46 protein-coding genes and 1 pseudogene (1 of these 47 running past the window's edge) are annotated in these 57,671 nt (G+C 70.3%); 22 read left to right on the top strand and 25 right to left on the bottom strand.

The features are described 5' to 3' along the window. Positions 1–98: the start of a protein kinase domain-containing protein gene (locus AC067Z_RS27125; protein ID WP_478792233.1), read on the bottom strand. 1,432 nt of this gene lie to the left of the window's left edge; the window shows 98 of its 1,530 coding nt (coding positions 1–98); the start codon lies at positions 96–98; its stop codon lies beyond the left edge, outside the window. A 304-nt stretch (positions 99–402) separates the two neighbouring features. Here AC067Z_RS27125 and AC067Z_RS27120 point away from each other — a divergent pair, with 304 nt between their 5' ends. The 6 genes from AC067Z_RS27120 (at position 403) to AC067Z_RS27095 (ending at position 7,974) form a co-directional block, all read left to right on the top strand. Beyond that, positions 403–2,019, top strand: a complete 1,617-nt coding sequence (locus AC067Z_RS27120) for a protein kinase domain-containing protein (protein ID WP_478792232.1) — start codon at positions 403–405, stop codon at positions 2,017–2,019. Positions 2,020–2,171: 152 nt separating this feature from the next. Beyond that, positions 2,172–2,777, top strand: a complete 606-nt coding sequence (locus AC067Z_RS27115) for a hypothetical protein (RefSeq protein ID WP_478792231.1) — start codon at positions 2,172–2,174, stop codon at positions 2,775–2,777. An 84-nt stretch (positions 2,778–2,861) separates the two neighbouring features. After that, the gene (locus tag AC067Z_RS27110; protein WP_478792230.1) at positions 2,862–3,509 is read left to right on the top strand and encodes a PadR family transcriptional regulator; all 648 of its coding nucleotides are present in this window, start codon (positions 2,862–2,864) and stop codon (positions 3,507–3,509) included. A 199-nt stretch (positions 3,510–3,708) separates the two neighbouring features. Then, positions 3,709–4,461, top strand: a complete 753-nt coding sequence (locus AC067Z_RS27105; RefSeq protein ID WP_478792229.1) for an ABC transporter ATP-binding protein — start codon at positions 3,709–3,711, stop codon at positions 4,459–4,461. Then, the gene (locus AC067Z_RS27100; protein ID WP_478792228.1) at positions 4,458–7,322 is read left to right on the top strand and encodes an FtsX-like permease family protein; all 2,865 of its coding nucleotides are present in this window, start codon (positions 4,458–4,460) and stop codon (positions 7,320–7,322) included. The genes AC067Z_RS27105 and AC067Z_RS27100 overlap by 4 nt, the downstream gene beginning before the upstream one ends. Before the next feature lie 109 nt (positions 7,323–7,431). After that, positions 7,432–7,974, top strand: coding sequence for a bacterial proteasome activator family protein (locus tag AC067Z_RS27095; RefSeq protein WP_478792227.1), 543 nt, complete (start codon positions 7,432–7,434; stop codon positions 7,972–7,974). Between the two features lie 165 nt (positions 7,975–8,139). Here AC067Z_RS27095 and AC067Z_RS27090 read toward each other — a convergent pair whose 3' ends face one another. The 7 genes from AC067Z_RS27090 to pdhA all read right to left on the bottom strand — a co-directional run bounded on the left by AC067Z_RS27090 (position 8,140) and on the right by pdhA (position 16,183). Continuing rightward, a complete protein-coding gene (locus AC067Z_RS27090) occupies positions 8,140–9,129 on the bottom strand; it encodes an NAD(P)H-quinone oxidoreductase (RefSeq protein WP_478792226.1) in 990 nt (329 codons plus the stop codon). 10 nt (positions 9,130–9,139) lie between these two features. Next, a complete protein-coding gene (locus tag AC067Z_RS27085; protein WP_478792225.1) occupies positions 9,140–10,228 on the bottom strand; it encodes a potassium channel family protein in 1,089 nt (362 codons plus the stop codon). Then, positions 10,216–11,592 carry a molybdopterin molybdotransferase MoeA gene (locus AC067Z_RS27080; RefSeq protein ID WP_478792224.1) on the bottom strand — a complete coding sequence of 459 codons (1,377 nt, stop codon included), beginning with the start codon at positions 11,590–11,592 and terminating at the stop codon, positions 10,216–10,218. The genes AC067Z_RS27085 and AC067Z_RS27080 overlap by 13 nt, the downstream gene beginning before the upstream one ends. Beyond that, positions 11,589–12,479, bottom strand: a complete 891-nt coding sequence (locus AC067Z_RS27075) for an NTP transferase domain-containing protein (protein ID WP_478792223.1) — start codon at positions 12,477–12,479, stop codon at positions 11,589–11,591. The genes AC067Z_RS27080 and AC067Z_RS27075 overlap by 4 nt, the downstream gene beginning before the upstream one ends. Before the next feature lie 127 nt (positions 12,480–12,606). Continuing rightward, positions 12,607–14,031 carry a dihydrolipoamide acetyltransferase family protein gene (locus AC067Z_RS27070; protein WP_478792222.1) on the bottom strand — a complete coding sequence of 475 codons (1,425 nt, stop codon included), beginning with the start codon at positions 14,029–14,031 and terminating at the stop codon, positions 12,607–12,609. Beyond that, on the bottom strand, positions 14,031–15,035 hold the full coding sequence (locus tag AC067Z_RS27065; RefSeq protein WP_478792221.1) for an alpha-ketoacid dehydrogenase subunit beta: 1,005 nt from the start codon (positions 15,033–15,035) through the stop codon (positions 14,031–14,033). Before AC067Z_RS27065 ends, AC067Z_RS27070 begins: the two co-directional genes overlap by 1 nt. Next, complete coding sequence (gene pdhA, locus AC067Z_RS27060; RefSeq protein ID WP_478792330.1) at positions 15,032–16,183, bottom strand: pyruvate dehydrogenase (acetyl-transferring) E1 component subunit alpha; 1,152 nt, start codon at positions 16,181–16,183, stop codon at positions 15,032–15,034. Before pdhA ends, AC067Z_RS27065 begins: the two co-directional genes overlap by 4 nt. A 239-nt stretch (positions 16,184–16,422) precedes the next feature. On the opposite strand from pdhA, the gene AC067Z_RS27055 reads away from it, so the two are divergent. Continuing rightward, positions 16,423–16,959, top strand: a complete 537-nt coding sequence (locus AC067Z_RS27055) for an Lrp/AsnC family transcriptional regulator (protein WP_478792329.1) — start codon at positions 16,423–16,425, stop codon at positions 16,957–16,959. Positions 16,960–17,028: 69 nt separating this feature from the next. Here AC067Z_RS27055 and AC067Z_RS27050 read toward each other — a convergent pair whose 3' ends face one another. Both AC067Z_RS27050 and AC067Z_RS27045 read right to left on the bottom strand, forming a co-directional pair. Beyond that, the gene (locus AC067Z_RS27050; RefSeq protein ID WP_478792220.1) at positions 17,029–17,622 is read right to left on the bottom strand and encodes a TetR/AcrR family transcriptional regulator; all 594 of its coding nucleotides are present in this window, start codon (positions 17,620–17,622) and stop codon (positions 17,029–17,031) included. Then, complete coding sequence (locus tag AC067Z_RS27045; RefSeq protein WP_478792219.1) at positions 17,619–19,142, bottom strand: 3-hydroxyacyl-CoA dehydrogenase; 1,524 nt, start codon at positions 19,140–19,142, stop codon at positions 17,619–17,621. The genes AC067Z_RS27050 and AC067Z_RS27045 overlap by 4 nt, the downstream gene beginning before the upstream one ends. A 122-nt stretch (positions 19,143–19,264) precedes the next feature. Between AC067Z_RS27045 and paaN the strand changes: the two genes are divergently transcribed. Continuing rightward, positions 19,265–20,941, top strand: a complete 1,677-nt coding sequence (gene paaN / locus AC067Z_RS27040) for a phenylacetic acid degradation protein PaaN (protein ID WP_478792218.1) — start codon at positions 19,265–19,267, stop codon at positions 20,939–20,941. A gap of 53 nt (positions 20,942–20,994) precedes the next feature. On the opposite strand, the gene AC067Z_RS27035 is transcribed toward paaN, so the two are convergent. Genes AC067Z_RS27035 through AC067Z_RS27025 form a run of 3 tightly spaced genes read right to left on the bottom strand, consistent with a single transcriptional unit; the run spans position 20,995 to position 23,779 of the window. Beyond that, positions 20,995–21,648, bottom strand: a complete 654-nt coding sequence (locus tag AC067Z_RS27035) for a TrmH family RNA methyltransferase (RefSeq protein WP_478792217.1) — start codon at positions 21,646–21,648, stop codon at positions 20,995–20,997. After that, positions 21,645–22,946, bottom strand: coding sequence for an HTTM domain-containing protein (locus tag AC067Z_RS27030; RefSeq protein ID WP_478792216.1), 1,302 nt, complete (start codon positions 22,944–22,946; stop codon positions 21,645–21,647). Before AC067Z_RS27030 ends, AC067Z_RS27035 begins: the two co-directional genes overlap by 4 nt. Next, on the bottom strand, positions 22,829–23,779 hold the full coding sequence (locus AC067Z_RS27025; protein ID WP_478792215.1) for a DUF5819 family protein: 951 nt from the start codon (positions 23,777–23,779) through the stop codon (positions 22,829–22,831). Before AC067Z_RS27025 ends, AC067Z_RS27030 begins: the two co-directional genes overlap by 118 nt. A 114-nt stretch (positions 23,780–23,893) precedes the next feature. Here AC067Z_RS27025 and paaA point away from each other — a divergent pair, with 114 nt between their 5' ends. The 6 genes from paaA (at position 23,894) to AC067Z_RS26995 (ending at position 28,806) form a co-directional block, all read left to right on the top strand. Next, a complete protein-coding gene (gene paaA / locus AC067Z_RS27020) occupies positions 23,894–24,862 on the top strand; it encodes a 1,2-phenylacetyl-CoA epoxidase subunit PaaA (RefSeq protein WP_478792214.1) in 969 nt (322 codons plus the stop codon). Further along, on the top strand, positions 24,859–25,149 hold the full coding sequence (paaB, locus tag AC067Z_RS27015) for a 1,2-phenylacetyl-CoA epoxidase subunit PaaB (protein ID WP_478792213.1): 291 nt from the start codon (positions 24,859–24,861) through the stop codon (positions 25,147–25,149). The genes paaA and paaB overlap by 4 nt, the downstream gene beginning before the upstream one ends. Then, positions 25,146–25,868, top strand: a complete 723-nt coding sequence (paaC, locus tag AC067Z_RS27010; RefSeq protein ID WP_478792212.1) for a 1,2-phenylacetyl-CoA epoxidase subunit PaaC — start codon at positions 25,146–25,148, stop codon at positions 25,866–25,868. Before paaB ends, paaC begins: the two co-directional genes overlap by 4 nt. Further along, complete coding sequence (gene paaD / locus AC067Z_RS27005; protein WP_478792211.1) at positions 25,862–26,434, top strand: 1,2-phenylacetyl-CoA epoxidase subunit PaaD; 573 nt, start codon at positions 25,862–25,864, stop codon at positions 26,432–26,434. The genes paaC and paaD overlap by 7 nt, the downstream gene beginning before the upstream one ends. After that, positions 26,435–27,490: a 2Fe-2S iron-sulfur cluster-binding protein gene (locus AC067Z_RS27000; protein WP_478792210.1), complete on the top strand. Its 1,056-nt coding sequence runs from the start codon at positions 26,435–26,437 to the stop codon at positions 27,488–27,490. 152 nt (positions 27,491–27,642) lie between these two features. After that, positions 27,643–28,806 (top strand): acyl-CoA dehydrogenase family protein, encoded by a 1,164-nt coding sequence (locus AC067Z_RS26995; RefSeq protein WP_478792209.1) that lies wholly within the window; start codon positions 27,643–27,645, stop codon positions 28,804–28,806. 211 nt (positions 28,807–29,017) lie between these two features. Here AC067Z_RS26995 and AC067Z_RS26990 read toward each other — a convergent pair whose 3' ends face one another. From AC067Z_RS26990 to AC067Z_RS26975, 4 genes are all read right to left on the bottom strand, one after another. Next, the gene (locus tag AC067Z_RS26990; RefSeq protein WP_478792208.1) at positions 29,018–29,362 is read right to left on the bottom strand and encodes a rhodanese-like domain-containing protein; all 345 of its coding nucleotides are present in this window, start codon (positions 29,360–29,362) and stop codon (positions 29,018–29,020) included. 67 nt (positions 29,363–29,429) lie between these two features. Further along, positions 29,430–30,287 carry a J domain-containing protein gene (locus AC067Z_RS26985; RefSeq protein ID WP_478792207.1) on the bottom strand — a complete coding sequence of 286 codons (858 nt, stop codon included), beginning with the start codon at positions 30,285–30,287 and terminating at the stop codon, positions 29,430–29,432. 33 nt (positions 30,288–30,320) lie between these two features. Beyond that, positions 30,321–31,865 (bottom strand): DUF2252 domain-containing protein, encoded by a 1,545-nt coding sequence (locus AC067Z_RS26980; RefSeq protein ID WP_478792206.1) that lies wholly within the window; start codon positions 31,863–31,865, stop codon positions 30,321–30,323. A gap of 129 nt (positions 31,866–31,994) precedes the next feature. Beyond that, positions 31,995–32,354, bottom strand: coding sequence for a winged helix-turn-helix transcriptional regulator (locus AC067Z_RS26975; protein WP_478792205.1), 360 nt, complete (start codon positions 32,352–32,354; stop codon positions 31,995–31,997). A gap of 120 nt (positions 32,355–32,474) precedes the next feature. On the opposite strand from AC067Z_RS26975, the gene AC067Z_RS26970 reads away from it, so the two are divergent. Further along, the gene (locus AC067Z_RS26970) at positions 32,475–33,086 is read left to right on the top strand and encodes an FMN-dependent NADH-azoreductase (RefSeq protein WP_478792204.1); all 612 of its coding nucleotides are present in this window, start codon (positions 32,475–32,477) and stop codon (positions 33,084–33,086) included. Positions 33,087–33,215: 129 nt separating this feature from the next. On the opposite strand, the gene AC067Z_RS26965 is transcribed toward AC067Z_RS26970, so the two are convergent. After that, positions 33,216–34,553: an MFS transporter gene (locus tag AC067Z_RS26965; RefSeq protein WP_478792203.1), complete on the bottom strand. Its 1,338-nt coding sequence runs from the start codon at positions 34,551–34,553 to the stop codon at positions 33,216–33,218. Positions 34,554–34,658: 105 nt separating this feature from the next. Here AC067Z_RS26965 and AC067Z_RS26960 point away from each other — a divergent pair, with 105 nt between their 5' ends. Further along, positions 34,659–35,018 carry an ArsR/SmtB family transcription factor gene (locus AC067Z_RS26960; protein ID WP_478792202.1) on the top strand — a complete coding sequence of 120 codons (360 nt, stop codon included), beginning with the start codon at positions 34,659–34,661 and terminating at the stop codon, positions 35,016–35,018. A gap of 344 nt (positions 35,019–35,362) precedes the next feature. Then, positions 35,363–36,429: pseudogene (locus tag AC067Z_RS26955) on the top strand (zinc-dependent alcohol dehydrogenase family protein). A 303-nt stretch (positions 36,430–36,732) separates the two neighbouring features. Here the strand turns inward: AC067Z_RS26955 and AC067Z_RS26950 are convergent. Further along, the gene (locus tag AC067Z_RS26950) at positions 36,733–37,425 is read right to left on the bottom strand and encodes a response regulator (protein ID WP_478792201.1); all 693 of its coding nucleotides are present in this window, start codon (positions 37,423–37,425) and stop codon (positions 36,733–36,735) included. Positions 37,426–37,667: 242 nt separating this feature from the next. On the opposite strand from AC067Z_RS26950, the gene AC067Z_RS26945 reads away from it, so the two are divergent. After that, positions 37,668–38,618, top strand: coding sequence for a universal stress protein (locus AC067Z_RS26945; RefSeq protein WP_478792200.1), 951 nt, complete (start codon positions 37,668–37,670; stop codon positions 38,616–38,618). A gap of 129 nt (positions 38,619–38,747) precedes the next feature. Next, positions 38,748–40,490, top strand: a complete 1,743-nt coding sequence (locus AC067Z_RS26940) for a GAF domain-containing sensor histidine kinase (RefSeq protein ID WP_478792199.1) — start codon at positions 38,748–38,750, stop codon at positions 40,488–40,490. A 21-nt stretch (positions 40,491–40,511) separates the two neighbouring features. Here AC067Z_RS26940 and AC067Z_RS26935 read toward each other — a convergent pair whose 3' ends face one another. Continuing rightward, positions 40,512–40,970, bottom strand: a complete 459-nt coding sequence (locus AC067Z_RS26935; RefSeq protein WP_478792198.1) for a Crp/Fnr family transcriptional regulator — start codon at positions 40,968–40,970, stop codon at positions 40,512–40,514. Between the two features lie 55 nt (positions 40,971–41,025). Beyond that, positions 41,026–43,710: a bifunctional acetate--CoA ligase family protein/GNAT family N-acetyltransferase gene (locus AC067Z_RS26930; RefSeq protein WP_478792197.1), complete on the bottom strand. Its 2,685-nt coding sequence runs from the start codon at positions 43,708–43,710 to the stop codon at positions 41,026–41,028. A gap of 175 nt (positions 43,711–43,885) precedes the next feature. On the opposite strand from AC067Z_RS26930, the gene AC067Z_RS26925 reads away from it, so the two are divergent. From AC067Z_RS26925 to ppdK, 3 genes are read left to right on the top strand one after another with little or no spacing between them, the layout of a single operon-like run. Next, positions 43,886–44,764: a universal stress protein gene (locus AC067Z_RS26925; RefSeq protein ID WP_478792196.1), complete on the top strand. Its 879-nt coding sequence runs from the start codon at positions 43,886–43,888 to the stop codon at positions 44,762–44,764. Between the two features lie 43 nt (positions 44,765–44,807). Continuing rightward, on the top strand, positions 44,808–45,512 hold the full coding sequence (locus AC067Z_RS26920) for a CBS domain-containing protein (protein ID WP_478792195.1): 705 nt from the start codon (positions 44,808–44,810) through the stop codon (positions 45,510–45,512). After that, the gene (gene ppdK / locus AC067Z_RS26915; RefSeq protein ID WP_478792194.1) at positions 45,509–48,205 is read left to right on the top strand and encodes a pyruvate, phosphate dikinase; all 2,697 of its coding nucleotides are present in this window, start codon (positions 45,509–45,511) and stop codon (positions 48,203–48,205) included. The genes AC067Z_RS26920 and ppdK overlap by 4 nt, the downstream gene beginning before the upstream one ends. A 49-nt stretch (positions 48,206–48,254) precedes the next feature. Here the strand turns inward: ppdK and AC067Z_RS26910 are convergent, their stop codons facing one another. From AC067Z_RS26910 to AC067Z_RS26895, 4 genes are all read right to left on the bottom strand, one after another. Continuing rightward, positions 48,255–49,073 carry an Acg family FMN-binding oxidoreductase gene (locus AC067Z_RS26910; RefSeq protein WP_478792328.1) on the bottom strand — a complete coding sequence of 273 codons (819 nt, stop codon included), beginning with the start codon at positions 49,071–49,073 and terminating at the stop codon, positions 48,255–48,257. Between the two features lie 256 nt (positions 49,074–49,329). Further along, positions 49,330–54,177, bottom strand: a complete 4,848-nt coding sequence (locus AC067Z_RS26905) for a DNA repair ATPase (protein WP_478792193.1) — start codon at positions 54,175–54,177, stop codon at positions 49,330–49,332. A 91-nt stretch (positions 54,178–54,268) separates the two neighbouring features. After that, complete coding sequence (locus AC067Z_RS26900) at positions 54,269–56,332, bottom strand: flotillin family protein (RefSeq protein WP_478792192.1); 2,064 nt, start codon at positions 56,330–56,332, stop codon at positions 54,269–54,271. Between the two features lie 46 nt (positions 56,333–56,378). Continuing rightward, positions 56,379–56,984, bottom strand: a complete 606-nt coding sequence (locus tag AC067Z_RS26895; protein ID WP_478792191.1) for a hypothetical protein — start codon at positions 56,982–56,984, stop codon at positions 56,379–56,381. Between the last annotated feature and the right edge of the window lie 687 nt (positions 56,985–57,671).

Here is a 57,671-nt window from a genome sequence, read left to right as displayed (position 1 = left end):
GTCAGCCGGTAGCGGCCGTCACCGACCAGTCCGCCGATGCCGAAGGCGTCCGCCGACTCCGGCACTCCGCCGCCGCCTGCTTCGGATTCGGGTGCCATCAGTCCTCGCCGTCGTATCTGTCCGCGTGCGTGCTGTGCGTGCGGTTCGCCATGTCTCCGGGTCCTGTGCCACGTCACGCTACAGCCTTCACGCGGATGGCCGGTTTCGAAGGAGACCGGCCATCAAACCCGCAGCCCACGCGCCCAGGCAAATTTCATGCTGTTCCTGTAACGCTTCCGAGACGCTTCTTGTGCGTACGGTCACGGAACGGGCACCTGGCTTGACGTGTCGTTGCCCTGGGGCAGACTTGGCCCGTAAATCCGGATCAGCCGCGGCCACCGCGCGCGTAGGGGGAAGCACAGAATGAGCCAGGACGGCGCACAGGGCCGCTATGCGGGCGGTTCCGTAGCGGGCGGCCGGTACCAGCTTCGCGACCTGCTCGGCGAAGGTGGCATGGCGTCGGTGTATCTGGCGTACGACAGTGCGCTGGACCGGCAGGTGGCCATCAAGACGCTCCACACCGAGCTGGGCCGCGAGCAGTCGTTCCGTGAGCGCTTCCGCCGCGAGGCGCAGGCTGTCGCCAAGCTGTCGCACACCAACATCGTGTCGGTCTTCGACACCGGTGAGGACGAGCTGGACGGCTCGCTGATGCCGTACATCGTCATGGAGTACGTGGAGGGCCAGCCGCTCGGTTCGGCCCTGGCCACGGACATCCAGCAGTACGGCGCGATGCCCGCCGACAAGGCGCTGAAGGTCACGGCCGATGTGCTGGCCGCGCTGGAGACCAGCCATGAGATGGGCCTGGTCCACCGCGACATCAAGCCGGGCAACGTGATGATGACCAAGCGTGGCGTGGTCAAGGTCATGGACTTCGGTATCGCGCGCGCCATGCAGTCGGGCGTCACCTCGATGACGCAGACGGGCATGGTCGTCGGCACCCCTCAGTACCTCTCGCCCGAGCAGGCCCTGGGCCGCGGCGTGGACGCCCGCTCCGACCTGTACTCGGTCGGCATCATGCTCTTCCAGCTGCTGACCGGCCGGCTGCCCTTCGACGCGGACTCGCCTCTTGCCATCGCGTACGCGCATGTCCAGGAGGAGCCGGTCGCGCCGTCGACGATCAACCGCTCCGTCACTCCCGCGATGGACGCGCTGGTCGCCAGGGCGTTGAAGAAGAACCCGAACGAGCGGTTCCCGAGCGCGGCCGCGATGCGCGACGAGTGCGCCCGGGTCGCGGGCGCGGGCCAGACCGGCGCGCCCGTGATCATCAGCGGTGCACCGGCGAACAGCGGTTCGGGCGTCGGCTCGGCCGTCTTCCCACCGCTGGACCAGTCGACCCCCGCTCCGCAGAGCGTGCAGACGCCGTACCAGCCGGGTCCCTACGGCCCGCCCACCCCCTCGCCGACGCCCGCGCCCGCCCCGCACTACGGCTATCCGACCCCGGCCCCGGCGTACCAGACGCAGGGCCCTGCGGTCTCCACCCCGCCGCCGTACACGATGTCGCCTCACCAGGCGACCGCGCCCGCGACGGGCGGCAACGGCGGGGGCAAGCGGAACATGCCCGTGATCGTGGGCGCGATCGCGGTGGCGGTGCTCGCCATCGGCGGTCTGATCGCGGCGATCAACCTGAAGGGCGACGGGGACGACGAGGCCGGCGGCGACGACCCGACGACGAGCGAGTCGCAGCAGGAGGGCTACAAGGGCCCGGAGCGCAACAGGACGATCGAGAAGACGGAGTGCTCGGACGCGACCGAGAGCTCCAACGACCCGTCCAAGGTCGAGGCACCCGACTTCGTCTACAAGGACATCCTGTCGGTGAAGGAGTGCGCCCAGACGATGGGCTGGAAGATCGAGGTCAAGGAGAAGGCCAACGCCCAGTGGGGCGAGGACGTCGTGGTCTCGCAGTTCCCGCTGGCCGACTCGGAGATCTCCGAGGACAGCGCGGCGTTCACCCTCGAGGTGTCCACCGGCTATCCCGAGTAGGCCGTCCGAGGACGGCCCGACCGCCGACCGGCCCCGCACCATGTGCGGGGCCGTCCGTATGCCAGGGTCCCCACCTTCCCCCGAGATGCCGGAATTGCCCCGCCATGTGACGCTGAGTCCGTTACTCGCGTCTCGGTACGGGAGGGCCCCCGGTGATCCGACAGCTCCGCGCTCGGTGCGCGCTCGCCGTCGCCGTGTTCGCACTGGCGGCCGCGACCCTCGGCCCGGCCGCCTCCTTGGCGTACGCGGAGGGGTCCGGGTCCCCCACCCCCGCGGTCACCGCGAAGCCCAAGCCCTCACCCTCGACCTCCCTCGCGGGGCGCCAGGCCGGTGAGGGCCGCCCCCGGCCCGGCCGGCAGGTGCCCACGACGAGCCCGAGCCCCGCCCTCTCGGTCAATCCGACCCGCACCCCCAACTCCTCGGAACCTTCCGCGCCTTCCGCACGGCCGTCGCACCCCACCGGGCAGCCCCCGTCCCGTACGGCGTCCGACCCGGCACCACATCCTCGGACGGGCGAGGCGCATGACGAAGACCCCCTTACGGATGACGAGGCACTCCGGGAGGACGGCAACGCCGCGTCCGACGGAGCGCTGCCTCCCTGGGAGCGCTCGTCCGCACCCGCAGCGGCCCGTGACCAGACACCTCACTCCGTGCCCGCGCCGGTGGCCGAGCAGATCTCCCCGCTGTCGCTGGGGGTCGGCCTCGCCCTCATGGGGCTCGGCATCGGCTTCCTGGGCGTGCGGCTGCGCGGCCGCTGACGCTCGCCTCCTCCTCAAGACGGACGCGCCAGGTCCCCCCGCCGACGGTTGTACCGAGGGGCATACCCGGTATACATACTGAGTATGTCCATCCGCCACGGGCTTCTCGCCCTCCTTGAGCACGGCCCGCGCTACGGCTCCCAGCTGCGCTCGGAGTTCGAATCGCGTACCGGTGCCACCTGGCCGCTCAACGTCGGCCAGGTGTACACCACCCTCAACCGCCTGGAACGCGACGGCATGGTCGCCCAGGACGGCGAGGACGAAGCGGGCCACGCGCTCTACGTCATCACCGAGCGCGGGCACACCGAGCTCAAAAGCTGGTTCGAGACGCCGGTGGACCGCAGCAGCCCGCCCCGCGACGAGCTGGCCATCAAGCTCGCGATGGCGGTCGGGGCGCCCGGGGTGGACATCCGCGCCGTCATCCAGTCCCAGCGCCACCACACGGTGAAGGCGATGCAGGACTACACCCGGCTCAAGGCGCAGGCACTGGCCGCGATCGAGAGCGGGGGCTCGCAGGAGCGGGACGACATCGCCTGGCTGCTCGTCCTGGAGCAACTGATCTTCCAGACCGAGTCCGAGGCGCGCTGGCTCGACCACTGCGAGATGCGGCTCATCAGGCTCTCCGCGGCGTCCGGGCAGGGGGCCGGTACGGCTCCGGCCGCTCCGCCTGCGGGGCCCGCGCCGCGGAGCAAGGAGACGGCCACGTCCGCCCGTCCGGCGAAGCCCACGTAAGACCCACCAGACCCGACGCGCGTCGGCCGGTGCCGATGCCCGTTCGACGCAACCCGGCGTCCCCGAGCGGCTGTTACCGCCGCTCCCGCCTCGGCACACCGGCCCGTCCGGGAGCTGCACCATCTCCCGTCCCGGGCCTTTGGCCACAGACCTCACGTACACCCCGCGTGTACCCACCCGCTCAAGGGGGAGACCATCCATGACCGAACACCAGTCACCACAGTCACAGCAGCCCGTGCTGCAACTCCAGCAGCTGACCCGGGTCCACGGCAGCGGAGCCACCGAGGTGCACGCGCTGCGCGGCATCAACCTCGATGTCTTCCCCGGCGAACTCGTCGCCGTCATGGGTCCGTCCGGCTCGGGCAAGTCCACGCTGCTCACCATCGCCGGTGGTCTCGATGCCCCCACCTCGGGGCGGGTGATCGTCGAGAACACCGACATCACCACGGCCGACCGCAAGACGCTCGCCGCCATGCGCCGCCGCAGCATCGGCTACGTCTTCCAGGACTACAACCTCATCCCGGCGCTCACCGCGGCCGAGAACGTCGCTCTGCCGCGTGAGCTCGACGGCACCTCGGCCCGCAAGGCACGCGCCGAAGCCGTCGCCGCGCTGGAGGAGATGGAGCTCGGGCAACTCGCCGACCGTTTCCCGGACGAGATGTCCGGCGGACAGCAGCAGCGTGTGGCCATAGCCCGCGCCCTCGTGGGCGACCGGCGTCTCGTTCTCGCCGACGAGCCGACCGGCGCCCTGGACTCCGAGACCGGTGAGTCCGTGCTCGCCCTGCTCCGCTCGCGCTGCGACGCCGGAGCGGCCGGCATCCTCGTCACCCACGAGCCGCGATTCGCGGCCTGGGCGGACCGCGTCGTGTTCCTGCGGGACGGCGCCGTCGTCGACCAGACACTGCGCAGTGAGGCCGACTCCCTGCTCACGGGCCAGGCGGCAGAGCTGTGACGACCTGGTACCACTCCTGGCGCGCCGCGATCCGGATCGCGCGCCGCGACGCATGGCGCTTCAAGGGGCGCAGCTTCCTGGTCCTGGCGATGATCGCCCTGCCCATCCTCGGTGTGAGCGCCGCCGATCTGACGATCCGCAGCGCCGAGCTGTCGACCGAGCAGAGCCTCGAACGGGGGCTGGGCGCCGCTGACGCACGACTGACGGACTCGGGCATGGGCGGCGTCCCGGTCCTGCAGTCGCCCGACGGCAACAACGTCGCGCCGGCCGGCGACTTCGACGACAAGCCCGTCCCCGAGGGAAAGGTGGACGTCGCGAAGGCGCTGCCCGCGGGCGCCAAGACGCTGCACGATGTGACGGGTTACGCCAAGCTGGGCACGACGCACGGCCTCCTCGCGGCCGAGATCCGTGAGCTGAAGGCGGCGGACCCGATGGCCAAGGGCCTGATCTCCGTCATCAGCGGCCGTCTGCCGCAGAAGTCCGACGAGGCCGCCGTCACCACGTACTTCCTGGAGAAGAGCGGCCTGAAGGTCGGCTCGGCGCTCAAGGCCCGCGGATTCGACCGCGAGTACCGGATCGTCGGCTCGTACGAGCTTCCGGACTCGCTGGAAACACACCAGGTTCTCGCGCTGCCCGGCGCCATGATCGCCCCGCTCGACAAGGCTCTGACGGGAGCCGGGCTGCCGGGCACCTCCCCGCAGGAGTCACTGCTCGCGACCGTTCCCGGTGGTTTCACGTGGAACACCGTCAAGGACATCAACTCCAAGGGCGTCGTCGTCACCTCGCGTGCGGTGGCGCTGAACCCGCCTGCCGACTCCGAGGTCCCGCTCTTCCAGAAGGACGGCTGGGGCAACTTCGAGGCGAGCACCGCGGCCAAGGCCGCCGCGCTCGCCGCCGTCGGCACCGTCGTCGGACTGGCGATGCTGGAGATCTGCCTGCTGGCCGGGCCCGCGTTCGCCGTGGGTGCCCGCCGTTCCCGCCGTCAGCTCGGACTGGTCGGGGCCAACGGCGGCGACCGCCGTCACATCCGCGCCATCGTCCTCGCCGGCGGTCTGGTGATCGGCGCCGCGGCCGCCGTCGTCGGCACGCTGCTCGGTCTGGTCCTCACCTTCTTCCTCCAGCCCGTGCTGGAGGAGTCCATGGGCAAGCGCTTCGGGAGCTTCGACGTGCGGCCCCTGGAACTGCTCGGCATCGCGTTCCTCGCGGTGCTGACGGGTCTGCTGGCCGCGATCGTGCCGGCGATCACCTCGTCCCGGCAGTCGGTCCTCGCCTCGCTCACCGGCCGCCGCGGCGTACGCAGGTCGAGCCGCGTCCTGCCCGTCATAGGCCTGATCGCCGTCGCCCTGGGCGCCTCGATCGCGCTCTACGGATCGATGATGACCGACCAGTTCGCCGTCGTCGCAGGCGGCAGCGCCCTCGCCGAACTGGGCGTGGTCGCGCTGACCCCCGCCCTGGTGGGACTGTTCGGCCGCACGGGCCGGATCCTGCCGCTCTCCCCCCGCCTCGCCCTGCGCGACGCGGTGCGCAACCGGGGACGTACGGCCCCCGCCGTCGCCGCGGTGTTGGCCGCGGTCGCGGGCACCGTCGCGGTGGCGACGTACGCGGCGAGCAACGATGCCCAGGGCAGGGCCCAGTACGAAGCCCAGCTGCCGCACGGCGCGGTCTCCGTGATGATCGACGAGGCCGGCGGGCGGGAGGTGCCGGCGGTGAGCGACACCGTGCAGAAGCTGCTGCCCGTCGATGTGCGCGCCGACGTGAGCCGTATCGGCGTCGGCAACACGAACTGCTCGATGTACGACACACGCGACGGCTGCGGCCGCTACGAAGTGGTGGTGCCCAAGGCCAACGAGTGTCCGCTGTGGGCCGTCGACCCCGCCCACCCGGACGAGGACCCGTCGTCGAAGTTCAGCAAGGCCGAACGCCGCAAGCTCTCGGACGACTGGCGGTGCAAGGAGAACGGCGGCTTCGGAGTCATGACCGACAGCGGTGTGGTGGTCGCCGACGGAAAGCTGCTCAAGGTGCTCGGAATCGACGATCCGGCGACCGAGAAGGCACTGGCCGACGGCCGGGTGATCGCCTTCGACAAGCGGAACGTCAACAGCAAGGGCAAGGTCGACATCCGGCTGGTGACCGACATCGAGGCCGCCGACAGGGCCGTCGAGCAGGGCAAGGAGTCCCCGGGCCCGATCAGGAGCCTCGCTGCCCACCGGCCCACCGGGTCGCCGAACACCTATGGCGTCGCGATGATCGTGCCGCCGGCCACCGCGAAGGCCGCGGGCCTGACGGCCGTGCCGCTCGGTGCCTACTTCTCGACCGACGCCATGCCGAGCAGCGAGCAGCGCCAGAAGCTCGACGGTGAGCTCGACAAGACCGGCGCCGACGTCAGCCTCCATGTGGAGGAGGGCTACACCAGCGAGAACAGCATCGTGCTGCTGGCACTGACCGTGTTCGCCGGACTGATCACGATCGGCGCCGCCGGTATTGCCACGGGCCTGGCCCAGGCCGATGCCGAGGCCGATCTGAAGACGCTGGCCGCGGTCGGCGCCCCGCCGAGGGTCCGCAGGACGCTCAGCGGCTTCCAGTGCGGGGTGGTCGCCGCCATGGGCGTGGTGCTGGGGTCGGCGGCAGGTGTGCTTCCGGCGATCGGCCTGCGGCTCACCGAGCGGCGCCAGGAGCTGGCCTGGTACCAGGAGGCGCTGGACGGTGGCTGGGGCGGCGGCCAGAGCGTGCCCTTCGTCCCGATCGTCGTTCCCTGGGAGACGCTGGCCGCGCTGCTCGTCGCAGTGCCGGTGGGCGCGGCCGTGCTGGCCGCTCTCGTGACCCGCTCACGTGGCGCACTGGCCCGCCGCGAGGCGACCTGACCGGCACCGCACAGGGGTGTCCTGCGGTTTTGTGCCCCCGTAGGAGGGTGGATCACCCTCCTACGGGGGCACACCGTGTGATGACGCCCGTGTACGAGAGAATGGCGGCATGGAGATGCCGAGGAATGAACGGTCGCAGGAGAGCCCCCATGTCCTGGTCGTGGGCCAGGACGGTATGGCGCTCGGCGGCGGTCACAGTGACGACGAGTCGCGCGAGGTCCCGGTGACGGAGATGGTGGAGCAGCCTGCGAAGGTCATGCGCATCGGCAGCATGATCAAGCAGCTGCTGGAGGAAGTCAGGGCAGCACCTCTGGACGAGGCGAGCCGTGTCCGGCTCAAGGAGATCCACGCCGGCTCGGTCAAGGAGCTGGAGGACGGCCTGGCCCCCGAGCTCGTGGAGGAGCTGGAGCGCCTCTCGCTCCCGTTCACCGACGACGCGATCCCCTCCGAGGCGGAACTGCGCATTGCGCAGGCTCAGTTGGTCGGCTGGCTGGAAGGTCTCTTCCACGGAATCCAGACGGCACTGTTCGCCCAGCAGATGGCCGCCCGGGCACAGCTGGAGCAGATGCGCCGGGCCCTGCCGCCCGGCGCTCCGCACGACGACGAGGAAGGCGGCCAGCACGGCGCCATCCGCTCGGGCCCGTACCTGTAGGGCCACCGCCGGCTTCTGCCGGACGCCGACGGACAACGCCCCGGACCGGCGACATCCCGTCCGGGGACGTTCCTGACGACGCACGGAAGGCCCGGCCCACCATCCGGTGGGCCGGGCCTTCCGCGTCGCCTCGCTTCACCGGCCGGCGTCGGCCGCTGGTCCGCGTCAGTTCTTGTCGGGCGCGATGAGCAGCACCTTGCCGACATGGCTGCCGGACTCCAGCGCCCGGTGGGCCTCCGCCGCGTACTGCATCGGCACCGTACGGTCGACGACGGCACGCACCCGCCCCGCGGCGACCAGCGGCCAGACATGCTCCTGCACCGCGGCCACGATCGCCGCCTTCTCGCCGAGCGGCCGGGCGCGCAGGGACGTGGCCGTCACGGCCGCCCGCTTGGCGAGCAGAGCGCCGAGGTTCAGCTCGCCCTTCACGCCTCCCTGGAGACCGATCACGGCGAGCCGGCCGTTGACCGCCAGGGCGCGCACATTGCGGTCCAGGTATTTGGCGCCGACGATGTCGAGAATGACATCCGCTCCGGCCCCGTCGGTGGCCTTGCGGATCTCCTCGACGAAGTCCTGCTCGCGGTAGTCGATCAGGATGTCCGCGCCCAACTCGGCGCAGCGGGCCAGCTTCTCGGGGCCGCCTGCCGTCACTGCCACCCGTGCGCCGACCGCCTTGGCCAGCTGGATCGCCATCGTGCCGATGCCGCTCGCCCCACCGTGGACGAGTAGGGTCTCGCCCGGCCTCAGGTGCGCGATCATGAACACGTTCGACCACACCGTCGCGGTGACCTCGGGCAGGGCAGCCGCGGTCGCGAGGTCGAGACCGTCCGGTACCGGCAGCAACTGCCCCACGGGCACGGCGACTTTCTCCGCGTAGCCGCCGCCCGCGAGGAGGGCGCACACCTCGTCTCCGACCACCCACCCCGAGACTCCGGGCCCCAGCGCCGTGATGCGGCCGGCGCACTCGAGACCGGGATACGGGGAGGCGCCGGGCGGAGGGTCGTAGAAGCCCTGTCGCTGCAACAGGTCGGCGCGGTTGACGGCGCTCGCGACGACCTCGACGAGGACTTCGCCCTCGCCGGGTACGGGGTCGGGCACCTCGGCCCAGACGAGCGACTCGGGACCACCGGGTTCGGGAATCGTGATCGCATGCATGGCGGCGAGGCTACTCCCGGCCGCCGCGCACCGGATCGTTGTCCGCGCGCACGATGGTGATCAGACGGTCGGTGAGCTGCAGGGGACTCGCCGCGGGGTCGTCGTAGCCCAGCAGCCGGTGCCCGCGCAGCACGCTCACGACCAGGTCCTCCGTCTCCCGCACGCTGCGTCCCACCTCGGCCTTTATGACCGGCCTTTCGATGAGATCGAGACCGCTGCCCTGCTGGATCAGATCCTCCATGACCGTGCCCGCGCTGGGGCTGAGCACCGACAGACCAAGCAGTCGCCCGGCCGCGCCGGAACTGGTGATGACGGCATCGGCACCGGACTGCTTCAGCAGCGGGGCGTTCTCCTCCTCCCGCACCGCGGCGACGATCTTCGCGCCACGGTTGAGCTGGCGGGCCGTCAACGCGACCAGCACGGCGGTGTCGTCGCGCTGTGTGGCGATGATGATCTGACGCGCCTTCTGCAGCTCTGCCCTGAGCAGCACATCGCTGCGGGTGGCGTCACCGACCACGCCGACGAAGCCCTCGGCATTGGCGGCTTCGATCACCTTGCCGCTCGGGTCCACGACGACGATCTGCTCCTTACGCAGCCCCGTCGCGCAGAGTGTCTGCATCGCCGACCGTCCCTTCGTACCGAAGCCGACGATGACGGTGTGGTCGCGCAAGGTGGACCTCCAGCGGTTCAGCCGCCACTCCTCCCGGGTGCGCTCGGTGAGGACCTCGAGAGTGGTGCCGACCAGGATGATCAGGAAGAGGACGCGCAGCGGGGTGATCAGCAGCACGTTGGTGAGCCGGGCAGCCTCGCTGTACGGAACGATGTCGCCGTAACCCGTCGTGGACAGGGTGACGGTCGCGTAGTAGACGCAGTCCAGGAAGTCGACGGAATCGTCGGCGTTGTCGTGGTAGCCCTCCCGGTCCATCCAGACGAGGAGCACGGTGACCGCCAGCACTATGAATGCCATCAGCAGCCGTTTGCTGACCTGCCGCATCGGCCGCTCGACGACCCGCCGCGGAAGTTTCACCCGTGCGGTGACGAGCTGTTCGTCGGCATTGCGGGCCATGGCGTCCTGACCGGGAAGTTTCACGTGAAACATCCTTCCCCGACGGCCGCGGGCGTCCAACCCGCCCAGGGCAGGTCGAGCACCTCGAGCTCATCGCCCGCCCGTGCACCTCCGGGAGGTACCACGGCGAGCCCGTCGGCCACCGCGATCCCCCGCAGCATGGCGGGCCCGTTGTAGTGCAGGGGGACGAGCAGCCCGTCGCGGTGCACGAACGGTACGAGCCGGGTGTCGTGCGGATGGCCGTGCACGGCCTCGCGCACCCGCTCTCTGTACGGCACGGCGGCCGGTCGCCCCGACAGCCCGCGCAGCAGAGGCTCGGCAAGCGTGAGCAGCCCGGACACCGCGGCCAGGGGGTTGCCCGGCAGACCGACCAGATGGCGGCCGGGGGCGAGGCGGGCCAGCAGCATCGGGTGCCCGGGCCGTACGGCCACTCCGTCGACCAGCAGCTCGGCGCCCGCCTTGTGCAGCACCGGGTGGACATGGTCGACCGGTCCGGCAGCGGTGCCGCCGGTGGTGATCAGCAGATCGGCGTCGGACGTCGTGACAGCGCGGTGCAGGGCCTCGGCATCGTCGCCGATCCGGCGAGTGGCCGTCACCTCCGCTCCGAGCGAGCGAAGCCACGGGCCGATCATCGGGCCGAGCGCGTCACGGATCAGGCCGTCGTGGGGGAGACCGGAGGTGAGCAGTTCGTCGCCGAGCACCAGGACCTCGACACGAGGCCGGGCCACGGTGACCAGTTCGTCGTAACCGGCGGCGGCGGCGAGACCGAGGACGGCCGGGGTCACCAGCACGCCGGCGGGCAGGAGTTGCTCGCCCGAACGGCATTCCTGGCCACGCGGCCGGATGTCCTGGCCCTGAACGACGGGACGCTCTGCATGGAGCTGCCGGTTGTCCGTATCTGCCCGGGCGTGTTCGCTGCGGATCACGGCGGTGGTGCCCGGCGGCACGCGCGCGCCGGTGGCGATGCGCACGGTCACGCCGTCCACCAGTGGACTGGTGCCGCTGTCCCCCGCGAGGATCGATCCGTCCGCATCGATGCGCCACGGCCCCGGCCCGGCAACTGCCCAGCCGTCCATGGCGGAGGTGTCGAACGACGGCAGGTCGCACAGCGCCGCGAGCGGCTCGGCGACGACGTGGCCGAGCGCGTCGCCCAGGGGGACGTGCCGTGAGGACGGGGCCGCGCCGCGGCCGGTCCGGACGGCGAGCGCCCGGGCGTCGGGCCAGGCCGCGGCAGCGTGGCGGGCCGTCGGGGCGCGGCCACCGGCGGACGCGGCAGCGGAGCGGTCCTGCCCCTTGCGGGGCCCGACAAGCGCCAGCGCATCGTCGACGCCCTCGAGTTCGTCTCCCGTGCCGTTGCTGCCGTCGCCCGAACGGGGTGCGCGGTCGTGCCCGCTCATCCGGCTTCGGCCTCGCCGCTCTTGCCGGCATCGGGCCCGGTACGCCCCTCCTCCTCTTCCGCCCAGCGGGCGGCGAGCGCGACGGCCTTGCGGGCGGCGTCGGCGACCGCCTCGGGACCGCCACCGGCCTGGGCCGCCGCGTAGCCGACCAGGAAGGTGGTCAGCGGAGCGGCGGGGCGGGCGACGCCGTGCGCGGCGTCGCGGGCGAGGTCGAGGAGAACGCGGGTGTCGACGTCCAGCTCGACGCCGAGTTCGTCCTTGACTGCGGTGATCCATTCATCCAGCACGTGCCCATGCTCCCTGATACGAGCCCGGGCCGCGGAGATGTCCTCCCAGGTGTCGCAGTCGAAGGAGGCGAGGGAGTCGGCCCCGGTCCGGGCGAGATCCAGTTCCTGAGTGAGCAGACGCAACGGCAGACCGGAAAGGCTGCCGTGCTCGGCCGCGAGGAGAGCAAGCTCACGACGGAGCGGCTCGGTGCGGTAGGCGGCGACGAGAGGCTGGTCCCGCCCGTCGCCGTCGGTCAGCAGAGCCGCCTCGCGGCCGCTTTCACCGAGCACGGAGAGCAGCCGCCCCACGGTCGCCTCGCCCAGAAACGGCAGATCGGCCGAGAGCACCAGCACGGCGGACGCCTCGCACCGGCGCACACCGGCGTCGAGCGCGGCGAGGGGACCGCCGCCCGGCGGCTCCTCGCGTGCCCACACCACAGGCCGTGCGGTCGCGCGGCGCCCGCCCACGACAACGGTGCGCCCGGCTTCGCGGCAGGCGCCCAGCACTCGGTCGAGCAGGGGCCGCCCGCCCACCTGCACCGCCGGCTTGTCGGCTCCGCCGAGCCGCTTCGCGGCACCTCCGGCGAGCACGATGGCGTCGTACGCGGTATTCGCGGTCACCCCAGCAGTATGGGCCGCGATCGAGCGGGCGGGGAGCCCCGTCCCGATCTCTGTTCGGTTGTCGCTCCGGCGGTGTTGGCCGGTGAGAGGGCCGGGGAGTGTCCGGCCCGTAGGGGCCGGACACTCCTCAGAGGGTGCGCAGCAGCACCGAGGGGTGCTCCACGCAGTCGGCGACGTACCGCAGGAATCCGCCGGCGGTGCCGCCGTCGCAGACGCGGTGGTCGAAGGTGAGCGACAGCTGGACGACCTGGCGCACCGCCAGCTCGCCCTGATGCACCCACGGTTTCGGCACGATCCGTCCGACGCCGAGCATCGCGGCCTCGGGGTGGTTGATGATCGGTGTGGAGCCGTCGACGCCGAACACTCCGTAGTTGTTCAGCGTGAACGTGCCGCCGGTGAGGTCCTTCGGGGTCAGCGTCCCCTGCCTCGCCGCCTCCGTCAGTCGCGCGAACTCCGCCGTGAGCGACTCCGCCGACCTGCTGTGCGCGTCCTTCACGACCGGGACGACGAGACCGCGCTCGGTCTGTGCCGCGAATCCGAGATGGACCTCGGGCAGCCGCACGATCTCGCGGGCATCCATGTCGACAGTGGAGTTGAGCTCGGGGTGGCGGGCGAGCGCTGCCGTGCAGATCCGGGCGAGCAGTGCGAGGAGCGAGATCTTCGGCCCACCCGCCGCGTTCATCGCCGCACGGGCGGCCATCAGTTCGGTGGCGTCCGCGTCGACCCAGCAGGTGGCGTCAGGAATCTCGCGCCGGCTGCGCGACAGCTTGTCGGCCACGGCCCCGCGCACGCCGCGCAGCGGAACACGTTCGCCGTGAGCCGCGGACACCGCCGCCAGGGGCTCGTTCGTCATCGCCGGCTGCGGTTCCTCGGACCGCAGGGCGCGCTCGACATCGGCCCGCAGGATCAGGCCCTCGGGTCCCGAGCCGGTCAAGTGCCGGAGGTCCAGGCCGTTTTCCCGGGCCAGCTTGCGGACGATCGGGGAGATGACGGCCACCGGTCCGTCCTGCGGCGCCCCTTCGGCGAGCGCGACGCGAGCCGCGGCACCGTGCGGCGCGGCGGCGGGCGCCACGGAAGCCGTCGGCGTCCCGCCCGGGGAAGGCGCGGGCGAACCGCCCTGCATCGACGTTCCGTTACCGGACGCCATGCCCGACGCCGGACGGATGCGCCGCCTACGAGCCGCCGGGGCCCCGGTGCCGTAGCCGACCAGCACATTGCCGGACGTCTCCGAGCCGGACTCGGCGGAGCCCGTGGCCTTGCCGGACAGGTCACCGGAGGGCTCCGCCGCGACGGCAGCCGCGTCCATCGCGCCCACCGCCACCGTGAGCAGCGGGGCGCCGACGGGCAGCTCCGTACCCTCCTCACCGAAGCGGGCGGTGACCACGCCGCCGTACGGGCACGGCACCTCGACCATCGCCTTGGCCGTCTCGACCTCGACAACGGGCTGGTCGATCGCCACGACATCGCCGACAGCAACGAGCCAGCGCACGATCTCGGCCTCGGTCAGTCCTTCACCGAGGTCCGGGAGCTTGAATTCGAGCACCTGGGCCATCAGCTCCCCGCCTCCCACTGCAGCCGCGCCACTGCATCGAGGATCCGGTCCACGCCCGGCAGATGGTGCCGCTCCAGCATCGGCGGCGGATACGGGATGTCGAACCCGGCGACGCGCAGCACCGGCGCCTCCAGGTGGTGGAAGCAGCGCTCGGTCACCCGGGCGGCGATCTCACCGCCGGGGCCGCCGAATCCGGTGGACTCGTGGACGACGACCGCGCGCCCCGTGCGCCGTACGGAGGCGCAGACGGTCTCGTCGTCGAACGGGACGAGCGAGCGCAGATCGACGACCTCCAGGTCCCAGCCCTCGGCCGCGGCGGCCTCGGCGGCCTCCATGCAGACCGGCACGGACGGGCCGTAGGTGATGAGCGTGGCGCTGCGTCCGGCGCGGCGGACGACCGCCCGGCCGATCGGCTCGACAGCGGTGGGCGCGTCCGGCGACCACGGCGCCTTCGACCAGTACAGCCGCTTGGGCTCCAGGAAGACCACGGGATCGTCGGAGGCGATCGCCTCCCGCAGCATGCCGTAGGCGTCATCGACCGTGGCGGGCGTGACGACATGGAGGCCGGGCGTGGCCATGTAGTACGCCTCGGAGGAGTCGCTGTGGTGCTCGACGCCGCCGATCCCGCCGCCGTAGGGCACACGGACGGTGATCGGCAGGGGCATGCCGCCGCGGGTGCGGTTGCGCATCCGGGCGACATGGCTGATCAGCTGCTCGAAGGCGGGATAGGCGAAGGCGTCGAACTGCATCTCGACCACAGGCCGCAGCCCGTACATCGCCATGCCGACGGCCGTGCCGAGAATGCCCGCCTCCGCCAGCGGAGTGTCCGTGCAGCGGTCCTCGCCGAACTCCTTGGTGAGCCCGTCGGTCACCCGGAAGACGCCGCCGAGCGTGCCGACGTCCTCCCCCATGACATGGACGGTGGGGTCCTCGGCCATGGCGTCGCGCATCGCGCGCTGCAGGGCCTGGGCCATGGTCGCCGGCTTCACGGCAGCCGTGGTCATCGCGCTTCTCCCTCGGCGTCGAGCTCTGCGTCCAGCTCGGCGCGCAGCTGCGCGGCCTGCTCGCGCAGCTGTCCGGTCTGCTCGGCGTAGACGTGCGTGAACAGGTCCATCGGGTCGAGGACCGGGTCGGCGTTCATCCGCTCGCGCAGGTCGGCGGCCATGGTCTCGGCGGCGTCCGCGGCCGCCTTCCTGGCGTCGTCGTCGAGCAGCCCTCGTTCCGTCAACTCGCGCTCCAGCAGCCGGATCGGATCGTGCGCACGCCACGTCTCGACCTCGCTCTCGACGCGGTAACGCGTGGCGTCGTCGGCATTGGTGTGCGCGTCCATGCGGTAGGTCACGGCCTCGATCAGGGTGGGGCCGCCACCGCGCCGGGCGCGGGCCACTGCCTCTGAGAGCACCTGGTGCACGGCTGCCGCATCGTTGCCGTCGACGAGCCGGCCCGGCATGCCGTACCCGACGGCCTTGTGGGCCAGCGAGGGTGCGGCGGTCTGCTTGGCCAGCGGGACGGAGATCGCGAAGCCGTTGTTCTGGACGAGGAAGACGACGGGGGCCTGCCACACGGCCGCGAAGTTCAGTGCCTCGTGGAAGTCGCCCTCGCTGGTGCCGCCGTCGCCGACCATGGCGAGCGCCACGACGTCGTCACCTTTGAGACGGGCCGCGTGGGCCAGCCCCACGGCGTGGGGCAGCTGGGTGGCCAGCGGGGTGCACAGGGGGGCGATGCGGTGCTCGTGCGGGTCGTAGCCGGTGTGCCAGTCGCCGCGCAGCAGGGTGAGGGCCTGCACGGGGTCGAGGCCGCGAGCGACGGCCGCGAGGGTGTCGCGGTAGCTCGGGAAGAGCCAGTCGCGCTCCTCCAGCGCCAGCGCGGCAGCTACCTCGCACGCCTCCTGGCCCGTGCTGGACGGGTAGACGGCGAGCCTGCCCTGCTTGGTGAGGGCGGTCGCCTGCGCGTTGTACCGGCGACCGCGCACCAGCTCCGCGTACAGCCGGCGCAGCAGCTCGGGGTCGGCCGCGGCGGCTGCCTCCGTGCCCAGCACGCGGTACGGCTCCGGGTCCGGGAGCAGGGGTGCGGGGTCGGTGCGGGGCTGCCAGGCCGGTGGCGGGGTGGGCCGGTAGGCGGCAGCGTCACCGGGCAGCTCCTGGACCGTCATGCTGCTCTTTCTCAACGCGAGCACCTCCTCGTGGGAGCGCCGACGAAACAAGGCCGAAGGCGACGACGAATGCTGATGGGAGGCAGCACGGGTGTGTCCCGCCTCACCTACCGATTGTTCGGTCGTGGGCGCATTTTGGCTACAGGCGCGGGCAGCCTGTGGACAAACGGTTCTCCACAGCTTGAGATGGAGACAGGTCGTCCATGCGGGAAAGGCGGGGGGACATGTCGACTGAACAAATGGCCGAGGACGGGGACCGGGCGGACCGGACGCCGCCGCCCCGCCCGCTGGACGCGATCGACCGGGACATCCTGCGCATGCTCCAGGCAGACGGCCGCGCCTCGATACGTTCCGTGGCCGAGCGCGTGCACGTGTCCCGTGCCAACGCGTACGCCCGCATCAACCGGCTCATCGACGACGGAGTGATCCGCGGGTTCAGCGCTCGGGTGAACCACGAGCGGGCCGGTCAGGGCGCCTCCGCATACATCACGCTCAAGATCGTGCAGAACTCGTGGCGCACCGTGCGCGAGCAGCTCCAGGCCCTGCCGGGCGCCGCCCACATCGCGCTCGTCAGCGGGGATTTCGACGTCCTCCTGCTGGTGCACACGCCGGACAACCGCACGCTGCGCGAACTGGTCCTCACCCGGCTGCAGTCCATCCCGGAGGTGCTGTCGACGCGCACGCTGCTGGTCTTCGAGGAAACGGATCTCGATCCCGTGCCGGGTTCCGGCCCGGCCGTGGGTCTCGGTCCGGACCCGGAGCAGCCGCTTCCGTAGCGGACCGGGGCGGAACCCGCGGTCCAGGGCCCTGGTCCACTGCGGGGAGAGGAGGCGCGAGGGGGGTGGTCAGATGTCGGCGCGCAGCCCTTCGAAGGCCATCCGCACGACAGCCTCCGCCACCTGGTCCCCGTCGTAGCCGCCGCCCGGATGGGGGCGGTACCACTCGACGAGGGAGTTCACCATCCCGAAGAGCAGCCTGGTCGCCAGCCTGATCTCCATGTCCGCCCGCAGATCACCGTCGGCGGCGGCAGCCTTCAGCAGGTCGGCGACCCGCTGGTCGAACTCACGGCGGCGTTCCATCGCCCACCGCTCGGTCGTGGTGTTGCCCCGCACGCGCAGCAGCAGCGTCACATAGGGCAGCTCGGCCACCAGCACCTCCACGGTGCGCCGGGTGACGTACTCGACCCGCTCGACGGCGCGGCCGTGCGTCGCGCCGTTCTCGTCGAGGATCGCGAACAGCGCGTCCAGGGCCCGGCTGACGGCCCTGCGCAGCAGCTCCTCCTTGCCCGCGACGTGGTGGTAGATGGAGGACTTGGAGATCCCGGCCGCCCGGGACAGATGCTCCATGGAGGTGCCGTCGTAGCCGCGTTCGTTGAAGATCTGCACGGCGACGGTCAGCAGCGTCTCGGGCGTGTACGTGTCCCGTCTGGCCGTGGTCATGAGGCATCCTCCGCCGCGGTCCCGGCCGGGGTTCCGTACGACCACTGGTGCAGCCCGAGCGAGCGCGCGTAGCGGCCCGTCGGCACGGACCGGTCGAGGTTGGCCAGCAGCTCCCACGCCCAGTCGCGCCCCAGTTTCTCGTTCCACTCGACGGGACCCAGGGGGTAATTGACACCGAGCCGCATGGCCGTGTCGATGTCGTCCGCGGACGCGACCCGCCTCGCGACGGCGTCCAGCGCCAGATCACCGAGCATCGCGACCGTACGGGCCACGATCATGCCGGGTACGTCACCGATGACGCTGACCCGCTTGCCGAGCGCCTGGAACAGGCCCGTGGCCTGCGCGATTGTGTCCTCCTGGACGTCCGCGGCGGCGGACAGCGCGATCCGGCCGGCCGCCCGGTAGTCGAAGGCCAGGTCGAAGTAGACGGCGTCGTGGAACTCCGCGGAGATCTGTCCGTCGGCGAGCACCAGGCCGCCACCGCTGGGCAGTACCAGCCGCGTGCCGTTGTCCTCGTCCTCCTGCCGCACCGTGATGCCCGCTTCGCGGATCAGCGCGATCAGCTCGCCCGCAGGTCCGAGATCGCCCTCGACGACGACGTACTCGGGCGCCTTCTGAGCTGCCGCGTCCACCGGCTCGGGCTTCTCGGCGCCCTCGGCGTAGGAGAACCAGCCGTGGCCGGACTTGCGGCCCAGCCGACGCGACTCCACGAGGCGGCGCTGCGCGAGGGACGGCTGGAACTTGGGGCTGTGGAAGAACGACTCCCAGACGGATCGCGTCACAGCCTCGTTCACGTCCTGGCCGATCAGATCGGTGAGCTCGAAGGGCCCCATCCGGAAGCCGCCGCACTCGCGCATGATCGCGTCGATGGTGGCCGGGTGGATCCCGTGCTCTTCGTGCACGGCGAACGCCTCGGCGTAGAACGGCCTGGCTATGCGGTTCACGATGAAACCGGGCAGGTCGGCGCAGCGCACCGGCGTCTTGCCCCAGGCCGCGGCCGTCGCCCACGCACGCGTGGCGGCCTCCTCGTCGGTGGCATGGCCGCTCACGACCTCGACCAGGGGGAGGAGCGGCGCGGGATTGAAGAAGTGCAGGCCGACGAAGCGGCCGGGGAGGCGCAGGGCGCCCGCGACGGCCGTGACCGAGAGGGAGGAGGTGTTGGTGGCCAGCAGACAGTCGTCTGCGACGATCTTCTCCAGCTCGCTGAACAGCTCCTGCTTGACCGGCAGTTGTTCGAGGACGGCCTCGACGACGAGCGCGGCGTCGGCGAGCTCGGCGAGGTCCGCGGCGGGGAGCAGCCTGGAGCGGGCCGCGTCGCGGTCCTCGGCGGCCAGGCGGCCCTTCTCGACGAGCCGGTCCAGGCGCGCGCCGATCGCGTGCGCGGCTTCGGCTGCCCGTCCGGGGACGGCGTCGTGGAGGCGCACCGGGTGGCCCGCGACCAGGGCGACCTGGGCTATGCCCTGTCCCATGGTGCCCGTACCGACCACGGCGACGGTACGACTGGAGTCGATGGCGGTCATGGAGCGATCCTCCCCGATGAGTTGTCCACAGGTTCGACAGGCCCCCTTGTCCCGACCGATCGTTCGGTTACTCTAACTCTGTCATTCCTCCCCTGCCCAGCTCGACGAGGAGTTGGTCCGTCATGCAGCTGACCGAGACCCACCGGCCCACGCTCGACCAGGCCCTCGAAGCGATCCGCACGCGCGCCTACTGGTCCCCACACCCGGAGCACCCCAAGGCGTACGGCGAAAGCGCGCCCGCGGACGGCCTCGCGGCCTTCGAGGCGCTGCGCGGCACCCGCTTCGACCTGGACCAGCCGGGCACGGACGGCTGGACGGGCGGCGAAGTCTCGCCGTACGGCCCGGAGTTGGGCATCGAGTATCCCCACCCGGATCTGGACGTCCTGCTGCCCGCGATGCGCGCGGGCATGGCGGCCTGGCGCGAGGCCGGCCCCGAGACGCGCGCCCTGGTCTGTCTGGAGATCCTGGCCCGGATCTCCGCCCGCACCCATGAGTTCGCGCACGCGGTGATGCACACCAGCGGCCAGGCCTTCATGATGGCGTTCCAGGCCGGCGGCCCGCACGCCCAGGACCGCGGCATGGAGGCCGTGGCCTACGCGTATGCGGAGCAGACCCGCACCCCTGCCGCGGCCGACTGGTCCAAGCCGCAGGGCAAGCGCGACCCCCTGGAACTGCGCAAGACCTTCACCACGGCGGGCCGCGGCATCGCCCTGGTGATCGGATGCAACACCTTCCCCACGTGGAACGGCTACTCCGGCCTGTTCGCCTCGCTGGCCACCGGCAATGCCGTCCTGGTCAAGCCGCATCCGCGCGCGGTGCTCCCGCTGGCCCTCACCGTGAAGGTGGCCCGCGAGGTCCTCGCGGAGGCCGGTTTCGACCCGAACCTGGTGGCGCTCGCCGCCGAGCGTCCGGGTGAGGGCATCGCCAAGACCCTGGCGACCCGCCCCGAGATCAGGATCATCGACTACACCGGTTCCACCGCCTTCGGCGACTGGCTCGAGGCCAATGCCCGCCAGGCCCAGGTCTACACCGAGAAGGCCGGCGTCAACACCGTCGTCGTCGACTCGACCGCCGACTACAAGGGGATGCTGTCAAACCTGGCGTTCTCCCTGTCCCTCTACAGCGGTCAGATGTGCACCACCCCGCAGAACGTCCTGGTGCCCCGCGACGGCATCACCACCGACCAGGGCCCGAAGACCTACGACGAGGTCGCCGCCGACCTCGCGGGCGCGGTCGGGGGTCTCCTCGGCGACGACGCGCGGGCGAACGCCCTGCTCGGAGCCTTGGTCAACCCCGACGTGAAGGCCCGCCTCGAGGCGGCGGCCGGGCTCGGCGAGGTGGCGCTGGAGTCGCGGGAGGTCGCGAACCCCGAGTACCCGGACGCCACGGTGCGCACACCGGTCGTGGTCAAGCTCGACGGTGCCCGCAAGCTCTGGGAGTCGCAGGACTCCGAGCCGGCGTACCTCTCCGAGTGCTTCGGGCCGGTGTCGTTCGTGGTGGCCGTGGACTCCACGGCGGACGCCCTGGACCTGCTGCGACGTACCGTCCGCGACAAGGGCGCGATGACGGTCGGCGCGTACACCACCTCCGCGGAGACGGAGCGCGCCCTGGAGGACGTCTGCCTGGACGAATCCGCCCAGCTCTCGCTGAACCTCACCGGCGGGGTGTACGTCAACCAGACCGCGGCGTTCTCGGACTTCCACGGCTCCGGGGGCAACCCGGCGGCGAATGCCGCCCTGTGCGACGGCGCTTTCGTCTCGAACCGCTTCCGCGTCGTCGAGGTGCGCCGCCAGGCCTGATGACGCACGCGGCGAGGCCGGTCCGAGGACCGGCCTCGCCGGGCGCAGGTCGTTCAGGGCAGCGGCACGTCCGCGTGCCGCTGCACCCAGGCATGCATCGCGACGGCCGCGGCCGCGCCCGCGTTGATCGACCGTGTGGACCCGAACTGCGCGATCGAGCAGACCATCGCCGCGTGCTTGCGAGCCTCCTCCGTGAGCCCCGGGCCCTCCTGACCGAAGAGCAGCACACAGTGGCGGGGCAGCTCGGTCCGCTCCAGGGGCACGGCTCCCGGCAGATTGTCGATGCCGATGACCGGCAGGCCCTCGGCCTCCGCCCACGCGGTCAGCGAGGCGGTGTCCGGGTGGTGGCGCACATGCTGGTAGCGATCGGTGACCATGGCGCCGCGACGGTTCCAACGACGCCGGCCGACGATGTGGATCTCCTTCGCCAAGAACGCGTTGGCGGTACGCACCACGGATCCGATGTTGAAGTCGTGGCCCCAGTTCTCCACGGCCACATGAAAGCCGTGCCTCCGGGTGTCGAGGTCGGCGACGATCGCCTCGCGCTTCCAGTACCGGTACTGGTCGACGACATTGCGGCGGTCCCCCGCGGCCAGCAGCTCGGGGTCGTACCGCTCGTCCTGCGGCCATGGCCGGGGATGCGGTCCGACGCCGATCTCGGGTGCGTAGCCCTCGTCGTACTGGAGGGGTTCTTCGGTGGTGCTCACCCGACGAGCGTACGTGGCGCGCTGTCGGCCTCCGGCTCGAGCCGCTGCCTCCCGGGCCCCCGCGGGAGCAGCCGGTCCCGCACCCGAGCCGCCCGGGCGCCGAGCCACAGCAGGAAGACCGTCGGCAGGAAGACGGCGTCCGCGGCGATCATGGCGAGCGAGAAGAACGGCAGACCGAGCAGGACGGCGATGCCCGCGTGCTCCAGGATCATGGCCACCAGCAGGACGTTCTTGACGCGCCTGTTGAACAGCGTGAAGGGGAACGCCACCTGCACCAGGACGGTGCCGTAGGTCAGCACCATCACGATCAGCCCACCGGCGGCCAGGATGTCGGAGATGCCGGGCCACGGCGTGAAGTAGTCGAGCTTGAGCGGGTAGTACAGCGCGGTACCGTCCTGCCAGCGCGAGCCCTGGATCTTGTACCAGCCGGCGGTCGCGTAGATCAGGCAGACCTCGGCCATGATCACGACGAGTGCGGCGTTGTGGGCGAGGTTCGCCAGGACGTCCAGCAGGATGCGCGGCTGGCTCTGCGGGGCGAACCGGTCGACGAGCCACCACGCGCCCTGGGCCATCCACAGCACCCAGAGCAGCACGAGCACGAACCCGCCGGTTGCGTTGAGAAAGGTGCCGATGAACAGGCCGGCTCCGAGCACGGCCCACAGCAACGGACCGACGAGGTCGCGGGACGGCTCACCGGGTACCGCACGGGCGGTGCGGCGCGCGTCCAGCGACCAGACCCGGCTGCAGCGCGTCAGCACGAGATAGATCGCCATCAGATGGACGACGTTGTCGCCGCCGTCCCCCACGAAGATGGAGCGGTTCTGCAGCGACAGCACCCCGAACATGAAGAGCGCCGACATGGCACGGGTGCGCCAGCCGAGCATCAGCAGCAGGCTCGAAAGTATGGAGAGGCCGTACACGGTCTCGAACCACAGCCCGCTGTCCGACCACAGCAGCCCGGTGAAGGCGTTGTTGTTGGCGACGAGCTCACGGCCCATCTCCCAGCTCCACGGCCCGTCGGGCCCGTAGAGCCGGTGGCGGTTGGGCAGCTCGAAGAGCAGGAAGACCAGCCACGTCGCTCCGAACCCGATCCGGACGATCGCGCTCTGGTACGGGCCGAACGCCGTCGAGGTGATGCGCTGGACGGCCCCGACGGCCGTGCGTTCCGCAGTCGTGGTGGTCACCGGCCCGCCTCCGTGCTGCTGTTGCCGACACCTGCGGGCAGGTCGGCCGCGGTGATCGTCCACCACGGCATGACGCGGTGGACGGGACGGGTGTCGATCTTCTCGCCGCTCCATGCGGGCGGCTCGATCGAACGCGTCGACGACCGGAGCTGGATGCGCTGGACGGGCCCGCCCAGGTCGGCGCCGTCCAGCCGCTGCATCGCGATGCGCCGGATGTAGCGCTCGGAGAGCCTTCCGCGCAGGCCGTTGGGACGGGCCTGGTCGTCGTGGGACCCGACGTAGAAGTCCCAGCCGCGGCGGAGCTGGTTCTGGTGGATGTGGCTCGGGAAGAGATTTCCGCGGATGGCCTCGCCGTCCTGGGCGGACAGATCGATCCAGCCGGTGGTGCGAAGACGGCCCTTGGCGGCGTATTCGGCCCGTACTTCCACGGCGATGTTCTGCTGGAGCGGATTGGGGGCGAAGAGTTTCCAGTTCTGCTCGAACTCCGGATACACCCAGCCCTGGACGGCCTCACCGTGGTTCTTGGTCACGGTGTTGGCCGGGGCCACATGGAGAAAGACCATGGTCAGGTGGATGCACGCGAGGGCGGCTACCAGGGTGAGGGAGACGGCGGCCGCGACCTGGTACGGGAGGGAAAGAGCCGCGATTCCGCCCGCGGGGGCGGGCGGCGCGTCACCGCTCCCGGGGGGTCCGACCGGCGATTCACCGGGCTCGAGCGCGCGGTCCACCGGCGCAGGCGCAGCTGCGAGGGGCTCGGCCGGTGCGGCGGGAGGGGTGGCGGGGTCCACGGGCGCGGCATGCGCGGTGGCGGGGTCCACCGGCGCGGCAGGAGCCGGGACAGAGAGCCGCGGCGCGGGCACCGGCTCGGCTGCCGGCGAAGGGGGCGAGGGGGGCCCGGACGGCAGGCCCCCGCCTCCCTTGCCGTCCTTGCGCTCGAAGGACTCCATCCCCGCCCCGATCCCTGTTCGTCCGCCTCAGTCATCCACAGGGTTGACACCCTAAGGGCCCTCGACCCACCATTGAAGTCAATGAACCGAACGATCGGTCGGTAGGGGGCCCGGATGACAGCAGTTACTGCGGATGCTTACGAGGCAGCTTTCGACGCAGCCGTGGCCGCCGACGAGCGCATCGAGCCGCGCGACTGGATGCCGGACGCGTACAGAGCGTCGCTGGTCCGCCAGATGGCTCAGCATGCCCACTCGGAAATCATCGGCATGCAGCCCGAGGCGAACTGGATCACGCGGGCGCCGTCGCTGCGCCGCAAAGCCATCCTGATGGCCAAGGTCCAGGACGAGGCCGGCCACGGCCTGTATCTGTACAGCGCGGCCGAGACGCTCGGCACCGGCCGGGACGAGCTGCTCGACAAGCTCCACACCGGGCGCCAGAAGTACTCCTCGATCTTCAACTACCCCACCTTGACCTGGGCGGACGTCGGTGCGATCGGCTGGCTGGTGGACGGCGCCGCGATCACCAACCAGGTGCCGCTCTGCCGCTGCTCCTACGGCCCCTACGCCCGCGCGATGGTGCGCATCTGCAAGGAGGAGTCGTTCCACCAGCGCCAGGGATACGAGCTGCTGCTCACGCTGTCGAAGGGCACGCCCGAGCAGCATGCGATGGCCCAGGACGCGGTGGACCGCTGGTGGTGGCCGTCGCTGATGATGTTCGGCCCGCCGGACGACGCCTCGGCGCACTCGGCACAGTCCATGGCCTGGAAGATCAAGCGGCATTCGAACGACGAGCTGCGTCAGCGCTTCGTGGACATCTGCGTCCCCCAGGCCGAGGCACTTGGCCTGACCCTCCCCGACCCCGACCTCCGGTGGAACGAGGAGCGCGGACAGCACGACTTCGGTGCGATCGACTGGTCGGAGTTCCAGGAAGTCCTCAAGGGCAACGGCCCGTGCAACGAACAGCGGATCACCCAGCGCCGCCGGGCCCATGAGGAAGGCGCCTGGGTCCGTGAGGCCGCCGCCGCCCACGCCGACAAGCACCGCACAGCACAGCACACCGAGCCCGGGGAGGCGACGGCATGAGCAGCTCGAACGAATGGCCGCTGTGGGAGGTCTTCGTGCGCTCCCGCCGAGGCCTGTCACACACGCACGCGGGCAGCCTCCACGCCCCGGACGCGACCATGGCCCTGAGGAACGCCCGCGACCTGTACACCCGGCGCAGCGAAGGCGTCTCCGTCTGGGTGGTGCCCTCCACCGAGATCACCGCGTCGTCGCCGGACGAGAAGGACCCGTTCTTCGAGCCGTCCGCCGACAAGCCCTACCGCCACCCCACGTTCTACGAGATCCCGGAAGGGGTGAAGCACCTGTGAGCAGCCCGTCCGTGCACACCGCGGCTCTGGCCCTCGGCGACGACGCCCTGGTGCTCTCGCACCGGCTGGGGGAGTGGGCAGGCCATGCGCCGGTCCTGGAGGAAGAGGTCGCCCTCGCCAACATCGCCCTTGATCTCCTGGGGCAGGCGCGGGTGCTGCTCTCCCTCGTCGGCGACGAGGACGAGCTCGCCTATCTGCGCGAGGAGCGCGCCTTCCGCAATGTCCAGCTGGTGGAGCAGCCGAACGGCGACTTCGCCCGGACCATGGCCCGCCAGCTCTACTTCTCCACCTACCAAGGCCTGCTCTACGGACAGCTCGCGGCTGGGGACGGCCCCTTCGCCGGCCTCGCCGCGAAGGCGGTCAAGGAGGTGGCGTACCACCGCGACCATGCGGAGCAGTGGGTCATGAGGCTGGGCGACGGGACCGCCGAGAGTCACGAGCGGATGCAGCGAGCGTGCGAGGAGCTGTGGCGGTTCACGGGCGAGATGTTCCAGCCCGTGGACGGCCTGGAGGACATCGACCGGGACGCCCTCGAATCGGCCTGGCTGGAGTCGGTCACCTCGATCCTGAAGCAGGCGACGCTGACCGTGCCGGCCGGCGAACGCAAGGGCGCCTGGTCGGCAGGGGCGGGACGCCAGGGGCTCCACACCGAGCCGTTCGGGCGCATGATCGCCGAGATGCAGCATCTGCACCGCAGCCACCCGGGTGCGTCATGGTGACCGGCACGCGGGAGTCCGCCGAAGTCACCGGGACGGCAGCCCAGGCGGGACCGGGCACGGCCGCCTCGTCGGATACGGGCGATACGCGGCTCGAGACGGAGCTGCGCCGGCTGGCGGGTTCCGTGCCGGACCCCGAGCTTCCGGTGCTGACCCTCGAGGAGCTGGGCGTCCTGCGCGGGGTCCATCTGCTGGGACCGGGCCGTGTCGAGGTCGAACTGACCCCGACCTACACAGGCTGCCCCGCGATAGAGGCGATGACCTCCGACATCGAGCAGGTGCTCCACGACCACGGCATGGCAGACGTGTCCGTGGTCAGGGTCCTCAGCCCGGCCTGGTCGACGGACGACATCAGCGCCGATGGCCGGCGCAAGCTCGCCGAGTTCGGCATAGCCCCGCCCCGCCCGCAGGGGCCGGGCGAGCCCGTGGCCCTCACGTTGTCCGTGCGCTGCCCACACTGCGGCTCGACCGAGACCGAGCTGCTGAGCCGGTTCTCGTCGACGGCGTGCAAGGCACTGCGCCGTTGTGTCTCCTGCCGTGAACCTTTCGACCACTTCAAGGAGCTGTAGATGTTCCATCCGCTCCGGGTCGGCGCCGTCGAACAGCTCACCGACGATTCGGTGGCCCTCACCTTCGAGGTCCCGCTCGAGCTGCGCGAAACCTTCCGCCACACCCCTGGCCAGCATCTGGCTCTGCGCCGGGTCGTGGACGGTGCGGAGATCCGGCGTACGTACTCGATCTGTGCCCCGGCCGCCCCCGACGGCGGTGATCCGGTGCTGCGCGTGGGCATTCGCCTGGTCGACGGCGGTGAGTTCTCCACGTACGCCCTCAAGGAGCTGGTCGTCGGCGACACCGTCGAGGTGATGCCCCCGATGGGCCGCTTCCTCCTGCCACCCCGGCCGGGCCGTTTCGCCGCGGTCGTCGGCGGCAGCGGCATCACACCGGTGCTGTCCATGGCCGCGACGGTGCTGGCGCGCGAGCCGGGCGCTCGTTTCTGTCTGATCCGCAGTGACCGTACGGCCGCCTCGACGATGTTCCTGGACGAGGTCGCCGACCTCAAGGACCGCTTCCCCGATCGTTTCCAGCTGGTCACCATCCTCTCCCGGGAGGAGCAGCAGTCGGGCCTGCCGTCCGGTCGACTGGACCGGGAGCGTCTGACCGCACTGCTGCCGGCTCTGCTTCCGGTGGCGGACGTGGACGGCTGGTTCCTGTGCGGCCCCTTCGGTCTCGTTCAGGGTGCCGAGCATGCGCTGCGCGGGCTCGGTGTGGACCGCGGACGTATCCACCAGGAGATCTTCCACGTGGATGACGGCTCTGCGCCGGTCGCGGCTCCGGTGACCGCACCGGCCCATGCGACGCTCACCGCGAGACTCGACGGCCGGTCCGGGACCTGGCCCGTGCAGGAGGGGGAGTCGCTGCTGGACACCGTGTTGCGCAAGCGGGCGGACGCGCCGTACGCCTGCAAGGGCGGTGTCTGCGGCACCTGTCGCGCCTTCCTCGTCTCCGGTGAGGTCCGCATGGACCGCAACTTCGCGCTGGAGCCCGAGGAGACCGAGGCGGGCTATGTCCTCGCGTGCCAGTCCCATCCGGCCACAGCAGAGGTCGAGTTGGATTTCGACCGCTGAGGAGCCTGCCCGCCCGGACTGTCGTTTCCCTGCCCGCACAGTGTTCATTTGCCGCCCCGTGGCCTATCTTGACGGTCCGTCAGATATGGCCCCGAGGGCGACGCTGGGCCTGAGGTGGTGCTGAGGACGCAGTGCACGGGAGGGACGGGACAGTGGACTTCACCTTCACCGAGGAACAGCAGGCGGCCGTGGAGGCTGCGCGCGCGGTCTTCTCGGACGTCGTGCCCGACGCGGTGCCGAGCCCGGCGCTGACTGCCGGCGCGGTGGCCGAGGATTTCGACCGGCCCCTGTGGGCAAAGCTTGCCGCTTCGGATCTGCTCGCGCTGGTTCTGTCACCTGAACACGGCGGTGCGGGTCTCGACGCCATCGCCATGTGCCTGGTGCTGCGTGAGTCCGCGAAGGTGCTGGCCCGGGTGCCGTTGCTGGAAACGAGTGCGGTGGCAATGGCCGTCGAGCGTTTCGGCAGCCCCGAGTTGAGCGCCGAGATACTCCCCCGGGTCGGCCGCGGCGAACTGGTGCTCACCGTCGGGGCCAACGGCCGCACCGGCCACGACCCTGCGGAACTCGCGGTGACCGCCCGACGCGGGGTTGGGGAGGACGACGGCTGGGTGCTCGACGGCATGCAGACCGGTGTGCCCTGGGCACAGTGCGCGGACCGCATCGCCGTGCCCGCGCACACGGACGACGGGCGTGCGCTCTTCGCCCTGGTCCCCCGCGGTACGGAGGGGCTGACGCTGGCCGAGCAGATCTCCACGAACGGGGAGCGGTTCGCCGAGGCCGCCCTGGATGCCGTGCATGTCGGCGATCACGACGTGATCACTGCCGACGGCGCCTGGGAATGGCTGCGAACGCTGCTGGCCACGGGCACGTGTGCACAGGCCCTGGGGCTCGGCGAGGCGGTGCTGACGATGACCAGCCAGTACACGGGAAAGCGGGAGCAATTCGGCTTTCCGGTGGCGACGTTCCAGGCCGTCGCCGTCCAAGCGGCCGACCGCTACATCGATCTACGGGCCATGGAGGTCACGCTCTGGCAGGCAGCATGGCGTCTGGCAGACGCGGAGGAGCAGGGTGCGGCCGCCGCCGGAGGGCCGCTGCCGGTGGCCGGTGACGTGGCGGTGGCCAAGATCTGGGCCTCCGAGGGCGTACGTCGCGTGGTGCAGACCGCGCAGCATCTGCACGGCGGCTTCGGCGCGGACACCGACTACCCGCTCCATCGCTATCACGCCTGGGCCAAGCAGCTCGAGCTGTCCCTCGGGCCGGCCGCCGCCCATGAAGAAACCCTCGGCGACCTACTGGCCGCACATCCGCTGGGCTGACACATCTCGATCGGCACAGCTCGGCGGGAGCAGCCCGGCCGGGGTGGCAACGGCCCGACGCGGGACCAGCCGGCCGTGGCCCGGCTCGGCCCCGGCGCGATCGGGCACGAAGCAGCCCGGCGACGCGGGGCACGGGCGTTGGCCCAGCGCCGCGCATGGAGGCGCAGGCCGGGAGCACCCAGCCCCGCGCCCGACCCCGCCTGGGGAGGGTTCAGAGTACGAAGGCCGGATCGCCGGTCTCGGTCACCATCGGACGGCCTGCGCCGTCCCAGGCGAGCATGCCGCCGTCCACGTTCACGGCGTCGACGCCCTGCTGCACCAGGTACTGGGTGACCTGGGCGGAACGGCCACCGACCCGGCACATCACAAAAGCACGGCGCCCGTCCGCGACCGCCTCGGTCACCTCACCGAAGCGGGCGACGAAATCGCTCATCGGGACGTGCAGCGCACCCTCGACATGACCGGCCGCCCATTCGTCGGACTCCCTGACGTCCAGCACCAGGCCGTCGGCCGGCACCGCCGCGGCTTCCACGGAGGGCAGCGGGGCGAAGTTCATGGGGCAAAGCCTTCTCTCGTATCTACACGGCGGGCGACAGCTCGCCCGGGGGCCTCGAAAAAACCTACTACTCCACGAGGCCGGCGAGTTCCTTCTCACGCTCGGCGACCTGCGCCAGCAGTTGCTCGGCGATCTCGTCGAGCAGCCCGTCGGGATCGTCCGGCGCCATCCGCAGCATGGCGCCGATGGCACCTTCCTCGAGCTCCTTGGCGACGGCGGTGAGCAGTTCCTTGCGCCGCGACAGCCACTCCAGCCGCGCGTAGAGCTCTTCGCTCTCGCTGAGCTCCGGCTCCGGCGTCACGGGCCCGGCTGCCCACTCCTCGGCCAGCTCGCGCAGCTTCGCCGCGTCGCCCAGCGCGTACGCGGCGTTGACGCGGGCGATGAACTCGTCCCGTCGCGTGCGCTCCGTCTCGTCCTGCGCCAGGTCGGGATGCGCCTTGCGGGCCAGCTCCCGGTAGAGCTTGCGCGCCTCTTCGCTCGGCCGCACCCGCTTTGGCGCACGCACCGGCTGGTCGGTGAGCATCGCGGCAGCCTCGGGGGACAGACCGTCGCTGTCCATCCAGTCGTGGAACAGCTCGTCCACCCCAGGCATAGGAAGCACCATGGCCCGGGCCTCCTGCGCCTTGCGCAGGTCCTCCGGATCACCGCTGCGCTCGGCCCGCGCCTCCGCGATCCGGGCGTCCAGCTCGTCGAGGCGCGCGTACATGGGCCCGAGTCTTTGATGGTGCAGCCGGGAGAAGTTCTCCACCTCCACCCGGAACGTCTCCAGCGCGATCTCGAACTCGATCAGCGCCTGCTCGGCCACGCGCACCGCATGGGCCAGCCGGGCCTCAGGCCTCGGCGGGTCGTCCTGGTGCGCATCCTGCTGGGCGTCGTGCGCTTCGTCGTTCCGGGTCGTCGGTCCCCCGGCTGCTTCCTCGCTCACTGGTCCAGCCTACGGGCGCAGCGAGGTGCCCCGTCACACTCCCGTCTCAGCGGCTATGTGTCCGCTCTTGATCGCGGTGAGCAGATCCGCATGATCGGCCTCGGTACGGTCCGCGTAGGTCACGGCGAAGGAGGCGACCGCCTCGTCGAACTCCTCGTTCTTGCCGCAGTAGCCGGCCAGCAGCCGCGGATCGGCACTGTGAGCATGCGCACGCGCCAGCAGGGCGCCGGTCATCCGCCCGTAGTCGTCGACTTGTTCGGGAGCGAGGGCCGCGGGATCCACGCTCCCCTTGCGGTTCCTGAACTGCCGTACCTGGAACGGCCGGCCTTCCACTGTCGTCCAGCCGAGCAGGATGTCGCTGACCACCTGCATGCGCTTCTGACCCATGACGACGCGGCGGCCCTCATGATCGACGGCCGGCACGGAGAAGCCGGACGCACGCAGATGCGGCTCCAGCGCCGACGCCCGCGCCTCCTTGACCTGGAGCACGAGCGGATCGCCCCGGTGGTCGAGCAGCAGCACCACGTAGGAGCGGGTGCCGACGCTACCCGTGCCGACGACACGGAAGGCCACGTCGTGAACGGCGTACCGGGCAAGCAGCGGGAGACGGTCCTCCGACACCGTGGACAGGTAGTGCTCGAGCGACGCCGCGACGGCGGCCGCCTCCGCGTCCCCCACCCGCCGCAGCACCGGCGGTGCGTCCACGAAGCGGCGCGCGAATTCGCCGTCGGGGCCCGCGACCGACTCGGTGGACTTGGCCGCGAAGCGGGCACTCGTGTTGCTGCGTGCCTTGGCGGCGACGCGCTCCAGGGTGCCGAGAAGATCCCGTGCGTCCGTGTGCGACACGAGCTCCTCGTCGGCGATGGCGTTCCAGGCGTCCAGCGCCGGGAGCTTCGCCAGCAGTCGCATGGTGCGTCGGTAGGCGCCGACGGCGTCGAACGCCGCGGCCCTGCAGACGTCCTCGTCGGCGCCGACCACCCGACCGGCCAGCACCAGCGACACGGCCAGCCGTTTGACGTCCCACTCCCACGGGCCGACGACCGTCTCGTCGAAGTCGTTGAGGTCCATCACGAGCCTGCCGCGGGCATCGCCGTACAGGCCGAAGTTGGCCGCGTGGGCGTCGCCACAGATCTGGGCCGCGACGCCGGTGACGGGTGTGCCCACGAGGTCGTGGGCCATCAGTCCGGCCGATCCGCGCAGGAAGGCGAACGGCGAGGCGGCCATCCTGCCCACCCGTATGGGAGTCAGCTCGGGAACACGCCCCCGGCTTGATTCCTCCACGGCCTGCACGGCGTCCGGGCGGTTCGTGGTGAGCACGAGCGAGTCGTGCCCGGACCGTGGCACGCGTGCCCGCAGGGCCTTCCCCAGCTCCTTCGGGGAGCGAGCCGTCCGGTCGTCGTCCGTGTGCTGCTGCAGGGCCGCTCGCGACGCGAACCCGGGCACCTCCGGAATGCGCCTGTCGACCACCGCACCCACCGTCCCCACGCCCCCGTCGGCCGTGCCCCGCGGGTCTCCGGCGGGTCCGGACGTCTCTGCCTCCGGCCGCTGCGCCGGCACCAACATCTCGGCATCGCTCATGCCGCTGCCTCCCCCGGCGTCGTACGCCATCAACATCAACTGCCCTGACCGTACCCCCGCGCCACGACAGTCGTCTGCCCCTGTGGAAAACCCTGACAGGGCACGGCACTCGACGGCTCTCGAGCGGTCTCAGCAGGCGTCTTTCCCGTTCGACGCCAGGTGCGTCTCGGCCCACAGCGACAGTTCCTTGAGGGCCGGCTCCATGGCCGCGCCCGCCGCGGTCAACCGGTAGGCGACCCGCAGCGGTGGCCCTTCGTCGACCTCACGGACGACCAGCCCCGCACCGGCGAGCTCGGTGAGCCGGTCCGACAACATGCGCTCGCTGATGCCCGGAATCGCCCGTCGCAACTCCGCGAAGTGCACGGGCCGTTGCATTAGCACGGAGACGATGGGGCCCGTCCAGCGCTTCCCGAGCAGCTCGAAGACGCGACTGATGCCCAGATCGACCTTCTTGCATGCCTCTTCGCTGTGCAGCCTCTCCTCCGCCATGCACCCAGGGTACTGCGCCGACAACACCGACTTACAAAAAGTAAGGCACTATGTTATCCATAGGTGTATACGGAAATTCAGTTACGCACTCAACCCGTGCAACAACTCCAGGGAGCCCTCATGGCCACTCTGCTGCACCTCGATTCCGCGCTCTTCCCCCAGAACTCCGCCTCTCGCGACGTCACCGCCGCCTTCGTCAAGGCCTGGCAGGAGGCACACCCCGATGGCGAAGTCATCTACCGCGACCTCGCCGCGAACCCGCTTCCCCACCTCGACGCCGCCGCGGCATTCGCCGGCGCGGACGACGCCCTGCGCGGCGAACTGGCAGCCGAGCTGGCGGCGGCGGATGCCGTTCTCATCGGCGCCCCGATGTACAACTTCACGATCCCGTCCACTCTCAAGGCGTGGCTGGACCAGGTCATCGTGGTCGGTCACAACGCGGGCCCCGACGGCCCCGTGGCCGGTACCCCGATCACCGTGGTCGCCAGCCGTGGCGGCTCCTACGCACCCGGCACTCCGCGCGAGGACTACGAATTCGTCCAGAACTACCTGGAGAAGGTGCTGACCGGCATGCTCGGCGCCGAGGTCGACTTCATCGTTCCGGAGCTGACCCTCGCCCACACCAAGGCAGAAATGGCCGACCTCGTTCCGCTCGCCGACGCCTCCCGCACCAAGGCACTCGACGAGGCCGCCCAGAAGGGCAAGGCCCTGGCCGCGCGCGTGGCGGCCTGACCCTGCTCGCCCCGCCACCCTGGACACCCGAGGAACGGACCCACACGTTCCGCGGGTGTTCCACGTGAAACACCGAGCTCGCGCCGGCCTCGCTCCCCGCCCGGCGTCAGTGGGCGCGGCAGTCCGGCCTCAGTGGCCGCGGGAGTGCAGCCCGTCCATGACGTGCTCGTGACTGTGCCGCCACCCTCCCGCGACCGGGCGGGCGTCGGCGAGGTGCGGATGGTTCGCGTCCAGGCCGGTGTGCAGGTGCACGACGCGCCTCACCTCGGACGCCGGCCACAGCCGCACCGCCACCACCCCGCCCGTGAACGCGAGCACGCCGAGGGCGCACGCTGCCCACGGAAGTCCGGCCTCAGCCCCGAGCCGCCCGGCCAGTGGGTATGTCAGCAGCCAGCAGCAGTGGGACAAGGAGAACTGCGCGGCGAACACGACGGGACGATCGGCGGCATCCACCGAGCCCTTGATCAGCCGCCCGGTCGGAGTGAGCACCGACGAACACGCTGCACCCAGAACCGCCCATGCGCACAGCAGCGCCGGCCACCTCCACCCGCCGCCGCCGGCCGTGGTGATCGCGCCGAGACCGGCGAAGACCGCGGTGAGCACCAGGCCGCCGCACAGCATCACCGCACGGTCGCCGACTCTGTCGAGCACCTTCGGCAGCGTCAGGGCGACCGCCATCGACCCGGCTCCGTACGCGCCGAGCGCCACGGCCACATCGCCCGTCGAGCGGCCGAGATGAGCCTGGACGTACACCACGGTGTTGACCGTGACCATTGCGCTCGCAGCGGCGACGGCGAGATTCAGCGCGAGGAGGGCACGCAGCAGCGGCACCGCGAGGAACAGCCGTACACCTGAGAGGGCCTCGGCGCGAGAGCTCGTGTTGCGCGCGGCACAGGCCGGCTTCGGCAGGACGACGGAGATCACGAGGGCGCCGGAGGCCACGAATCCAGCCACGGTTCCGGTGAACAGCCAGTCGTAGGCGACCAGGGAGAGCAGCATCGCGGCCAGGGCAGGGCTGAAGAGGCTTTCCAGGTCGTATGCCAGGCGGGACAGGGACAGGGCACGGAGGTAGTCGCGTTCCTCGGGCAGGACGTCGGGAACGAGGGCCTGGAACGTCGGGGTGAAGGCGGCGGAGGCAGCCTGCAGCGCGAAGACCAGCACGTACACCTGCCACACCTGGTCGACGAGCGGCAGCAGCAGCGCGACGCCCGCTCTGGTGACGTCGGCGGCGACCAGGAGCGCCCGGCGCGGCACCCTCAAGGCGATCGCGGCGACTGCCGGCGCGACGAGGACGTAGGCGACCATCTTGATCGCCAGAGCGGTGCCCAGCACTGCTCCGGCGTCCGCGCCCGCGATGTCGTAGGCCAGCAGCCCCAGGGCCACAGTGGCCAGCCCGGTCCCGAGCAGAGCGACGACCTGGGCCACGAAGAGGTGCCGGAAGGTGCGATTGCGCAGTACGGAGAACATGCGACGGCCCCCTGCGACGACGGTCGACACATCCACTGTACGCACATGTGCGCAACCATGCACATGTAGTCGGGGCCCTGCCCGCGGCGGCTCTACGCTGGGTCCATGCCCGATCGCGTCCCCACATCACCTGCATCCGGTGCGCATCTGCGGACTCCGGACGGCGCCCGCCTCGCCGAGGCCACCGACGTGTTCGCGATGCTGGCCGACACCACCCGGCTCCATCTGCTGTGGCTGCTTGCCCAGGAGGAATCCGACGTCGGGTCACTCGCGGAACGCTGCGCGGCATCGCGGACCGCGGTCAGCCAGCATCTGGCGAAGTTGCGGCTTGCGGGACTGGTCGACACGCGGCGCGAAGGCCGGCACATCTTCTACAGCCTGCGCGACGGCCACCTGCGCCGCCTCGTCCTGGAGGCGCTCAGCCACGCCGACCACCGTGTGACCGGTCAGGCCCCGCACGACTGAGACCGCCGCCCCGGCCTCGCCGGCTGTGCCCCCACCGCCTCCCAGAGCGGCGGGACAACGAGAAACGGGCCCCCACCAGGACTTCGTCCGGTGGAGACCCGTCTCCATCTGTGGGGAACCGGCGAAATGCCCGAGCAGCGTGCGGGAAACGGCTGAGGGGCGCAGCACCTCCGGCCTGGTCCGGTCCGCCTCTCTTGGCATCGGCAGGACCGGCCTGGGATGGGCCGAGAGGACCCCGACCGGGGTCGTCCGGCCCAAGCGACTGCGGGCCGGCCCGGGAGACGCTGGCGGTGGAGCATCCCGAAGGGGGCGGGCATCCCGGAATACGGAAGAAGGCTGACGTCATGAAGGCACTTGTGTTTCAAGGCCCGGGGCAGGCGTCCTGGCAGGACGTCCCCGATCCGGGCGTCAAGGACGCTGCGGACGCAGTGGTCCGCGTCGATGCCGTGACGATCTGCGGTACCGACCTGCACATCATCAAGGGTGATGTTCCCGAGGTGGCGCCGGGCCGGATTCTGGGGCACGAGGCCGTGGGCGAGGTCGTGGAGGTCGGTGGCGAGGTACGCACCGTGGGCCCCGGCGACCGCGTGCTGGTGTCCTGCATCTCCGCGTGCGGGCGATGCCGTTTCTGTCGGGAGAACCACTACGGCCAGTGCCGCGAGGGCGGCGGCTGGGTACTGGGCCATGTGATCGACGGTACCCAGGCCGAGTATGTGCGCGTGCCGTTCGCAGACCTTTCCGTGCACCCGCTCCCCAGCTCCGTCGACAGCTACGACGCGGTTCTGCTGGCCGACATCTTCCCCACGCGTACGAGGTGGGTGTACTCAATGGCCAGGTGCGTCCGGGGGACACCGTGGCCGTGGTCGGCGCCGGACCCATCGGTCTCGCCACAATAGCGACTGCCAAGCTGTACACCCCTGGACGGATCATCGCGGTCGACCTCGCCGAGTCCCGGCTGGCAGCCGCCCGTTCCATCGGAGCAGACGCCACGGTCAGCGCGGACGAGGAACCGGAAAAGCTGGTCGAGGATTTGACGGAAGGCCTCGGCGCAGATGTCGTCGTCGAAGCCGTCGGCGTGCCGGAAGCCTTCGAGATGTGCACGCGCATGGTCCGCCCCGGCGGTCACGTGGCCAATGTCGGCGTCCACGGCAAACCCGCGGCCCTGCACCTCGAAGACCTGTGGATCAAGGACGTGACCATCACCACCGGGCTCGTCGACACCCACAGCACGCCGCTGCTGCTGCGCATGCTCGCGGCAGGCCAACTGCCTACCTCGCAACTCGTCACCCACCGCTTCGAGCTGGGGCAGATGGAGGAGGCGTACGACGTCTTCTCCCGCGCGGCGGACACCGGTGCGCTCAAGGTTGTGCTCGGCGGACCTCAGCACGACGCCATCACCATGCCGGCCTAGCGGTCGGTGCAAGACGGGCCGGTGCGACGGCGCACCAGCCCACTTTTCTGTCGGCGACTGCCGCATTCCCTGCTGCGAGCCGGCAGGGACGTCCCACACGTGCCGACCGGGCTGCCTCTGGACCCAATGGGCCCTGGTGGCGCGCCGTGGAAGGTGCTTCCCTGGAATTGACGGGGAGAGCCCCCGAAGGACACGGGGAAGCGGACACGAGCCGTGCACCGTGCAATCAGGATCCGCGAGAAGCGGATGGGCCCTCCCCGCCGAGCTGCGTGCGTGATTCGGCACCATGCGCGGGCTCCCGCCTCAGTGCTCTTTCTCTTCGTGCTCGTGAACCTGGGCTGCGATGACCGCGGCCTGCACCCGTCTTTCCACACCGAGCTTCGACAGCAGCCGCGAAATGTGGTTCTTCACCGTTTTCTCCGAGAGGTACAACCGCTTCCCGATCTGACTGTTCGTCAGCCCTTCGCCGACCAGGTCCAGCACCGCACGTTCACGCTCGGACAGGACGGCCAGCCGGTCGTCCTCGTCGTGCTGCGCGGTCTCGGGACCGCGGAGCGAGCGCATCAGCCGGGCTGTCGTCTCGGGGTCGAGCATCGACTGTCCGGAGGCCACCGTCCGGATCGCCGCGACGAGGTCGGTTCCCTTGATCTGTTTGAGGACGTAGCCGGCCGCCCCCGCCATGACCGCGTCCAGCAACGCGTCCTCGTCATCGAACGAGGTCAGCATCAGGCAGGCAAGACCGGGCATCCGGCTGCGCAACTCGCGGCACACCGTGATGCCGTCGCCGTCCGGTAGGCGCACGTCGAGGACCGCCACCCGGGGGCGCAGCGCCGGCCCGCGGGCCAGCGCCTGCTGAGCGGACGCCGCTTCCCCCACCACCTGGATGTCTTGCTCCGCATCGAGCAGGTCGTTCAGGCCGCGACGGACGACTTCGTGGTCGTCCAGGAGGAAGACCCTGATGGGCGTCTCCGCCGAAAAGCCGGGTACCTCGGCCATCTGTGCCCCCTGGAGGTCAGTGCGACAACTCGATCATGGCTCGACCGGCTCTGCGGCCGACAGGGCCGAACGGTCCCTATCCCCATTGTCCGGGCCGAGCGGCCCCCGGCCAGGGCCGTCCATCCCCTCCCCTGCGCACCCACCCGGTGGGACGGTCGAAGCAGGTACAGGTGAGCTCCCGATAGCAGAACGCGGCCCGCATCGGTGGCCGAACGGGACACCATGAGCGCAAGAGGTGCATCATGCGCAGGACCATCACGGCAGGCGTCGACGGATCCGTCGAAAGCTTGGCCGCTGCCGAGTGGGCGGCCCGCGAGGCTACGCTGCGGGGCCTCCCGCTGACGGTGTTGCATGCCGGGTACGCGCCGACACCGCGTACCCGCTTGCCGGAGATCGATGTACCGGCCGTGCGGGAGAGTCACGCCTTGGACGCGGCACTGCGCGTGCTGCACGCCGGCTTTCCGGCATTGAAGATCATGCCTGTGACAACGCCCCGAGCGCCGGTCGAGGCCCTGCTGGCAGCGGCTGAGCACTCGGAGATGCTGGTGCTCGGCTCTCTTGGATTCAGCGGCTTCGCCGGCTTCATGATCGGTTCCGTGGCCCTGGACGTCTCGGCTCGTGCCGACGTCCCGGTCGTTCTCGTCCGCGCAGGCGCGGCGGCGCCCGAACAACTGCGTCCCCCGGTCCCGTCGCTCACCGGGGACGTCGCTCCGGCCCCCGCTCAGCGTTGCCCTGTGCTCCTCGCCCTCGAACTGGACTCCGCCGACGACGAGCTCATCGCCTTCGCCTTCGAGGCGGCCGCAGTCCGCGGCGTGCCGCTGGAGGTGCTGCACAGCTGGAGGCTTCCGCCGCTGTATTCCTATGACCCCTTCCCGACACCGAGTGCGGACGTCCTTACGGCCGTGAAGGAGCAGGAGCTGTCGACAGCTCTGTACCCCTGGTACGACAAGTACCCCGGTCTGCCGGTCACGGCTCGGCTCGTCGAAGGCGGCACAGCCGGTCACCTGCTTACGGCAGCCGCCCGGGCCGGCCTTCTCGTCGTAGGGCACCGAGCCGCAGCAGGCACCCGGCTGGGGCCGATGACGCACGCCGCGATCCACCATGTCGCCTGCCCGGTCGCGATCGTGCCCCACGGCGCCGCCGAGGCCATTTTTCCGCCGGCTGGACCCCTGACAGCCCACCTTCCCGTGTGAACGTCGCACCGGCAGGCGAGCCTGTGGGCTCCGTGCCGACCTGGCGCAGCGAGAGGTAGGGCGTTGGGCACCCCCCGGTCCTACGGTGGAAGAGGACGGCCCCATCCGCGTCCGTCCGTCGGAGGGGCCATGAGCGAAAGCGGTCACGAGGGCATCAGCCCGCTGTCGCAGCTACGGCTGGACGAGCTGCTGGAGGAACTGCAGACACGCATCGATGCCGTGCGCGGCACCCGGGACCGGGTGCACGGCTTGCTCGAGGCGGTCCTGTCGGTTGGTCGCGAGCTGGATCTTGCGCATGTGCTGCGAGGGATCGTCGAAGCAGCCACTGTCCTCGTGGACGCCGAATACGGAGCGCTCGGAGTGATCGGCGAAGATCAAATGCTGTCCGAGTTCATTCCTGTGGGAGTCACCGACGAGCAATGGGCGGCCATCGGTGACCTCCCGAGCGGCCATGGACTACTGGGTGAGCTGATCCGTAACCCCGCGCCCCTGCGGCTCTCGGAGTTGTCCGAGCACCCCGCCTCGTACGGATTCCCACCTCATCATCCGCCGATGCACTCCTTCCTCGGAGTACCCATCCGGGTGCGGGACAAGGTATTCGGCAACCTCTACCTCACCGAAAAGCGCGGTGACGCGGAGTTCGATACCGAAGACGAGATCGTGGTGTCCACACTCGCCGTCGCGGCAGGCGTCGCCATCGAAAACGCACGGCTCTACGAAGACGCGCGGCGCCGGGAACGCTGGCTGTCGGCCGGCTCGGAAGTCACCAGTGCCCTGCTGTCCGGGCGACCCCGCGCAGAGGTGCTCGAGCTCATCCTGAAGCACGCCCGCGCCATCGTGCCGTCAGACCTGGGCCTGATCGCGGTGCCCGCCAAGGGAACCGGACGGCTGCACACCGCTCTCGCTGCCGGTGAGGATGCCGAACGGCACAAGGGAGCGCTTCTCCCGCACGACGACTTCCTGACGGCCGCATTCGTCGGCCGGACACTGATCGAGAGCTCCGACATCGAGAACGACACGCGGACCGGCCTCGACGCTGACCGATGGGCACGTCTGGGACCGGCAATCGCCGTACCTCTCGTGACGGGCGAGGCTGTGCGCGGTGTCCTGATGCTCGCCAGGGACAAGGCCGGGGCCCCGTTCGTCGACGAGGAGTCGCACCCATTGATGGGCTTCGCGAGTCAGGCCGCACTCGCGATGGAACTGGCCGAGCGTCGCAGCGACGCCGAAGAGATGGCCCTGCTGGAGGACCGGGACCGCATCGCGCGCGATCTGCACGACCTGGCCATCCAGCGGCTCTTCGCCACCGGCATGACCCTGCAGAGTGCCCAGAGATTCGTCGACCACCCGCAGGCCACGGAACGGCTGCAACGAGCGGTCGACGACCTGGACGCGACAATCAAGATCATCAGATCCACCATCTTCGGCCTGCGCAGTCATGAAGAGGAACCGGCTGCCGCGCACTCGCTCCGCACTCACGTGGTCAATACGGTCGAGCGTTCGGCGGCCTCCCTGGGGTATCCGCCCGCCCTACGCGTCGAGGGACTGCTGGACACCCGCATCGACGGTCCGCTGGGAGAACACCTGGTCGCCGTCCTCGTCGAAGCGCTGAGCAACGTGGCCCGCCACGCACGAGCAAGCGCCGTCGACGTACATCTCGTGGTCACCGCAGACCGGTTGTCCCTCACTGTCACCGACGACGGCGTCGGAATGTCACCGGGTGCGGCCCGCAGTGGACTGAAGAACATCGAAGAGCGGGCCCGGGCGCTGGACGGCACTCTCGACGTAGGGCCCGGGCCGCACGGCGGTACACGCTTGGTGTGGCGGGTGCCGTTGCCCGCTCGGGACGCTGCCCTTGAGCCGCCCCGCTGATTCCGGCGGCAGCGAGGAGGTTCAGATGTCGGCTCCGCTTCCTTGCGGTGCGTACACATCGGCCAGGCGAAGCCGAGTGGCGTGCAGGCGATGGGCAAGGACCTGACCGACCCACTGTGTGACTGCTGCGGCGAAGGCCGGGTCCTGAGCGAACGCCCCGCGCACGGCCTCGGCGTCGAACTCATAGGTGCGCACGGGGCTCATGGCTTCCGCCCCCAGCTGCCACTGGTGAGGCGGGAACAGCCAGGACACACCCACCAGCTCCCCCTGCCCGAGAGTCTCGATGATCGGGGAGCGTCGGCCTGGCACGTGTGCGTCGAGAGTGACGGTGCCGGTCCTGATGATCCAGAAGCGGTCTGCGTGACCGTGCTCGTGGAACAGCCGGTGCCCCGCTGGGAACGGGACCTCCTCTGCCATGCCCATCAGCTGTAGGCGGTGCTCGGGTGCCAGAGTGTTGAACTTGGGGGCCGTGCTGGTCACGGTGATCTCCTCCTACGTGCAGCCGTCTCGCGGGCGTCGGCTGCGTGGGTCGGTGTCAGCGCAGTCTGCGCAGGTACGGGTTCCGGGCCCGCCGCGGCTCCAGGCGGACACGGACGTCCACGGCCGTGATCGCTTCGGGACCCGCCACGACAGGGTTGAGGTCGGCCTCCGTCAGTTGAGGCAGGTCACAGGCCATCCGGGAAAGACGCTGCAACAGCCGCTCGAGTCCCGTCACATCGACAGGCAGGCCGCCGCGGTAGCCGAACAGCAGCGGAGCGCAGCGGGGCGCGTGAAGGAGATCGTGCACGTCGAGCGCGGTCAGCGGGGCGAGCCGCGCTGCTTGGTCGGCGAGCAGTTCGGTGGCCGTGCCTCCTGCCCCGAAGAGCACCAGGGGGCCGAATACTTCGTCCTGGAAGATGCCGGCGAACACCTCGGTGCCGCGTTCCGCGAGCGGCTGGAGGACGACTCCGGACATCCGGCTGTCGAAGCGCCTGACGAGATCCTGGTAGGCGGCCCGTATCTGTGAAGCACCGTGCAGGTCGAGGTGGACCGCACTCTGCTCGCTCTTGTGGACGAGCCCGGGCCAGTAGGCCTTCATCACCGCGCGCCCGTCGGTGCCGGTGAGACTCTTGGCTGCCTCGACCGCTCCGTCCTCGTCCTCGGCCCATGCCCAGCGGCTCAGTGGAATGCCGTAGTGGCCCATCAGCGTGGCCGTGGCCCGTGGATCCAGCCAGCCGCCTCGCGGATGCTGTACGAGGAACCGGGACACCTCGGCTCGTGCGGCGTCGGTGTCGATGTCGGGTTGCTTCGGCAGGGAACTTTGGGGCCTGGCCAGCCAGCGGGTGCGCGCAGCGGCGTGCGCCATGGCGCACGCGGCGTCCTGAGCGTCGCTGTAGGCGGGTACGGCACGACCGTCCGCTGTGGGCAGCAGCTCGACCCGCGTGGCCTGCGACGGCAGCACTGCCACGACCGGCATAGCCGGACGCGCCGTGGCGTCTGTGAGTACGCGTAGCAGTTCGTCGCCGGTTGCGGTGGCAATCGCGGTGGGGACGAGCGTGACCAGCACGGCATCGACACTGCGACTGGAGGCGAGCTCGTCGATGCAGCGCCCGAGTTGTTCCTCCGTAACTGCCGCGGTGGTGTCGATGGGGTTGCGGGCGCTTGCGTCCCGCGGCAGTGCGCGGAGCAGTTCGGTGGCAAGAGTCTCATCGAGAACCGGCACGGTGAGCCCGGCCTCCACGCAGGCGTCGGCGGTGAGTACCCCCGCCCCGCCCGCGTTGGTCACCACCGCCACTCGTTCTCCTCCTGGCAGTGGCTGGGCGTGCAACAGAGCAGCGGTGTCGAGGAGTTCGCCGATGGTTCGGGTGGCGATGACGCCGGCCTGCGTGAACAGGGCCCGGCGCGTCATCGTGGGGGTGGCGGCCGCCGCTGTGTGGGAGGCTGCCGCGCGGCGGCCGGCTTCGGAGCGTCCCGCGTCGACGGTGAGGATCGGCATGACACGCGACACCCGCCGTGCGGTACGCGAGAAGGCACGGGGGTTGCCGAACGATTCGAGATGCAGAACGGCGAGATCAGTGCGGCTGTCGCTCTCCCACCACTGCAGCAGATCGTTTCCACTGACGTCGTACTTGTCGCCGAGGGAGACGAAGGTGGAGACGCCGATTCCCAGACGGGACAACCCGTCCAGCATGGCTATGCCGACTCCCCCCGACTGCACAGCCACACCTGCGGTACCGGACAGGGGAGGTCGGGCGGTGAACGTCGCGTTCAGGCGGATGTCGGAATCCGTGTTGGCCAGGCCGAGGCAGTTCGGGCCGACCATGCGCATCCCGTAGGTGCGGCAATGGGCCAGGAGCTCCGCGGCCTGACCTGCATCGAGCCCGGACGACAGCACGAGCAGAGCCCGCACACCGTGGTCGCCGCACTCCCTCGCAACGTTCGGCACGACGGGCGCGGGTACGGCCAGGACCGCCAGGTCCGGCACGTCCGGGAGTGACGTCACCGACGCATGGCAGCTCACCCACTCGATGACATCGGCCCCCGGGTTGACGGCATGCAGGAGACCTGCGAACCGGCCGGTGCGCAGATTGCGCAGCACCGCCCGGCCCACGGATCCGGGCTTGCGGCCGGCACCGATCACCACGACGGAACGCGGTCTGAGCAGCGGCTGCAGACTGGCGACGTCGGCGTGCCGGCCACGGATGTCGATCGCTGTCAGATAGGTCTCGTCCTCGCCGAGCTCGACGCACAGATGGACCTCGGGACCGTCGTAGCGACGGCTGGTGTGCAGTCCGAGGTCGGCAAAGACCTTGAGGACTGCGTAATTCTCGGCAAGCGCGTCGGCCGTGAACGCGGTGATGCCCGAACGGCGGGCGTCGTCGACGAGGTGTTCCAGCAGCAGGGTGCCCACACCGCGGTGGTGCCGGCCGTCCGCAACCGCAAGCGCGATCTCTGCCGTGTCCGCGCCCGCATCCGTTACGCAGTCCGCGATGCCCAGGATTCGGTCGCCCGACTCGGCGACCAGAGCCTGGTAGCCGCCGTGAGGCAGTGCTGCCACACGTGCGGCTGCCAGTTCGGCGGAACGGTGGCCGGCGGCGAAGAAGCGCAGCCGGACATTGCCGGGTGTCATCTCCTCGTACAGCCGCAGCACCTGATCGGCGTCTTTCGGCACGGCCGGGCGGATACCGATGGTCGTGCCGTCCGCCAGCAGCGCGTACACGCAGGGTTCAGCGTTCGTCATCGGCCGGCCCTCCTTCACGGCGGCGCGACTTCAGGCTGGCCCGCCGCCACGGAGTACCCCAAGGGTCGCGTGGGCACGGCGGGGGGCCGACCGGCCCTACCGCACTCCACTGCGCCGGTGCGACGGTGACGTAGGAGACCCATGCACGCACACTCGCTGAAAGGCGGCGGGGACGATGATGGAGTCACCCCTGGTCGTAGGCGTCGACGGTTCCGAATCCAGCCTCAGCGCCACGGACTGGGCAGCGGACGAGGCCGTGCGACACGGCCTGCCCCTTCGGTTGATCTACGCAACACGATGGGAGCGCTACGAGGGAGCTGCACTCGCAGCCAGCCTCGGGCGTTCCGACGCACAAGTTCTCGGAGAGAACATCGTCGGCGCGGCAGGACACCGCGCCCAGCTACGCGCACCGGACGTCAAAGTCATGACAGAAGTGGTGGCCGAAGACACGGTGAACGCACTGTTGTACGAAAGCGATCACGCGGCTGCCCTGATCACCGGTTCGCGAGGCCGGGGCGAGATCACAGGTCTCCTTCTGGGCTCGGTGAGTCTGGCACTGGCGACCCGTGCCCATTGCCCGGTGATCGTCATACGGGGAGACGACGCCACCCTTGCCGGAACGCACCATCGCGTGCTGCTCGGCATCGGCGACATGGACGTGGACTCGGCCGCCGTGCGCTTCGCCTTCCACGAGGCGAAGGCCCGCGGCTGCACCCTCGACGCGGTGCACGCCTGGCGCTGCCCCGCACACGAGAGCTCCGACCACTCGCCCCCCGCAGGGGGCACGGCTCGCTTCCACGAGGACAGAGCAGCAACCCTGCTGGACGGGGCTCTGGCCGCTGCTGCCCGCGAACACCCGGACGTCAACGTTCAGCACACCACGGTCGAGGGCCCGGCACGCAAGATCCTGATCGACCGCTCTTCGGCCGCAGACCTGCTGGTCGTCGGCGCGCGGCGGCGGCAAGGGCATCTCGGTATGCAGCTGGGGCGAGTGGGGCACACCGTGCTGCACCACGCCGCCTGCCCCGTGGCCGTTGTTCCGCAGGACGCGTAGCGGCTGGTGACGCGGCCGACTCGGGCCACCGAAGGGAGCCGTCATGGCAACTCGACCGCCCCACACCGTGAACGAGGTGATGACCTCAACCGTTGTCGCCGTCGGTCTGGACGCTCAGTTCAAGGAGATCGTGGCCGCCATGAGGCAGTGGCAGGTCAGCGCGGTACCCGTTCTGGAAGGGGAGGGCAGGGTGATCGGTGTCGTGTCCGAAGCCGATCTGCTGTCCAAGGAGGAGCTGCGGGACAGGGATCCTGTCCTCATCGAGCAGCGGCGACGTCTGGCCGAGTATGCGAAGGCCGGCGCGCTGTCCGCCAGGGAGCTCATGTCGAGCCCCGCCGTTACCGTCACAGCCACCGCGACGCTCCCTCATGCGGCGCGTCTCATGGCGCGGCATCACATCAAGCGGCTGCCTGTGGTCGACGGGGCAGGAGTACTCAAGGGCATTGTGAGCCGCGGGGACCTGCTGAAGGTCTTTCTCCGTTCGGACGACGACATCGCCGCAGAGGTGCGTGAGGAGGTGGTCGACCAGCTCTTCCCCGTCTCACGCCGCAGCATTCGTGTCGACGTCACCCAAGGCACCGTCACCCTCACCGGCGCCGTCGGTGACAGCACGCTCGTGCCCGTCGCCGAGCGCCTTGCACGGGCGGTTGAGGGCGTGGTGGACGTGCGGTGCCTCCTCTCGGCGCCCCTCACGGAGTCGGCGGACGCACGTGCCGCAAAGGCCGGCGGAGCAGGTCCCCAGCCATGACCAAGTACGTGTACGACTTCGCCGAGGGCAGCCGTGACATGGCCGGCCTCCTCGGCGGCAAGGGCGCCAATCTTGCGGAGATGGCCGGCATGGGACTGCCCGTGCCACCGGGCTTCACCATCACCACCGATGCCTGCCGGGCTTTCCTGGCCACGGGTGAACCGCCTGCGCAGCTGGATCAGGAGGTCGCCGCGCACCTGGCGTCCCTGGAGGAAGCAGCCGGCAAGCACGTCGGCCAGGTGGACGACCCGTTGCTGCTCTCCGTCAGGTCGGGGGCACGGTTCTCGATGCCCGGCATGATGGAGACCATCCTCGACGTCGGCCTGAACGACCACTCCGTTCTGGGCCTGGCGCAGTCGGCCGGGGGAGAACGTTTCGCCTGGGACTCGTACCGGCGACTTCTGCAGATGTTCGGAAGCACGGTGATGGGCGTCGACAGTGAACTCTTCGAGGATGCGCTCGCGCTCCTCAAGATGGAGCGCAGCGCTGCCGACGACACCCAGTTGGACACGTGCGACCTGATCAGGCTGGTCGACACATTCAAGGACCTGATCCGGCAGCAGACCGGAGAAGAGTTCCCTCAGCAACCTGTCGAGCAGTTGCGGCGCGCCGTCCTCGCCGTCTTCTCCTCCTGGAACGGTGAGCGTGCCCGTGTCTACCGCCGGCGCGAGCACATTCCCGATGATCTGGGCACCGCGGTCACGATCCAGGCCATGGTCTTCGGCAACCTCGGTGCCGACTCCGGCAGCGGCGTCGCCTTCACCCGGGACCCGGCCACCGGCCGTCCCGGCATCTACGGCGACTACTTGCCCAACGCCCAGGGAGAGGACGTCGTCGCCGGGATCCGCAACGCGGTACCGCTCCAAGAACTGGCCGACCTGGACCCGGACTCCTTCGCGCACCTGCGCGAAAACATGGAGAAGCTGGAAGCGCACTATCGCGACCTGTGCGACATCGAGTTCACCATCGAGCACGGCAGGCTGTGGATGCTGCAGACCCGCGTCGGCAAGCGCACCGCCCAGGCCGCCTTCAGCATCGCCTGCCAGCTCGTCGACGAAGGTCTGATCTCTGCGGACGAGGCCCTCGCCCGCGTCGACGGCACGGCGCTCGCCCGCCTGATGTTCCCGCGCTTCGACACATCCGGCCGCAGTGAAGTGATCGCGCACGGCATTCCCGCCTCCCCCGGCGCCGCGGTGGGTGAGGCGGTCTTCGACTCGGCCGAAGCCGTCCGGAGGGCCGGCCAAGGCAAGCAAGTCGTCCTCGTACGCCAGGAGACGGCACCGGACGACCTGCCCGGCATGGTCGCCGCACAAGCAGTACTGACCAGCCGCGGCGGCAAGACCAGTCACGCCGCCGTGGTCGCGCGCGGCATGGGCAAGGTGTGCGTGTGCGGAGCCGAGGACATCACCGTCGACGTGCGTAGCCGGTGCTTCATCGCCGGCGGCGTCACCGTGCCGGAAGGCACGGTGCTGTCCATCGACGGCACCGAGGGTGTCGTGCGTCTGGGTGCCGTGCCGCTGATCGACTCGGAGGTCATGCACTGGTTCGACGAAGGGGGCGGGGCTCCCGGCAGTGACACCGACCGGACCGTACGAGACGTGCACCGGCTCATGGAACGGGCCGACGCCCTGCGGCGCATGGAAGTACGCGCCAACGCCGACACCCCCGAAGACGCCGCCCGCGCCCGCCGTTTCGGCGCGCAGGGGATCGGCCTGTGCCGTACCGAGCACATGTTCCTCGGGGACCGGCGCGCCCTCGTGGAAGCCATGATCCTCGCCTCGGACGACGCCGGACGCGACACCGCGCTCGGCGCGCTTCTGCCGCTCCAACGCCAGGACTTCATCGGCATCCTCGACGCCATGGACGGCCTGCCGGTCACCATCCGGCTCCTCGACCCGCCGCTCCACGAGTTCCTGCCCGACCTCACGGAGCTTTCCGTACGTCTCACCCGGGACGAAGCAATCGGCAAGACACAGGACCCGCGTGACACCGAGCTGCTGACGGCCGTCACACGCATGCACGAGGAGAACCCGATGCTCGGGCTGCGTGGAGTCCGTCTGGGCCTAGTGGTCCCGGGGCTGGTGGCCATGCAGGTGCGGGCCGTCGCCGAGGCGGTCGTGGCGCGCAAGCGCGCGGGCGGTGACCCCCGCGCGGAGATCATGGTTCCGCTCGTCGACGCGGTCGAGGAACTACACCTGGTGAAAGGCGAGGTGGACCGGGTCCTGGCGGAGGTGTCCGAGGAATCCGGAGTCCCCGTCGAGTGCCCGGTCGGCACGATGATCGAACTTCCTCGAGCTGCCCTGACCGCGGGCGAGATCGCCCGGGACGCCGCGTTCTTCTCCTTCGGCACGAACGATCTCACCCAGACGACCTGGGGATTCTCCCGTGACGACGTCGAGGCGGCGTTCTTCTCCGCATACCTCGACAAGGGCATCTTCCAGACGTCCCCGTTCGAGACGATCGACCGCAAGGGCGTGGGCCGACTCGTCGAGATCGCCGTCGCCGAGGGCCGGGCCGCCCGGCCCGGCCTCAAGATCGGGGTATGCGGGGAGCACGGCGGCGACCCGGACTCGGTGCACTTCTTCCACGGTGCCGGCCTCGACTATGTGTCGTGCTCGCCGTTCCGCATCCCGGTGGCCCGGCTCGAGGCGGGACGGGCGGCACTGCCGCCCAACTCCGCCGACGCACGCTGAACGCCCTCTCCGGCCCTTCAGCACGGAAAGGGCGTTCAGCCCGTCACACTCACACGACCGCAAGCACCTCCCGCACGGGCGGGCGGGGCGTCGCAGGAACATCGGCGCCGTAGCCGAGCCGGAGGAGCATCTGGGCATGGCCCATCGCCGCACTCGGGTCACGCACGGCCCACCGCAACTCCGGCCATTCGAGCGCCTGCGAACTGAGCGCTGTGGACAATCCGTCGAGCGTCGCCTGCAACAGCACACGTTCCAGCGCCTGACCGGCATGGAGCCAGTCCACAGGGCGGTCCCGTCGTGTTCCCAGCACGGCCAGGCAGGGATTCTGCTCGAACACGGCCACGGCCCGTCCGTCGGAACGATTCCCGGGGGCGAAGTCACGCACCGGCGCCCGGCCGTCATAGCGGCGGGGCCCGAACGCATAGGCCGGAATGCCCTCGCCCTCCGGCCCGCCGGAGGCGTCCCCAATCCACCGTGCGGTCTCCGCCCGGGCCTCCCGATCCGTGTCCCCGAGGTAAGCAGCCTCCTGGTCGAGCTCCAGTACGGACTGCACCTGCCAGTCTCCGAGGAATTGCAGCCGTGCCCCTTCAGCCACAGCAGCACCGCAGAGGCCGTCGCGCAGCTCCTCCCTGACGGGCTCGTCACTGAAGGGCTCCCTGCTCGTCCGGCGGCGGACAATTGCGGGGTACAGCACGGCAATCGGGTCATCGGCCGATCGATCCGGGCTGAAGGTGATGTCGGCCAGCAGCCCGGGGTCACCCGGGTCGGGCAGGAGGTCGATGTCCGGCGCCCAGCCTGCCCGGGCGACGGCGACACGAAGGTTGAACAAGGCTGCGCCACAGCCCAGATGCAGGGCCCGGTTCCCCACAGGCCGGATTGCTGCACTGTCAGCCTCCGCTCGGGTAGCAGATGCCGACAGGGCCGCTGGGGGTACGGACTGGGGCCGCGCGGCCCATTCGTCGACACGAGGTGGGCGGCACCCAAGGTCATCCCGCTGCTTGAACGTGATCGGTGACTGTTGCCCGGCCTCCCACACCGGCTCCCGCCGTGCCTTCACCACGAGTGCCGCGCCGACGAATCGCGCTAGCCGCTCCGACCGCACCCATGATTGCGTCGTGTGGGCGTCATCGGCTCGGCCCGCCCTCCGCGCGGACCGCGTGCCGGGCGGGCGGGCGGCTGACGAGGTGGCGGGGGTCCGTCGCCCGCGTGATGGCTGTTTCCACCGCTGCGATCCGTTCGGCGAGCAGGCCGAGTGCGGCGACGGCGCGCAGAAGCGGGTCCTCGTCCGGGTCGCCCAGGGCTTGGTGGCGTGCGTAGGAGGACTTGATCTCCGCCCAGCGGGCGGCCTGGTCCTCAGTGAGAGTGGAGCGCAGTTCGGCAAGCTTGAGCAGGTTGGCCTCGGCTCCGGTGCTGAGGGTCTGGGCCTCGCCCGAGTAGTGGTCGTCGATCACGGCGGCGAGCTCGTCGTCGTTCATGACCGAGGAGATGCGTGTCGTGATCTTATTCATGTTGCGGTACGAGCCCTGGAGCTGGAAGGGCGGTTCGGTGCGGGTCGTGTCCGTCTGGGCAGCCGATGCCATGTATGTCCGGTTGACCGCAAGAACCGTCTCGCGCGCCGCGAGCAGGTGGCGCAGCACCGCAAGGATCCGGTCGAGCTCGGCCGGGGGGCAGGGGTGGGTGAGCCGATCGCGGCGGGCGGTGGGGTCCTCGGCGGCCAGGCGCACCAGCAGCTCCAGATCGGCATGCTCACGCCCGGCAAGGGGAGCAAGGACCGGGTGGGAGGTGAGGGCGTTTTCGATGAAGCTCAGCGCGAAGACGTCCTCCTTGCCGGTCAGGACATCGCCGAGGTTCCACACGTCGGCACGGTTGGCGAGCATGTCGGGGATGCGGAAGCGCTGCCCGGACTCGGTGTAGGGGTTGCCCGCCATGCAGACGGCGAAGCGCTTGCCCCGCAGGTCATGGCCGTTCAGGGTGCGGGTGGCGTCACACAGCGGGATGAACTTCTGCAGCAGCTCGGGTGAGACGTGCTGGATGTCGTCCAGGTACAGCAGGACGTTGTTGCCTGTCGCCAGCGCGAAGCTGATCTTCTCGATCTCCCGGCGGGCGGTGGCGTTCGGCGCCTCCGCGGGGTCGAGCGAGGTGACGGCGTGGCCGAGGGCAGGTCCGTCGACCTTCACCAGGAGCAGGCCGAGGCGGTCGGCGACGTACTCCATGAGGGTGGTCTTACCGTAGCCGGGCGGTGAGACGAGCATCAGCAGTCCGCTGCTGTCGGTCCGCTTGCCGTCGCCGGCGGCTCCGAGCTGCTTGGCGAGGTTGTCGCCGATGAGCGGCAGGTAGACCTCGTCGACGAGGCGGTTGCGTACGAAGGAGGACATGACGCGCGGCCGGTACTCGTCCAGGCGCAGCCGGTTCTGCTCGGCAGCGACGAGGGCGGTTCTGCGCTTCTGATAGGCGCGGAACCCCGGTACGACGCGGTGGGCGAAGTCGCCGGTCCGGGCCAGGAACTCGTCGAGTCGCAGGGTCAGGGCGCGCCGGTGGACCCTCGGGTGCGCGCCGAGCAGGCCCTCGACCCTCGCGGTCAGGTCCCCTTCAGTGTCGGAGCGCACGAGGTTCGGGCAGACCTCGATCGCGACGGCTTCGGCGAGGTCGCCGTTGTCGACGTCCTCACCACAGGAGGCGGCGTACGGGACGAGCCAGCCCTCGACAAGTCGCTGCGCGGCGGCGGTCTCCCCGGCGTCGAGCCGCTCGCGCACGTCGTCCGCGTAGGGTGATGTGCCCACTGCCCGGCGGAACTTGTCCAGCAGCGTGCGAGCCGCTGGACTGGTCGCGAAGGACTCGCCGGTCGCAAGCTCCTCGACGAGGTACTCCGCGGCACGGTCGGTCAGCGCTCCCGCAGCGGCGAGTTCGCTGCGCAGCGCGTCGAGTGCCTTTGCCTCCCCGAACATCTGCCGCGCCCTCACCAGCGACGCGGCCTCATGCACCCACGCCCTCCGCGCCTCGTCAGTCGTCCCGTGGGCCCAGAACAGCTGGGCGGCTGCGCGGTCGGCTGCCGGGTAGCGCAGCAGCCCGGCCTGCTCGTGCAGCCCCAGCAGTGCGGAGAGGATGACGGCCGCGTCGTGGTCGTGGACGCCTCGCTCGTACCCCTCGTCGTATGCCGCCGCGGCGGCCTCGCGCGTGCGTCCCGCCAGGTCGGCGCCGACCAGGGCCTCGGCACCGTGCTCGGCCAGCAGACGCGCTGCCAAATATTCCGCCCGGTAGACCTCGGCGTTCTCGGACGGCAGGAGCTGGTCCCAGTGGACGCGGGTGTCCGCGAACTCCGGGTCGGTGACCGGGCGTCGGTAGTCCGTACCGGTCAGCGCGAACGCCAAACCCCCGTCCGCGTGCGGCACGAGCGTGAGCTCCGGGGGCCGGGTGTTGACGGCGAACCGGTGCGTGCCGAGGCGGATCGTGTCGCCGCCGTCCGCGAACAGTTCGGTACGGTCCCGTAGCGCGCGGCCGGCCTCCTGGCGGGCGGCCTTCAACCGCCCGTCCAGCTCCTCCGCCCGCACATGGTCGCCGAGTTCGCGCAGCTCGTCGGCGGTTCGGCGGACCTTGGCCGCAATGGGGTCGGAGGCGAAGTAGGTGTGGACCGCGTCGAGGCTGTCCAGGGTTGTCGCCCGGCGGGTGATCGTCTCCAGGACGCGCCCGGCCGATCCGGCGAGGCGCTCGGCGCGCCGGACGCGGGAGTCCTGAAGAGTCTGCTTGCGGCCCGAGAAGGTGTCGTGGATCTCGGTGCGCTTGTCGGCGATCCTGGTGAGGAATCCGTCGTGGTCGGCAAAGCGCGACTCGAGATTGTCCAGGTGAAGCAGAAGCCGGGCGAGTTGGGCGTCACAGGATTCCGGGGTCGTTGCCGCGGCCAGTGCGCCGGTGACCGACTGGCCGAGCAGCGCGAACTCGGCCCCGAACGCGGCACGCCCCTCCAGGTCGATCAGTTCGCGCCGCCGTGCGGCAAGGGTCGCCCGGGCGCGATTCAGACCGCCCAGCACCTCGGCGATCCGCTCCAGGATGGCGGTGCGCACGGTGGCGTCACCAATGTCCAGGCCGGCGATGACCTCGGTGAGGGCCTGAAGGCCGAAGACCTGCTCGTCCAGCCGCTCGGTGACCGGAGCGGCCTCCACTGCCGTGGTGATCGTCCCGGCGTCGGCGGTGAGCCGCTCCACCTCCGCGTGGTGGCTGGTGAAGGCGTCGTCGCGCTGGAGAAAGGTCACCGCACGCTGTGCGGTGGCGTGGACATGGGTGCCGGCGTCCTCGGCGAGCGCGTCGATGGCCTCCGCGTCCGCGTACCGCATCTCCCTCAGGGTCACCACATGGCCCTGGGCCCGGCGCAGTTCGGAGATGCGCTCGATCCACTCCTGGGCAGTGGCAGGAGCCTCACCGCGCACCCGCCTCACCAGACGCTGAAGCTGCTCCGTCGCCTCCGCAAGCGCCTCGGCTGCGTCCCGTGTCAGGGACTGCACGGACTCGAACTCCTCCAATACCTGCTCGGCTGTGGCCCGCACCTCGTCCAGAGGGGTGCGCAGGTCCCCGGCGTCCGCGTCGCCCAGCCAGTGGAACCGGTCGACGGCCCGCGTGCAGGCGGCGACCAGCGATTGGTACAACTCGCTGGTGGCGGTGGTCTCGGCGGCCTGACGGGCGATGGCCAGGCAATCGGAGATGCCGCGCACCAGGTCGGCGCTGCCGATCCGGGCGAGTGGTCCGGTACCTGCCGGGGCGGCGGCCGCGTGGGCGTCGGAGACGTACGGAGTCCGCCAGATCCGCACCGGATGCACGCGCGCGGGCTCGTCGGATTCGGTGCGCAGCACGGTGAGGGTGCCGTCGTCGAACAGCGCGTAGCCGCGACAGGAGAGCGGAGCGGCGACCTCCTTGCGGATGAGGTTGTACGGAAGCAGGAGGGTGCGGCCCTCACGGGCGTGGAACGTGAACAGCACGTCCTCGCCGTTCGGCGACCGGACCGCGCGCTCGAACTCCAGGCCCGACGTGTCGGTGTCGAAGGTCTTCACCGCGCCCGTGGCGAGACAGTAGCCCCCAGGGAAGACGATGCCCTGGTCGTCAGGCAGCCGACGACAGGACTGTCCGATGCCGTCCAGCCGGACCACGGCCTTCGTGAGCGTGTTGAAGACCAGGTACCGCCGGGATTCCTCCTTGTAGGGCCTGATACGGAGCAGGATCAGTGCGCCGACGGCTGCGTATGCCACCTCGGCGTCGGCGAGTGACTGCAGTGGTTCGTCGACGCGCTCGCTGTGGATGCCCTCGCCGGTCTCGGTGTCGTCCTCGGTCTTCACGGTGAGCGTGCCACCGACCGTCGCGACGAAGACCGTGCCGTGGGCAAGGGCGATATGCGGATACCGGCCCAGGACGTGATCGTCCCGGCTCGTCTCGACCCAGGCGAAGTCGTGCGAGCTGGGGTAAACATGGTCGCGCTCCCCACGGGCGTCCAGGAACCGCACCTCGCCGGACGAGGAGAGGGACCAGCGCAGGACACGGATGTCGTCGGCCTGCTCCCCGGTCCGGAAGACGGCCAGCAGCTTGCCCTCGACATGGCGGAGCCGAAGGAGCCGTGCGCCCTGGAAATAGCGGTGCAGCGCCCCGAATTCCCTGACGAAGGCGGGGTCGGCGAGCAGGCCGGGCACCGCGTCGTCCGGGAGCCGGTTCAGGTCGCGGTCGTAGAGGGCGAAGACGTCGGCGGCCGGGGCATCGGAGCCGACGAGCAGCGCGTCGCCGACAGCGACGATGTCGCGGGGTACCACGTTCCGCTCCGTACGGATGCGCTCGGTACCAACGAGGGCGAGTTCGGTGGAGCCGAAAGCCGCGACACGCGCGGCGTTGAGGGTGTCGGCGCGCCGGGCCAGCTCGTCGGCGTGAGCACCCAGGCGGTCACGCAGTACGTCGTACGTGCCGACGTCGAGGCCGCTTCCCGTCTCGGTCCCAGTCACTGTCCAGCTCCCTCGTGTACGTGATGGTTGTCCGGAGCTGCCGCCCCCCGCGCGGCAGCTCCGGAAGCTGTGACCTCCCCCTTACGGGCGGTCAGTTCGTGGCGGTGCCGTTCAGCCCGGCGAGGCCGTTCCGTCCGGCGAGCTCGGCCACCGGCATGTCGGCCAGGCCCAGTTGCCGTGCCTTGGCGATGAGTTCGTCCAGTTGCCCCGATCCGGCCGGCATGAGCTTCATCAGCAGCGCCGACACAGTCAGGTTCTGTACGTCGGCGGAGGAGACAGAGCCGAGCATCGTCGTCAGGTCCTCGGTGAAGGACGCGGAGCCGTCGAGCCACGGCCCGACGAGTGCCTGGGCGGTCTGTGAGTGCTGGACGAAACCGTCGACGCTCTTTCCCAGGGAGATCGACTGCACGAGCCGATCGAAGAACACCGAGTCGCCGCCGACGATGTTGATGTCGGCCTTCTCCAGGCCGGTGGCCAGCACCGTGGCCTGTGCCTCGGCGACCTGACGCTGCACGTCGAGCCCGGCGAGTCGGATCTCCTTCTCCGCCTCCAGGCGCAGCCGGTACTCCTCGTGAGTACGGGAAGCCTCGTCCAGCGCGGCCATCGCGGCCGCCTTCTCGGTCAGGCCCGCGGCCTCGGCCTTGAGCTTCTCGCCGATGGCCGTGGCCTCGGCGAGAGCCTTCTCGCGGGTGCCTGTCGCTTCGGCGCGCAGCCGGGCCTCGGTCGCCCCGGCCTCGGCGAGGCCGGCCTTCTCGATGGCGTCGGCTTCCTTCTCCCGTACCTGCACGGCCGCCAGGCCCTCGGCCGCGGCTTCGGCCTGGACTCCTTCCGCGAGGCGGATCTTGGCACGGGCGTCCATGTCGGCGGTCTTGTTGCGGGCCTCGGCGAGGGTGAGTTCCTCGGCGGCCCGGTGGACCGCCGCCTGCTCAGCGGCCTCGGCGGCTTTGATGTCCTTGACCAGCTGTTCCTGTGCCTCGGCCTCGGCAGCGATGACTACCGTCTGCCGCTTGCGCTCGGCCTCCTCGACGGCGCGAAGCTTCTTGATGGACTCCTCCTGCTCGGCGACCGTACGGTCCACGGCGACCCGCTCGCGGATGACCTCGGCGATCTCGCGGCGCTCGGCCTCGACCTCCTTCTCGGCGGAGATGCGGGTGAGTGCGGTCTCCCGGTCCCGTGCGATGACTTCGAGCAGGCGGTCCTTCTCGATGCGCTCGTTCTCGATGGCGATGACCCGCTCGCGGTTCTTCTGTGCCACGGCGACCTCACGTGCCTGGTTCTCCCGCTGAATACCGAGCTGCTCCTCGGTCTTCAGGAAGGCGCCTTGCGCACGCAGCCGCTCCTCCTCGACCACACGGGCTGTCTCGGCCTCTTCCCGAGCCCGGACGGTGTCGATCTCACGCTTCTGCTTGATCTCCGCGTCCGTCTGGCGGCGCTCCAGTTCCAGGATCGCCTCGCGGGCGTCGACGTTCTGCCGGGTGATCTCCTTCTCCTCGGTGCGCTGGAACTCGTTGGTACGCACGTGCTCGACCGCCGTCAGCTCGGTGATCTTCCGGATGCCCTGGGCGTCGAGGACGTTGGACGGGTCGAGCTGGGTGAGCGGCGTCTGCTCCAGGTAGTCGATCGCCGCGTCTTCGAGGCTGTAGCCGTTCAGGTCTGTGCCGATGAGCTGGATGATCCGGTCGCGCAGTTCGTCGCGTTTCGTGTAGAGGTCGGTGAAGTCCATCTGCTTGCCGACGGTCTTGAGCGCCTCGGAGAACTTGGCGTTGAACAGTTCCTGCAACGTCTCCTTGTCGCTTGCCCGTGCGGTGCCGATGGCCTGGGCGACCTTGATGACGTCCTCGATCGTCTTGTTGACGCGGACGAAGAACGAAATCCTGATATCGGCACGGATGTTGTCGCGGCAGATCAGACCGTCCCTGCCCGTCCTGCTGATGTCGATGGTCTTCACCGAGATGTCCATGACCTCGGCCTTGTGCAGGACCGGCAGGACGACCTGCCCGGTGAAGGTGACGTCGACCTTCCGCATTTTCGACACGATCAGTGCCTTGCCCTGCTCCACCTTGCGGAACAGCCGGCTGATCACGAACAGCGTGGCGATGACGATGAGCAGGACAACGGCGACGAGCACGCCGATACCCCAGGTGATGGCATCCATGAGTAATCCCCGGATCAGAGGTGGGAGCTGAAGTGGAGGGGCGGTGTCAGCCGCGGGGGTCCAGCGCCTTGTCGAACGGCGCGACCCAGAAGAATTCGCCGGCGTCGTCGTACGCGTACAGCAGCCCTGTGCTGCCGAGCCCCAGCCGGTCGCCGTCGTTCTGACGGACCTGTACGACGGCGGTCGAGCCGTCCCGGGCGGCGACCTCCGCCTGGCCGAAGTCCGCGTCCACCCGACCGGTGCGGATGGTGCAGGTCAGACCGACGAAGTCCTGCCGGGACGGCCCGGGTTCATCGGGAAAGAGCTTGGCGAGCGGGCGGACGAGCATCCGGGTCAGGCGCCAGGAGCAAAACAGGGAGGCGCACAGCAGCACCGCTCCGAACAGATGGAGAAGCGCGCCGGTCATACCCGCACTTGCGAGGAGTGCCGACCCGGTGAGGCTGATGAACCACGACAGGACGATCAGCGTGGACACCGACACAGCAACAGGCGCTCCGCCGAGGTTCAGCGCGTGGGTGTCCATGTCCGCGTCGAAGCTGTCATGGTCGGCGGCACCGAGCAGCACCAGCACCCAGAAGCCGACGACGACCACGAGGGCCGCGGTGAACAGCACGGTGGGGAACGTGGCCGTGGCCTTCAGGAACTCGTCCATGGTCAAGCCCCCCTAAGTCTTGGCCCGGCACACTCATTTCCGGGCCCCGGCATCGGTCTCGCCCGCCTGCCCCCGGCCGGTCCATGATGACAGGACGGCACGCTCGCGCGCATTGCCGTGAACCGGCAATCAATACGCTTCCTTAATGCCGGTGCCCACCCTCGGTGCCCACGGGCGGTCGCACACCCGACGGGGAAGGTGGTCGGATCTCCCGCTCGCGCATGAGGGGAAGTCCGCTGCGGATATGCCCTCCGCCCACCGGAGTGTGACTGAACGTCAGCAGGTGGTCGCAGCGCTGGACTGGAGCCTGCGGGCCCGATCACCTACGGCTGCCTTGGTGCCCGGCACGAACGTGAATGCCGCGATGCGCCCGACCGCGATCGTGGCATTGGCAACTCGGTGACCGGCTGTGGTGCTCGATGTCCCCGGGCGGCCCGGCCTCATCGGTGAGTGGCGCCCGCGTCGGGGACGGGCAACCTGGTACGGCAGGTGGCCGGCCGAATCGTTGGAGCACGGGCCGCGGGTCCGGTGGTGGTGGTCGGCCAGTCTCTGAGAGGGGCCATCAATCTGGCGCCCCTCACGACTGCGCCTAAGAAGCCATCTCATTTGGTGAGTCTGCGGTAGCAGATGAGGGTGCAGGCGATGCTGGTGAAGGCGAGGAAGTGGTCCGCTTTACGTTCGTAGCGT

This window comes from Streptomyces sp. NPDC043812 (assembly GCF_056436245.1).
This window is presented reverse-complemented; position numbering and strand designations above follow the sequence as displayed.

Coding starts and splice junctions, on each gene's coding strand:
- paaB (WP_478792213.1), top strand. CDS start 24,859: ATGAGCAGCTCGAACGAATGGCCGCTGTGGGAGGTCTTCGTGCGCTCC.
- AC067Z_RS27085 (WP_478792225.1), bottom strand. CDS start 10,228: ATGTTTCACGTGAAACTTCCCGGTCAGGACGCCATGGCCCGCAATGCC.
- AC067Z_RS26970 (WP_478792204.1), top strand. CDS start 32,475: ATGGCCACTCTGCTGCACCTCGATTCCGCGCTCTTCCCCCAGAACTCC.
- AC067Z_RS27105 (WP_478792229.1), top strand. CDS start 3,709: ATGACCGAACACCAGTCACCACAGTCACAGCAGCCCGTGCTGCAACTC.
- AC067Z_RS27025 (WP_478792215.1), bottom strand. CDS start 23,779: ATGGAGTCCTTCGAGCGCAAGGACGGCAAGGGAGGCGGGGGCCTGCCG.
- AC067Z_RS26960 (WP_478792202.1), top strand. CDS start 34,659: ATGCCCGATCGCGTCCCCACATCACCTGCATCCGGTGCGCATCTGCGG.
- paaN (WP_478792218.1), top strand. CDS start 19,265: ATGCAGCTGACCGAGACCCACCGGCCCACGCTCGACCAGGCCCTCGAA.
- AC067Z_RS27095 (WP_478792227.1), top strand. CDS start 7,432: ATGGAGATGCCGAGGAATGAACGGTCGCAGGAGAGCCCCCATGTCCTG.
- AC067Z_RS27070 (WP_478792222.1), bottom strand. CDS start 14,031: ATGGCCCAGGTGCTCGAATTCAAGCTCCCGGACCTCGGTGAAGGACTG.
- AC067Z_RS26920 (WP_478792195.1), top strand. CDS start 44,808: ATGGCAACTCGACCGCCCCACACCGTGAACGAGGTGATGACCTCAACC.
- AC067Z_RS26965 (WP_478792203.1), bottom strand. CDS start 34,553: ATGTTCTCCGTACTGCGCAATCGCACCTTCCGGCACCTCTTCGTGGCC.
- AC067Z_RS26980 (WP_478792206.1), bottom strand. CDS start 31,865: ATGAGCGATGCCGAGATGTTGGTGCCGGCGCAGCGGCCGGAGGCAGAG.
- paaA (WP_478792214.1), top strand. CDS start 23,894: ATGACAGCAGTTACTGCGGATGCTTACGAGGCAGCTTTCGACGCAGCC.
- AC067Z_RS27030 (WP_478792216.1), bottom strand. CDS start 22,946: ATGGAGCGGCGAGAAGATCGACACCCGTCCCGTCCACCGCGTCATGCC.
- AC067Z_RS26925 (WP_478792196.1), top strand. CDS start 43,886: ATGATGGAGTCACCCCTGGTCGTAGGCGTCGACGGTTCCGAATCCAGC.
- AC067Z_RS27090 (WP_478792226.1), bottom strand. CDS start 9,129: ATGCATGCGATCACGATTCCCGAACCCGGTGGTCCCGAGTCGCTCGTC.
- AC067Z_RS26945 (WP_478792200.1), top strand. CDS start 37,668: ATGCGCAGGACCATCACGGCAGGCGTCGACGGATCCGTCGAAAGCTTG.
- AC067Z_RS27080 (WP_478792224.1), bottom strand. CDS start 11,592: ATGAGCGGGCACGACCGCGCACCCCGTTCGGGCGACGGCAGCAACGGC.
- AC067Z_RS27065 (WP_478792221.1), bottom strand. CDS start 15,035: ATGACCACGGCTGCCGTGAAGCCGGCGACCATGGCCCAGGCCCTGCAG.
- AC067Z_RS26900 (WP_478792192.1), bottom strand. CDS start 56,332: ATGGATGCCATCACCTGGGGTATCGGCGTGCTCGTCGCCGTTGTCCTG.
- AC067Z_RS27120 (WP_478792232.1), top strand. CDS start 403: ATGAGCCAGGACGGCGCACAGGGCCGCTATGCGGGCGGTTCCGTAGCG.
- pdhA (WP_478792330.1), bottom strand. CDS start 16,183: ATGACGGTCCAGGAGCTGCCCGGTGACGCTGCCGCCTACCGGCCCACC.
- paaD (WP_478792211.1), top strand. CDS start 25,862: ATGGTGACCGGCACGCGGGAGTCCGCCGAAGTCACCGGGACGGCAGCC.
- AC067Z_RS26975 (WP_478792205.1), bottom strand. CDS start 32,354: ATGGCGGAGGAGAGGCTGCACAGCGAAGAGGCATGCAAGAAGGTCGAT.
- AC067Z_RS26895 (WP_478792191.1), bottom strand. CDS start 56,984: ATGGACGAGTTCCTGAAGGCCACGGCCACGTTCCCCACCGTGCTGTTC.
- ppdK (WP_478792194.1), top strand. CDS start 45,509: ATGACCAAGTACGTGTACGACTTCGCCGAGGGCAGCCGTGACATGGCC.
- AC067Z_RS26990 (WP_478792208.1), bottom strand. CDS start 29,362: ATGAACTTCGCCCCGCTGCCCTCCGTGGAAGCCGCGGCGGTGCCGGCC.
- AC067Z_RS26940 (WP_478792199.1), top strand. CDS start 38,748: ATGAGCGAAAGCGGTCACGAGGGCATCAGCCCGCTGTCGCAGCTACGG.
- AC067Z_RS27055 (WP_478792329.1), top strand. CDS start 16,423: ATGGCCGAGGACGGGGACCGGGCGGACCGGACGCCGCCGCCCCGCCCG.
- AC067Z_RS27000 (WP_478792210.1), top strand. CDS start 26,435: ATGTTCCATCCGCTCCGGGTCGGCGCCGTCGAACAGCTCACCGACGAT.
- AC067Z_RS27110 (WP_478792230.1), top strand. CDS start 2,862: ATGTCCATCCGCCACGGGCTTCTCGCCCTCCTTGAGCACGGCCCGCGC.
- AC067Z_RS26950 (WP_478792201.1), bottom strand. CDS start 37,425: ATGGCCGAGGTACCCGGCTTTTCGGCGGAGACGCCCATCAGGGTCTTC.
- AC067Z_RS27050 (WP_478792220.1), bottom strand. CDS start 17,622: ATGACCACGGCCAGACGGGACACGTACACGCCCGAGACGCTGCTGACC.
- AC067Z_RS27045 (WP_478792219.1), bottom strand. CDS start 19,142: ATGACCGCCATCGACTCCAGTCGTACCGTCGCCGTGGTCGGTACGGGC.
- AC067Z_RS26930 (WP_478792197.1), bottom strand. CDS start 43,710: ATGACGAACGCTGAACCCTGCGTGTACGCGCTGCTGGCGGACGGCACG.